Source organism: Amycolatopsis sp. NPDC047767, from assembly GCF_040704195.1.
In the GTDB taxonomy this organism is placed as follows: Bacteria; Actinomycetota; Actinomycetes; order Mycobacteriales; family Pseudonocardiaceae; genus Amycolatopsis.
On the sequence record NZ_JBEYSJ010000023.1, the window covers coordinates 1 to 57671 of the forward strand.

The 57671-nt window shown below is 72.4% G+C and carries 26 protein-coding genes; 18 read left to right on the plus strand and 8 right to left on the minus strand.

Annotated features, from left to right (window positions below; all coding sequences use genetic code 11):
- Positions 1 to 99: 99 nt before the first annotated feature.
- On the minus strand, positions 100 to 366 hold the full coding sequence (locus tag AB0878_RS32905) for a hypothetical protein (RefSeq protein WP_366584097.1): 267 nt from the start codon (positions 364 to 366) through the stop codon (positions 100 to 102).
- A 119-nt stretch (positions 367 to 485) separates the two neighbouring features.
- The gene (locus AB0878_RS32910; RefSeq protein WP_366584098.1) at positions 486 to 1268 is read right to left on the minus strand and encodes an alpha/beta fold hydrolase; all 783 of its coding nucleotides are present in this window, start codon (positions 1266 to 1268) and stop codon (positions 486 to 488) included.
- 211 nt (positions 1269 to 1479) lie between these two features.
- Between AB0878_RS32910 and AB0878_RS32915 the strand changes: the two genes are divergently transcribed.
- Both AB0878_RS32915 and AB0878_RS32920 read left to right on the plus strand, forming a co-directional pair.
- On the plus strand, positions 1480 to 4077 hold the full coding sequence (locus AB0878_RS32915; protein WP_366584099.1) for a LuxR C-terminal-related transcriptional regulator: 2598 nt from the start codon (positions 1480 to 1482) through the stop codon (positions 4075 to 4077).
- A gap of 14 nt (positions 4078 to 4091) precedes the next feature.
- The gene (locus tag AB0878_RS32920; RefSeq protein WP_366584100.1) at positions 4092 to 4235 is read left to right on the plus strand and encodes a LuxR C-terminal-related transcriptional regulator; all 144 of its coding nucleotides are present in this window, start codon (positions 4092 to 4094) and stop codon (positions 4233 to 4235) included.
- Between the two features lie 78 nt (positions 4236 to 4313).
- Here the strand turns inward: AB0878_RS32920 and AB0878_RS32925 are convergent, their stop codons facing one another.
- From AB0878_RS32925 to AB0878_RS32935, 3 genes are read right to left on the minus strand one after another with little or no spacing between them, the layout of a single operon-like run.
- Positions 4314 to 5270: an NAD-dependent epimerase/dehydratase family protein gene (locus AB0878_RS32925; RefSeq protein ID WP_366584101.1), complete on the minus strand. Its 957-nt coding sequence runs from the start codon at positions 5268 to 5270 to the stop codon at positions 4314 to 4316.
- Between the two features lie 13 nt (positions 5271 to 5283).
- Complete coding sequence (locus AB0878_RS32930) at positions 5284 to 6576, minus strand: nucleotide sugar dehydrogenase (protein WP_366584102.1); 1293 nt, start codon at positions 6574 to 6576, stop codon at positions 5284 to 5286.
- A 52-nt stretch (positions 6577 to 6628) separates the two neighbouring features.
- Positions 6629 to 7312, minus strand: coding sequence for a PIG-L family deacetylase (locus AB0878_RS32935; RefSeq protein ID WP_366584103.1), 684 nt, complete (start codon positions 7310 to 7312; stop codon positions 6629 to 6631).
- Between the two features lie 246 nt (positions 7313 to 7558).
- Between AB0878_RS32935 and AB0878_RS32940 the strand changes: the two genes are divergently transcribed.
- Positions 7559 to 18451 (plus strand): type I polyketide synthase, encoded by a 10893-nt coding sequence (locus AB0878_RS32940; protein WP_366584104.1) that lies wholly within the window; start codon positions 7559 to 7561, stop codon positions 18449 to 18451.
- An 87-nt stretch (positions 18452 to 18538) separates the two neighbouring features.
- Here AB0878_RS32940 and AB0878_RS32945 read toward each other — a convergent pair whose 3' ends face one another.
- Entirely contained in the window at positions 18539 to 19264 is a 726-nt protein-coding gene (locus AB0878_RS32945) for a TetR/AcrR family transcriptional regulator (protein ID WP_366584105.1), read from the minus strand.
- A gap of 79 nt (positions 19265 to 19343) precedes the next feature.
- Here AB0878_RS32945 and AB0878_RS32950 point away from each other — a divergent pair, with 79 nt between their 5' ends.
- From AB0878_RS32950 to AB0878_RS32995, 10 genes are all read left to right on the plus strand, one after another.
- Complete coding sequence (locus AB0878_RS32950) at positions 19344 to 19784, plus strand: hypothetical protein (RefSeq protein ID WP_366584106.1); 441 nt, start codon at positions 19344 to 19346, stop codon at positions 19782 to 19784.
- 101 nt (positions 19785 to 19885) lie between these two features.
- Complete coding sequence (locus AB0878_RS32955) at positions 19886 to 20128, plus strand: hypothetical protein (protein ID WP_366584107.1); 243 nt, start codon at positions 19886 to 19888, stop codon at positions 20126 to 20128.
- A gap of 5 nt (positions 20129 to 20133) precedes the next feature.
- Positions 20134 to 20892: an ABC transporter ATP-binding protein gene (locus tag AB0878_RS32960; protein ID WP_366584223.1), complete on the plus strand. Its 759-nt coding sequence runs from the start codon at positions 20134 to 20136 to the stop codon at positions 20890 to 20892.
- Entirely contained in the window at positions 20889 to 23435 is a 2547-nt protein-coding gene (locus AB0878_RS32965) for an FtsX-like permease family protein (RefSeq protein ID WP_366584108.1), read from the plus strand. The genes AB0878_RS32960 and AB0878_RS32965 overlap by 4 nt, the downstream gene beginning before the upstream one ends.
- 99 nt (positions 23436 to 23534) lie before the next feature.
- A complete protein-coding gene (locus AB0878_RS32970; protein ID WP_366584109.1) occupies positions 23535 to 24437 on the plus strand; it encodes a nucleotide disphospho-sugar-binding domain-containing protein in 903 nt (300 codons plus the stop codon).
- 107 nt (positions 24438 to 24544) lie between these two features.
- A complete protein-coding gene (locus tag AB0878_RS32975; RefSeq protein WP_366584110.1) occupies positions 24545 to 29725 on the plus strand; it encodes a type I polyketide synthase in 5181 nt (1726 codons plus the stop codon).
- Positions 29722 to 34425 (plus strand): type I polyketide synthase, encoded by a 4704-nt coding sequence (locus AB0878_RS32980; RefSeq protein WP_366584111.1) that lies wholly within the window; start codon positions 29722 to 29724, stop codon positions 34423 to 34425. The genes AB0878_RS32975 and AB0878_RS32980 overlap by 4 nt, the downstream gene beginning before the upstream one ends.
- Positions 34426 to 34460: 35 nt before the next feature.
- Positions 34461 to 44705 carry a type I polyketide synthase gene (locus AB0878_RS32985; protein ID WP_366584112.1) on the plus strand — a complete coding sequence of 3415 codons (10245 nt, stop codon included), beginning with the start codon at positions 34461 to 34463 and terminating at the stop codon, positions 44703 to 44705.
- Between the two features lie 155 nt (positions 44706 to 44860).
- The gene (locus AB0878_RS32990; protein ID WP_366584113.1) at positions 44861 to 45784 is read left to right on the plus strand and encodes an ATP-binding cassette domain-containing protein; all 924 of its coding nucleotides are present in this window, start codon (positions 44861 to 44863) and stop codon (positions 45782 to 45784) included.
- Positions 45785 to 45878: 94 nt separating this feature from the next.
- Positions 45879 to 46613, plus strand: coding sequence for an ABC transporter permease (locus tag AB0878_RS32995; RefSeq protein ID WP_366584114.1), 735 nt, complete (start codon positions 45879 to 45881; stop codon positions 46611 to 46613).
- A 1294-nt stretch (positions 46614 to 47907) separates the two neighbouring features.
- On the opposite strand, the gene AB0878_RS33000 is transcribed toward AB0878_RS32995, so the two are convergent.
- Positions 47908 to 48672 (minus strand): AfsR/SARP family transcriptional regulator, encoded by a 765-nt coding sequence (locus AB0878_RS33000; protein ID WP_366584115.1) that lies wholly within the window; start codon positions 48670 to 48672, stop codon positions 47908 to 47910.
- A 285-nt stretch (positions 48673 to 48957) separates the two neighbouring features.
- Between AB0878_RS33000 and AB0878_RS33005 the strand changes: the two genes are divergently transcribed.
- The gene (locus AB0878_RS33005; protein ID WP_366584116.1) at positions 48958 to 49566 is read left to right on the plus strand and encodes a ScbR family autoregulator-binding transcription factor; all 609 of its coding nucleotides are present in this window, start codon (positions 48958 to 48960) and stop codon (positions 49564 to 49566) included.
- A 6-nt stretch (positions 49567 to 49572) separates the two neighbouring features.
- Here the strand turns inward: AB0878_RS33005 and AB0878_RS33010 are convergent, their stop codons facing one another.
- Positions 49573 to 50199: a ScbR family autoregulator-binding transcription factor gene (locus AB0878_RS33010; protein WP_364060871.1), complete on the minus strand. Its 627-nt coding sequence runs from the start codon at positions 50197 to 50199 to the stop codon at positions 49573 to 49575.
- 192 nt (positions 50200 to 50391) lie between these two features.
- Between AB0878_RS33010 and AB0878_RS33015 the strand changes: the two genes are divergently transcribed.
- The 4 genes from AB0878_RS33015 (at position 50392) to AB0878_RS33030 (ending at position 56828) form a co-directional block, all read left to right on the plus strand.
- Positions 50392 to 51360, plus strand: a complete 969-nt coding sequence (locus tag AB0878_RS33015) for a ScbA/BarX family gamma-butyrolactone biosynthesis protein (protein ID WP_366584117.1) — start codon at positions 50392 to 50394, stop codon at positions 51358 to 51360.
- Positions 51357 to 52334: an NAD-dependent epimerase/dehydratase family protein gene (locus AB0878_RS33020; RefSeq protein ID WP_366584118.1), complete on the plus strand. Its 978-nt coding sequence runs from the start codon at positions 51357 to 51359 to the stop codon at positions 52332 to 52334. The genes AB0878_RS33015 and AB0878_RS33020 overlap by 4 nt, the downstream gene beginning before the upstream one ends.
- Before the next feature lie 135 nt (positions 52335 to 52469).
- Entirely contained in the window at positions 52470 to 53378 is a 909-nt protein-coding gene (locus AB0878_RS33025; RefSeq protein ID WP_366584119.1) for a ribonuclease Z, read from the plus strand.
- Positions 53379 to 53456: 78 nt separating this feature from the next.
- On the plus strand, positions 53457 to 56828 hold the full coding sequence (locus AB0878_RS33030) for a TM0106 family RecB-like putative nuclease (RefSeq protein ID WP_366584120.1): 3372 nt from the start codon (positions 53457 to 53459) through the stop codon (positions 56826 to 56828).
- The last annotated feature ends 843 nt before the right edge of the window (positions 56829 to 57671 follow it).

Genomic DNA, 57671 nt, shown 5'->3' on the forward strand with positions numbered 1-57671 from the left:
GCCGCCGTCCTTGGTCTCGACGATGGCGGTGTCGTTGTGGCCGTCGTGGTCGGTGTCGATCGTGGCGACGCCGGCGTTCTGTACGCGTCGGGTGGGTTCTCAGGCCTCGGTGAGCAGACCCAGGGAGCACAGCGAGCCGGCCAGCGCGATGATGTCGTAGCGCGTGTCCTCCTCGTCGGTGCCCCACAGACCGGACAGGACGGCCGCGGCGCGGTCGACGTCACCGTTCTGCTGCTTCAGCGCGATCCACATCGCCGCGGCGACGGGCTCGCACTCGATCTGGCGGCGGGTGGCGCGGCAGGTGAGCTCGAGGTGGCCGTTGGGGAGCATCCGCTGGGTGACACCGGGAGCGGTCTGGATGGCCATCATGACTACCTCCGAGGGAAGTGGTTCCGGGGTGTTTCCTTGATGTACTTAGTTTCGCGGAACCGGGCCCGCCGGACCATGGGGTCGGCACCTGAACGCCAGGTGGGGTTTACCCACCCCTACCGCGGCGCCTGATCCGGGGTTGCGCGCTGCCACCGAGCCAGGGTCGTGGCGACCGTGCCGACGACGCCGTCCAGCTGGCTGTTCAGGTAGAAGTGCCCGCCGCCGAACACGGCGACGTCACACGTCGCGGTGGTGTGGGCGCGCCAGGCGCCGGCCTCGTCGAGGTCGGTCACCGGGTCGGTGTCGCCGACGAGGACCTGGATGGGGCACCGCAGCTCGGCACCGGCGTCGTGGCGGTAGGTCTCCACGGCCGTGTAGTCGCCGCGGACGGCGGGCAGCACCATGCGCAGCAGTTCGTCGTCGCCCAGCACGGCGGTGTCGGTGCCGCTGAGCTCCTTCAACGCGGCGATGAGACCGTCGTCGTCGCGCTGGTGGACGTATTCGATGCGCTGGGCCGAAGGGGCACGGCAGGCGGAGGCGAACAGGCCGATCAGCTCCGCGCCGCGGGCCTCGAGCCGGCGGGCGACCTCGTAGCCCAGCGTCGCGCCCATGCTGTGGCCGAACAGCGCCACCGGGCGGTCGAACCACGGGCCGAGGTCGTCGGCGAGGGCGTCGGCCATGGCGGCGAGGTTGTCGAAACAGCGTTCGCCACGGCGGTCCTGGCGGCCCGGGTACTGCACGGCGACGACGTCGGCGGGCAGCCCGGCCGCGAGGGCCGCGCGGGAGAACGGGAAGTAGGCGGTCGCCGAGCCGCCGGCGTGCGGCAGGCACACCAGCCGCACGCGAGCGTCCTCGACCGGGTGGAAGCGCCGGACCCAACGACTGGTTTTTTCGTTCACGGCAGTCACAGTTCAGGAAGTGTTCGGGCCGCTGCTCGCGCGGGCAACCCCTACCGGCCCGGGAAGTGCCTGGGGCGCAAGGAAATCCGCAGCAACAGAACGTGACGTGATCACCCCTTCGGGTGACTTTAGGTCGGGGTTGGTTGCCCTTAGGGGGTCACTGCGAGTCTCGGAGTCGCAGGAAGATGACCAGTGGGTCGAGGAGCTTGCGATGGGCGTGAACTGGGGGCAGAACCGCCGAACCGATCCGCAGGAGGCAGTGGGGTTTCTGGAAGGCCTGCTGATCGAATGCGACGCCGGTGCGGGGGAGACCGTGCTGGTGGGCGGCGGTCCGGCCAGCGGCAAGACACAGGTGCTGAACCAGGTGGTGGCACGGGCGAAGGAGCTGGGCATCCTCACGCTCACCGCGACCGGCGCGGCCGACGAGCGTGAGGTGGACGGCGGCGTGATCGACCAGCTGCTGGCCGGTCCCGCGCTGCCGAAAGCCGTGGCACAGCACCAGGACAAGATCACCGAGCTGTGCGGCGCGCTGCACGGCGTGGCCCGCGAACGACCGGTGCTGGTGGCCGTGGACGACCTCCACCACGTGGACGAGACGTCGGCGCGGCTGCTGCTGAGGTTGCAGCGGCGCACCCGTTCGGCCGCACTGCTGCTGGTGCTGACGCAGCCGGACACCTGGTACGCCGGCGGCGGTCTCGAGTTCGCGTCGCAGCCGCACCGGCACGTGCAGCTGACGCCGCTGTCGATCGCGGCGATCGCGGAACTGGTGGCGGAGGACGGGCCGGACGGGCTGCCCGAGCAGATCCACGAGCTCAGCGCCGGCAACCCGCTGCTGGTCAACGCGCTCGTGGACGCGTTCCGCAGCAGCACCGACTCCGGTTCGGCCTACTCGGAGGCCGTACAACGGCTGCTGCACCGCTACGGCTCACCGATGCGGGAGGTCGCGACGGCGATCGCGGTGCTGGACACCGACGTCACCACCGAAGCCGTGGCCACCGTCGCCGGGGTGGACCCGCTCGACGCCGAGACGTCGGCCGGGCTGCTGGCCGAGTCGGGCCTGGTCGCCGGCGTTCGGTTCCGGCAGCAGCCGGCCGCGGCCGCCGTCGTGGGCGGGCTGCGCGGTTCGGAGAAGGTGCGGCTGCACGTCCGCGCGGCCGAGGTGAAGCACGCGCGGGGCCTGCCGGCCGCCGACGTCGCCCGCCACCTCGTGGCCGCCGACGAGGCGAAACCCGAGTGGGCGCTGCCCGTGCTGGTGGAAGCGGCGGAGCAGGTGATGCTCGGCGACGACGTCGAGTTCGCCACCCGCTGCCTCAAGCTCGCGGCGTCCGTGGCCGCCGCCGCGTGGGAGCGGCAGGCGATTTCCCAGCTGCTGGCGAAGATCACCTGGCGCGTCAACCCGGCCGCCGCGGCGCCGCACCTGGCTTCGCTGCGTGCGGCGGGCGACTCGCTCGACCAGTCCGACCGGATCGCGCTCGCACGGCAGTCGCTGTGGTTCGGTGAGCGGGACACGTTCGAGCAGGCTTTCGCGGCGCTGGACGCCGACCTCGAACCGCTCGACCCGCGCACGGCCGCCGAGCTGACGCTGGCCGGGCACTGGCACTACGGCGTCGCCCCGGCGGCCCCGAGCGGCGACGACCCGTGGCTGCACACCGCGAACACGCTCGCTTCCGTGTGGCACACGGGCGCGACCGAGGCGACGTCGGCGTGCGCGGAGCGGATCCTGCAGAACTGCCGGCTTTCGGACACTTCGCTCGAAGCGCTGGGCACCGCGATCGTCGCGCTCGCGTACGCCGACAAGGCCGACCGCGCCGAAGGCTGGTGCACGTCGCTGAGCGAAGAGGCCGAATACCGCGGCGCGGTGACGTGGAAGGCGATGCTCGACGCGTTGGGCGCGAGCCTGGTGCTGCGCCGGGGTGACGTCGCGGCGGCGACGGACCGGGCGAACCGCGCGCTGGCCCTGCTCGACGCGCCCAACTGGGGTGTCGCGATCAGCTACCCGCTCGCCACGCTGCTCTCGGCGCACACCGCGGCCGGCGCGTTCAAGGCCGCTGCTGCGGTGCTGCGGCAGCCGTTGCCGGAAGCCGTGTTCACCACGCTCGGCGGCGTGCGCTACCTGCGGGCCCGGGGCCAGTTCCACCTGGCCACCAACCGCGGTCTGGCGGCGGTCAGCGATTTCCAGCAGTGCCAACGGGTCCTGCGGGAGCAGGAGCTGGACCTGCCGACGGTCGTGCCGTGGCGCACCGATCTCGCCGAGGCCAACCTGAAGCTGGGGAACCCGACGCTCGCCGTCGAGCTGGCCAAGCAGCAGCTCGCGAGCGCGGCGCCGACCGATGCGTACTCGCGTGGTTCGGCCTTGCGGGTGCTGGCTTTCGCCGGCGATTCCGCCGGGCGGGCGGGGCTGCTCAACCGGGCCGCCGAAGCGTTCAAAGCCTCGGGCGATCGGCTGGAGCTGGCGCGCACCACACGGGCGCTCAACCAGCTCGGCCAGCGCGCGGAACGCTCCGCGGGCCTGGTCAAGCCGGTGCACGTGCCGCGCCAGGCGACGCGGGCGGTCACGGCGAGACCCGTGCCGCCCCGACCCGTCGCCCCGCGCACGGAGGTGACGCCCGCGCAGACGACGCTCAGCGAGGCCGAGCTGCGCGTGGCCGAGCTGGCGGCCCACGGGCGCACCAACCGCCAGATCGCGGAGACGCTCTACATCACCGTGAGCACGGTCGAACAGCACCTGACCCGGGTCTACCGCAAACTGGGCGTGGCCGGGCGCGCCGCTCTGGCCGGCGAGCTCGCCGGCGCCGACAGCGGGCAGTGAGGGAGAGAGATCCGGTGGTACTGACCGAGATCGAGCTGCGCGTGGCCGACCTCGCCGCGCACGGCACGAGCGTCCCGGCGATCGCGGAGCTGCTGGGCGTCGCCCCGAACACGGTGGCCGACCACCTCACGGCCGTGTACCTCAAGCTCGGCCCCTGACCACGCGGGCGCACCCAAATGTGGCGTTGGGTGCGTCGAGCGCACCGAACGCCACATTGGGGTGGTCTGGGCGGGGGGTCAGCGGCGGTCGGCGATGACGGCCGCGATGATGTCGTCCAGCGTGCGGGTGGGGACGAAGCCGATCTGGTTGTACGCGCGGGTGCAGTCGGGGATGCGGCGCTGCATGTCCTCGTAGCCCTCGCCGTAGGCCTGCTCGTACGGGACCTTCGCGATGGTGCTGGTGGAGCCCGTCGCGGAGATCACGCGTTCGGCCAGCTGCGCGATCGTGGTCTGCTCGTTGCTGCCGAGGTTGAACACCTTGCCGTACGCGGTTTCGTCGGCGAGCAGGTCGACGAGCGCGGGCACGACGTCGTGCACGTGGCAGAAGCAGCGGGTCTGCTGGCCGTCGCCGAAGACGGTGATGGGCTCGCCCGCCAGGGCCTGCGTGACGAAGCGCGGGATGACCATGCCGTAGCGGCCGGTCTGGCGCGGGCCGACGGTGTTGAACGGGCGCACGATCACCGTGCGCAGGCCGTGCTCCTTGGCATACAGGTAGGCGAACGTCTCGTCCAGCGCCTTGGCCTCGGCGTAGGACCAGCGGTTCTTCAGTGGCGAGCCGATGATGCGGTCGTCCTCTTCGGACAGTCCGTCGGCGGTGTTCTTGCCGTAGATCTCGCTCGTGGACGCCACCAGGATCGGGACGTCGTGGCGCAGCGCGGCGTCGAGCAGGTTCTCGGTGCCGTGCAGGTTGGTGCGCAGGCTCTCGAGCGTCTTGTCGAGGATGGTGAACACGCCGACCGCGGCGGCGAGGTGGAACACCGCGTCGACGCCGGCCATGCACGACTCGACGGCCGACGGGTCGGTCACGGAGCCGCGGACGAAGCGGAAACCGGGGTGCCCGGCCACGGCGGTGAGGTTGTCGAGGGTGCCGGTGCTGAGGTTGTCCAGGGCGACGACCTCGTCGCCGCGGGCGAGCAGGTGCTCGGTGAGGTGGGAGCCGATGAAACCGGCACCGCCGGTGATCAGGTAACGCACGTCAGGAGTCCTCTCAGTTCGCGAACAGCGTGCGGTCGAAGCGGTAGGTGGCGTCGATGACCGTGCCGCACTGGGCGAGCCACTCGTACGAGTGCCCGGGCTGGATCGTGTGGATCAGGGCGACGTCCCAGTCGCCGCCGGCCGGGTCGACCACGTTGTCGAGCGAGCCGCCGGTCACGCGCACGTTGGGCACCAGCGGGTCGTGGTAGCCGACCTTGGCGCCCTTCGCGGCGAGCAGGTCCAGGATGTCGAGCGCGGACGACGAGCGCACGTCCTGCACGCCGGGCTTGTAGGTCACGCCGACGACGAGCACGCGGGTGCCCGCCATGCCCTTGCCGTCACGGGAAAGCGTGTTGAGCACGCGGTCCACGACCTGCTTCGGGCGCTCGGCGATCGCGTGCATGGCCTGCGTGACGAGCGGCGCGTTGCTCTGCGTCGCGCGCAGCTGCCACAGCAGGTAGTGCGGGTCGCACGGGATGCAGTGGCCGCCGACGCCGGGGCCGGGGTGGAAGGCCATGAACCCGTACGGCTTGCTGGCGGCCGCGTCGATGACCTCGATGGGGTCGATGGCGAAGCCGTCGCTGATCTCCGCGAACTCGTTGGCCAGCGCGATGTTCACCGCGCGGAAGGTGTTCTCGAACAGCTTGGTCATCTCGGCCGCCTCCGGCGAGCTGACGCAGTGCACGGCCGGGGTCAGCACGTTGATCACACGCTGCGCCATCGCGGTGCACACCGGTGTGACCCCGCCCAGCACGCGCGGCGTCTCGGCCTGCGTGTGTGTGACGTTGCCGGGGTCGATGCGCTCGGGGCTCGACGCCACGAAGATGTCCCGCCCGACCGTGAAACCCTTGGCGGTCAACGGCTTCACCAGCAGCCGCTCGGACGTGCCGACGTAGCTGGTGGAGGTGAGGATCAGCGTCTGGTCGGGCCGCGCGTGGGAGATCAGGGCGGCGCACGCGCTCTCCAGCGGGCCCAGGTCGGGCATCAGGTACTCGTCGAGTCCGGTCGGCACGCACACCAGCACCGCGTCGGCCTCGGCCATGCGCGCGGAGTCGGTGGTGAGCTGGAAGTCCTCCTGGTGCACGGCCTTCTCGAGCCGGCGGTGGTCGGACTCGATGAGGTCGACCTCGCACGAGCGGATCGCGTCGAGGCGGTTCTGCGACAGGTCGATGCCGATCACCTCGACGCCGCCGGCGTGCAGGCCGAGTGCCGTCGGCAGGCCGACGTACCCCATGCCGATCACGGCGACCGAAGTCAGTTTGGTGAGCTCGGTGGTGGTCCGGAATTCAGCGACAGTACTGGTCATTTCTCGTCACCCGTTTCTTGCTGGGCAGATAAAAGACAGAAAGGAAACGCGCTCAATGCACGATCCGCACGATTTCGAACGCCTCGGCGAGCCCCGCCGAGACCTGCGAGCCGCGGTATTCGGCCAGGGCGCGCACGCCGCGTTCGCTGCGGGGGCTGGGCCACGGCTCGAGCTCCTTGCCGTAGGCGCGCAGCGCGTCGATCTTGCGATCGAGGTGCGACTCGTCGAGCAGCTGCCAGTAGTTCGGGCGGAACGCGTTGGGCAGCCCCGAAGCTTCTCCGACGTCGGTGGCGGAGCGGATCTCGAACGTGCGAACCTCCTTGACCGGGCCGCGGCCGGGCCGGCCCGCGACGCGAGCCGCGCGGCTCACCAGCGCGTGGTCGGTGGACAGGTCGCACATGCTGGTGGCGAACACCGTGTCCGGCTCGAACTCCCGGACCTCCTGCTCGACGACGCGGTTGAGGTCCAGGTGCCGTTCGGTGTCGAGGCGGTTGTCGCCGAACTCGTGGACGCGCACGCGCTCGATGCCGAGCGTCTTCGCGGCCAGCTCGATCGCGGCGGTGCGGTTGACGACACCGGTGCCGCTCACCGACCGCGAACCGTCGTCGTTGGTCAGGATGCAGAGCGACACGACGACGCCTTCGTCGGCGAGGCGGGCGATGGTGCCGCCGGCGCCGAGCGTCTCGTCGTCGCCGTGGGCCCCCACGACCAGAAGCTTCCGAATCTTCCTGTGCATAACCGATCCCCAGTCTCAGTCCAGCGGGCGAACCTCGGGCGAAAACGAGCGAGAGAATTGCTGCGAACGTGGGGAAAATCTGTCATCCGGCCGCCGCGACCGACAACCCCTAAAGACCGTCTAAAGCGGACCTTGGTGCCGCTTCGAGCGCGCTGGTGCAGGGGCTCTTAGGGGTGGGTCCGGCCGCGCTCGCGCTTCTATCGTCGGCCTGTCCGGCGTTACGTGACGGGGAAGGAACGAGGACACGTGGGCAACTCCGAAGAAAAACTGGTCGGTGCGCTCCGAGCCTCGGTGAAGGAAACCGAGCGGCTGCGCGAGAAGAACCGCCGGCTCACCGAGGCCGCGCGCGAGCCGATCGCGATCATCGGCATGGCCTGCCGCCTCCCGGGTGGCGCGAACACCCCCGAGCAGCTGTGGCGGCTGCTGGCCGGCGGCGTCGACGCCATCGGTGAGTTCCCGACCAACCGCGGCTGGGACCTCGAGCGCCTCTACGACCCCAGCGGTGAACGCCCCGGCTCCAGCTACGTGCGCGAAGGCGGCTTCCTCCACGACGCACTGGACTTCGACGCCGACCTCTTCGGCATCAGCCCCCGCGAGGCCCTGCTGATGGACCCGCAGCAGCGGTTGCTGCTCGAGACGTCGTGGGAGGCCTTCGAACGCGCCGGCATCGCGCCGCACTCGGTGAAGGGCAGCGCCACAGGTGTCTTCGCCGGCACGATGTACCACAACTACCAGGGCAGCTACGGCTCGTCGGGCGTGATCTCCGGGCGGCTCGCCTACACCTTCGGGCTCGAAGGACCCGCGGTCACGATCGACACCGCGTGCTCGTCCTCGCTCGTCGCACTGCACCTGGCGGTTCAGGCCTTGCGCAGCGGCGAGTGCTCGCTCGCGCTGGCCGGCGGCGTGTCGGTGATGTCGACGCCGCGCACCTTCGTGGAGTTCTCCCTCGACGGCACGCTCGCCCGCAGCGCGCGCTGCCGCACGTTCGCCGACTCCGCCGACGGCACCGGCTGGTCCGAGGGCTGCGGCATGCTGCTCGTCGAGAAGCTCTCCGATGCGCGCCGCAACGGTCACCCCGTGCTCGCCGTCGTGCGCGGCACCGCGATCAACCAGGACGGCGCCTCCAACGGCATGACCGCGCCCAACGGCCCGGCCCAGCAGCGCGTGATCCGCCAGGCCCTGGCCAACGCCCGGGTGACGCCCGACGAGGTCGACGTGGTCGAGGCGCACGGCACGGCCACCAAGCTCGGTGACCCGATCGAGGCGCAGGCCCTGTTGGCGACGTACGGCCAGGACCGTGCCGAGCCGCTGTGGCTGGGGTCGATCAAGTCGAACGTCGGGCACACGCAGGCCGCCTCCGGCGTCGCCGGCGTGCTGAAGCTGGTGCTGGCGCTCAACAACGGCGTGCTGCCGAAGACGCTGCACGTCGACAAACCGACCCGGCACGTCGACTGGAGCGCCGGGAACGTCGAGCTGCTGACCGAGTCGCGCCCGTGGGCACGAGGGGACCGGCCGCGCCGCGGTGCGGTGTCGTGCTTCGGGCTCAGCGGCACCAACGCGCACGTGATCCTGGAGGAAGCTCCGGAGCCCGAGGCGACGGAGCCGGCGCGGGACGACGCGGCGGTCCCGTTCGTGCTGTCCGGGCGGACGCCGCAGTCGCTGCGGGACCAGGCCGCGCGGCTGGCGGAGCACCTCGTGGAGAACCCCGCGCCGCCGCTCGACGTGGCGCGCACGCTGGCCGTCGGCCGGACGCACCTCGACCACCGCGCCGCCGTGACCGGGCACACGCAGGACGAGCTGCTGGCGGCGTTGACCGCGCTGGCGAACGGCGAGCCCGGTGGCGTCGGCGGTCTGGCGCGCGGTGAGGCGACGCTCGGATTCCTGTTCTCCGGTCAGGGTTCCCAGCGTGTCGGCATGGGCACTGAGCTGGCGGCGAAGTTCCCCGTCTTCGCCGAGGCTTACGCCGCCGCGTGCGGCGAGCTGGACCGGCACCTGGACCGGCCGATCCGCGAGGTCGTGGCCGGTGACGCCGAGACGCTGGCACAGACGGGGTATACGCAGGCCGCGTTGTTCGCGTTCGAGGTGGCGTTGTTCCGGCTGGTCGAGTCGTGGGGTCTGGCGCCGTACGCGGTGTGCGGGCATTCGATCGGCGAGCTGGCGGCCGCGCACTGCGCCGGGGTGTTCTCGCTGGCCGACGCGGCGAAGCTCGTCGCCGCACGGGGCAAGCTGATGCAGGCGCTGCCCGCCGGCGGCGCGATGGTGGCGATCGAAGGCACGGCCGAGGAAGTCGCGGAACACGATCCCGAAGGGACGGTCGACGTCGCCGCCGTGAACGGGCCGAGGTCCGTGGTCATCTCCGGTGCCGAAGACGCCGTGCTCGCCGTGGCGGAGAAGTTCGCCGGGCGCCGGACCACGAAGCTGAAGGTGTCGCACGCGTTCCACTCGCGGCTGATGGACCCGATGCTGGCCGAGTTCCGCGCGGTGGCGCAGAGCATCACCTACACCGAGCCGACGTTGTCGGTCGTCTCCAGCGTCACCGGCGGCGAGGTGTTCACCGAGCTGACCGATCCCGAGTACTGGGTCCGCAACGTGCGCCGGCCGGTGCGGTTCGCCGAGGCCGTGCGGGCGCTCTCGGCCGAGGGCGTGAACCGGTTCCTGGAGCTGGGCCCGGACGCGCCGCTGACTGCCGTCGTGCCGCAGTCCTCTTCGGACGGTTCGGTCGCCGTCGCCGCGCAGCGCCGGGAGATCGCCGAGGACGTCGCCCTGGTCACGGCACTCGCGACTCTGCACGTCCGTGGGATCTCGCCCGACTGGGCCGCGCACTTCACCGCCCGCGGTGCTGCCCGCGCCGACCTGCCCACCTACGTCTTCCAGCACCAGCGTTACTGGCTGGAGGTCTCGTCCGACTCCGGTGACGTGACGTCGATGGGTCTCGACCCGGTCGACCACCCGCTGCTCGGCGCGGCGACGCTGCTCGCCGACGCCGAGGGCCTGGTGCTGTCCGGCCGGATCTCCGCGACCACGCACCCGTGGCTGAACGACCACGTCGTCGGCGGTGCGATCCTGTTGCCCGGCACGGCCTTCGTGGAGCTCGCGGTGCGCGCGGGCGACGAGGTCGGCTGCGGTCGAGTCCGCGACCTCACGTTGCACGCGCCGCTCGTTCTGCCGGAGAAGGGTGCCGCGCGGATCCAGCTCCGGGTCGGCTCGCCCGCCGCGGACGGCACGCGGCCGATCAGTGTCCACTCGCGCCCCGACGACCCGTCCACGGCGAGCGCGTGGACCCGTCACGCCGACGGCACGCTCGCCCCAGCTTCTGCGGCCACCGCGTTCGACCTCAGCGCGTGGCCGCCCGCCGGCGCCGAGGCCATCGACCTCGACGGCATGTACGACCTGCTCGCCGAACACGGCATGGCCTACGGCCCGGTCTTCCGCGGCCTGCGGGCCGCGTGGCGCAGCGGCGACGACGTGTTCGCCGAGGTCGCGCTGCCCGAGCAGGACCGCATGAGTGCGGAGGCGTTCGGCCTGCACCCCGCGGCGTTCGACGCGACCCTGCACGCCGTGGGCCTCAGCAATGCGGCCGGTGAGGGCACGACGCTGCCCTACGCGTGGTCCGATGTGGAGCTTCACGCGGCCGGCGCGTCCTCGCTGCGCGTGCAGGTCCACCCGACGGGCGAGCAGACCGTGGAGCTCCGGCTCGCGGACACCAGCGGTGCGCCGGTCGCCCGCGTCGGTGGCCTGACGCTGCGCCGGATCAGCGAGGAGCAGCTCGCCGCCGCGCGATCGACGCCGAGCAGCACCGACTCGCTGTACTCGCTCGACTGGGTCCCGACGACATTGCCGGACGCGGGCACCACCGACTACACCGTGTACGAAGCCGGCACCGGCAACGACGCCGAAAGTGCGCGGGCGGCTGTCCACAATGCACTGAGGGAGCTGCAATCGGTCGAGGGCAAGCTGGTCGTCGTGACCCGCGGTGACCTGGCCGGTGCGGCCGTCGCCGGGCTCGTCCGCTCGGCGCAGGTGGAGAACCCCGGCCGGATCGTGCTGGTGGAAGGCGAGTCCACCCCCGACCAGCTCGCCGCGGTCGCGGTCGCCGACGAGACGGCCGTGCGCGTCTCCGGCGACGACGTGCGCGTGCCGCGGCTGGCCCGCGCGGTGCCGGAGCCGGGCGAGCCCGTGGACTGGTCCGCCGGAACGGTGCTGCTCACCGGCGGCACGGGTGCGCTGGGCCGGATCGTCGCGACGCACCTGGCCCGGCGGGGCGCGAAGAAGCTCCTGCTGGTCAGCCGCCGCGGCAAGAAGGCGCCGGGTGTAGCCGAGCTGGTCGCGCAGCTGGCCGAGCTGGGGGCCGAGGCCACCGTGGCCGCGTGCGACCTCGCCAACGCCGCCGCCGTGAAGCGGCTGCTGAAGAAGCACCCGATCCACGCCGTGGTCCACGCGGCCGGCGTCCTCGACGACGGGGTACTGCCTTCGCTCACGCCCGAGCGCATCGACGGCGTCTTCGACCCCAAGGCGCTGGCCGCGTGGCACCTGCACGAGCTGGCCGGCGATGTCGCCGCGTTCGTCACGTTCTCCTCGGCGGCCGGCGTGCTCGGCGCGCCCGGCCAGGCCAACTACGCCGCCGCCAACGCCTTCCTCGACGCCCTCGCCACCCACCGCCGCGCCGAGGGCAAACCGGCGCACTCGCTGGCCTGGGGCATGTGGGAGTCGGCCGCGGGCATGGCCGGCGAGACCCACGGCAAGCGCGGCCTCGGCGCGTTCACGGCGGAAGAGGGCCTCGCGCTCTTCGACGCGGCCGTCGGCTCGGCCGGCGACGTGTTCGTGCCGATCAAGCTCGACCTGCCCGCGTGGCGCGAGGCGGGCGGCGTGCCCGACCTGCTGCGCGGCCTCGTCCCGGCGGCGCGGCGCACGGTCTCCGACCGCGAGGCGGGCGCGGACTCGTTGCTGGGCAAGCTGATCCGGCTCCCGGCCGACAAACGGCTCGACCACCTGCGTGAGCTGGTCATCGCCCACGCGGCCGCAGTGCTCGGGCACGGTTCGGCCGACGTCGTCGACGCCGACCGCGCGTTCAAGGACCTCGGGTTCGACTCGCTCACCGCGGTCGAGCTGCGCAACACGCTCAACGAAGCGACGGGCCTGAGCCTCACGGCCACGCTCGTCTTCGACTACCCGACCGCGGGTGACCTGGCGGCGCACCTGCACGAATCGCTGCTCGGTGACCTCGGCGACGCCACCGAGCCGGAGCAGACCGTGGTCGCCCTCGGCGCCGACGAGCCGATCGCCATCGTGGGCATGGCCTGTCGCTTCCCCGGCGGCGTCCGCACACCCGAGGAGTTCTGGCAGCTCGTCGTGAACGGGGGCGACGGCACGTCCCGCTTCCCCGAGGACCGCGCGTGGGACCTCGACTACTGGCTCGGGCTGTCGGCGGCCGCGGGCAAGGAACCCAACGGCGGGTTCGTCACCGACGCCACCGACTTCGACGCCGGCTTCTTCGGCATCAGCCCCAACGAAGCCGTGATGATGGACCCGCAGCAGCGCATGCTGCTCGAGGCCGTGTGGGAGGCGTGCGAGTCGGCGGGCATCAACCCGTTGTCGCTCAAGGGAACCGACACCGGCGTGTTCGCCGGCGTGATGCAGTCGGACTACGACCCGGGCCCGCTGGGCACGCTCGCGCACAACGGCCTGTTCCGCGGCTCCGGCGCGCTCGGCAGCGTGGTCTCCGGTCGCGTCGCCTACACCTACGGGCTGGAGGGCCCGGCCGTCTCGGTCGACACCGCGTGCTCGTCTTCGCTGGTCGCCCTGCACCTCGCGATCCAGGCCCTGCGCCAGGGCGACTGCTCGCTCGCCCTCGCGGGCGGGGTGTCCGCGCTCGTCTCGCCGGAACCGTTCGTGCACTTCGACAACAGCGGCACGGCGTCCGACGGGCGCACCAAGGCGTTCTCGGCCGCGGCCGACGGCGTGGGCTGGGCCGAAGGCGTGGGCCTGCTCGTGGTCGAGCGCCTCGCCGACGCGCAGCGCAACGGCCACGAGGTCCTCGCGGTGATCCGCGCGAGCGCGGTCAACCAGGACGGCGCGTCCAACGGGCTCACCGCACCCAACGGGCCTTCGCAGGAGCGCGTGATCCGCCGCGCGCTCAAGCTCGCGGGGCTGACCGGCGCGGACGTCGACGTCGTCGAGGGCCACGGAACCGGCACCACGCTGGGCGACCCGATCGAGGCCAACGCGCTGCTGGCCACCTACGGCCGCGAGCGCTCGGCCGACGACCCGCTGTGGCTCGGCTCGGTGAAGTCGAACATCGGGCACACGCAGGCCGCCGCGGGTGCGGCCGGGGTCATCAAGATGATCCTGGCGATGCGCCACGGCGAGCTGCCGATGACGCGGCACGGCGGCGACCCGTCGCCGCACGTCGACTGGTCGCCGGGCACCGTGCGGCTGCTCGCCGAGACGATCCCGTGGCCCGAGCGCGACCGTCCGCGCCGCGCCGCCGTCTCGGCTTTCGGGTACAGCGGCACCAACGCGCACGTGATCGTGGAGCAGGCGCCGCCCGTCGCCGCGCCAGAACCGGTGCGGGCGCCGGGTGAGCGTGGCACGGCCCTTCCGCCGTGGCTGCTCACGGCCCGTACGCAGGAAGCTCTGCCGCTGCAGGCTGCCGCGTTGCTGACGCACCTCGAGGAGCACCCGGACCTGGACCCGCTCGACGTCGGGTTCTCGCTGGCCGTGCGCGAACCGATGCTGTCCTACCGCGCGGCGGTGGCCGGCGACGACCGGGCCGAACTGGTGGCTGGCCTCACCGCGCTGGCCGCGGGGGAGGACTCGCCGGCCGTCGTGCGCGGCATCGCCCGCGGCGGGGTGACCGCGTTCCTCTTCCCGGGACAGGGCACGCAACGGCCGGGGATGGGTCGTGAGCTGTGCGCCGCGTTCCCGGTGTTCGAACACGCCTTCAACCAGGCGAGTGTGCTGTTCGACGACCACCTGGGCCGCTCACTGCGCGAGGTGATGTTCGCCGACGAGGGCTCGGTCGACGCGCAGCTGCTCGACCGCACGGCGTTCACGCAGGCCGCCCTGTTCACCATGCAGGTGGCGCTCTACCGGCTCGTCGAGTCGTGGGGCCTGCGGCCAGGGGTATTGCTGGGCCACTCCGTGGGCGAGATCGCCGCCGCGCACGTGGCCGGGGTGCTGTCGCTCAAGGATGCGGCGAAGCTCGTCGCGCATCGCGGGCAGCTCATGCAGGACCTCTCCGGCGGTGCGGTGTTCGCGGTCGAAGCCGACGAAGCCGAGGTCACGCCGCTGCTCACCCCGGCGTGCGGGATCGCCGCGATCAACGGCCCTCGCTCACTCGTCGTGTCCGGTGCCGAGCCCGACGTGGTGGCCATCGCCGAGCACTTCCAGGCCGAAGGCCGGCGCACCAAACGGCTCGCGATCAGCCAGGCCATCCACTCGCCGTTGCTCGACGAGATCCTCGACGAGCTGCGCGAGATCGCCGAAGAGCTCACCTACGAGCCCGCCCGGTTGCCGATTGTGTCCACGGTGGACGGTGTGGTGGTGGACCCGGAGCGCTGGTGCGACCCGGAGTACTGGGTGGCGAACTGCCGTCAGTCGGTGCGGTTCCTCGACGGTGTGCGAGCCCTGGAGGACTTCGGCGCCGCGCGGTACGTGGAGCTGGGCACCGACGGCACGCTCGCCGCGATGACCCAGACGTGTCTCGCCGGTGACCCGCGTGACGTCGTGGTGATCCCGTTGCGCGCCAAGGCCAAGGGTGAGCTCCGGGGTGCGCAGCTGGCCGCCGGCCGGTTCTTCGCGCACGGCCTCGGTCTCGCGCCCGCCAAGCTGTTCCGCGGTGCCGATCAGGTGCCGCTGCCGTTGTACGCCTTCTGCCGCACCCGCTTCTGGCCCGAGGTGGACATGGAGGCCATGCACGCCACCGGCGACCTCGTGACCACCGGGCTCGACGCGACGGAGCACCCGCTCGTGGCCGCGTCGCTCACGGTGGCCGGTTCCGCGCAGGTGGTGCTGACCGGCCAGGTGTCGGTGCACACGCACCCGTGGCTGGCCGACCACACCGTCGGCGGCGTGATTCTGTTCCCGGGCGCGGCTTTCGTCGAGCTGGCCGTGCGGGCCGGTGACGAGGCTGGCTGCCCGCGGATCGACGAGCTCACTCTGGAAGCGCCGCTCGTGCTGCCGGAGCTGGGCAAGGTGCGCTTGCAGGTGGTCGTGGACGAGCCGGACGGCTCGGGTCGCCGCACCGTGTCGGTGTTCTCGCAGGCCGATGCCGCCGAGCCGTGGGTGCGGCACGCCACCGGGGTGCTCGCCCCGGACGCGGGGGCGGAGCCCGCGGGGCTGTCCGTCTGGCCGCCTGCGGGGGCGGAACCCGTTGACTTGGAAGGGTTCTACGAAGGTTTCGCTGCCGCGGGCCTCGGTTACGGGCCGGCGTTCCAGGGGCTGACGGCCGCCTGGGTGTCGGGTGCCGAGGTCTTCGCGGAGGTCGTGCTGGACGACCCGGCCGCCGAGCGGTTCGGGTTGCACCCGGCTGCGCTCGACGCGTCGCTGCACGCCATCGGGCTCGCCGAGACCGTGACGGTCGAGGGCGGGCTGCCGTTCGCGTGGACCGGCGTGCGGCTGCACGCGGTGGGCGCGAGCCGGCTGCGCGTGCGGATCACGCCGCTGGGCGCGGACTCCGTGGCGATCGAGCTGGCCGACCAGACCGGGCGTCCGGTCGCGTCGGTCGAGTCGCTGGTGCTGCGGACCGCCGCCGGTGGTGCGGTGGCCACCCGGGCGCCCGAGTCGCTGTTCGGCTGGGCTTGGCTGCCCGTGCCGGCGACCGGCACAGCGGTGCCCGCGCTGTTCCCGAGTCTCGACGCGGTGCTCGCCGCCGGCCCCGTGCCGGACGTCGTGCTGCTCGATCGCCGCACGCCGGCTGAGATCGGTGACGCGTTGGAGGACGTGCAGAACTGGCTCTCCCAGAAAGAGTTCTCGGCGGCCACGCTGGTCGTGCTCACGAGCGGCGCGGTGGCGCGCGACGGCGAGGACGTGACGGATCTCGCCGGGTCCGCGCTGTGGGGCCTGGTGCGCGTGGCGCAGTCGGAGAATCCGGGCCGGTTCGTGCTCGTCGACTCCGACGAGGCTTCACTGGCGCTGCTGCCGGGTCTGCCGGACTCCGGGGAGCCGCAGTTCGTGCTCCGCTCCGGCGTCGCGTATGCCGGACGGCTCACGCGCCCCGCGCCGTCGGCCGAGCCCGTGACGGCGTTCGGTCCCGACGGGACGACGCTCGTCACCGGGGCCACCGGGGCGATCGGCTCGCAGCTCGTGCGGCACCTGGTGACCGAGCACGGCGTGCGGCGGCTGGTCCTGGTCAGCCGGCGCGGTTCGGCTCCCGGCCTGGTCGACGAGCTGACTTCGTCGGGCGCATCGGTGACCGTCGCGGCCTGCGACGCGGCCGACGAAGCCGCGCTCGCCGAGGTGCTGGCCGCGATCCCGGCCGAGCACCCGCTGACCGCGGTGGTGCACCTGGCCGCGGTGGTCGACGACGCCACCCTGCCGTCGCTCACCCGCGAGCGGCTCTCGGCGGTGCTGCGGCCGAAGGCCGACGCGGCACTGAACCTGCACCGCCTCACCGAAGGCCTCGAGCTGTCGGCGTTCGTGCTCTTCTCCTCCGTCGCCGGGCTGCTCGGCAACGCGGGCCAGGGCAGCTACGCCGCGGCCAACACGTTCCTCGACGGCCTCGCCGCGCACCGGCGGTTCCGCGGGCGGCCCGCGCAGTCGCTCGCGTGGGGCCTGTGGGAGGACGCGGGGCTGTCCGAGAGCGACCGGGACCGGTTGGTGCGCAACGGGATCTCGCCGCTGTCCGCGGAGGAAGGAATGGCGCTGTTCGACGCCGCCGTGGCGCGGCCGGAGGCGCTGCTCGTGCCGATGAAGGTGCTGGCCGGCGACACCGAGGACGTGCCGCCGGTGTTCCGCACGCTTGTCACGCCTTCGCGGCGCACGGCGTCGCGGGCCGCGGGCGACGCGGAAGGCCTGAAGCAGCGGCTGGCCTCGCTCGAACCGCTGCAGCGTGAACGGGCCGTACTGGACCTGATCCTGGACCGGACGGCGGCGCTGCTCGGCTACGCCGGCGGCACGGCGATCGACGCGTCGCGCCACTTCCTGGAGTCGGGCCTCGACTCGCTCACGGCCGTCGAGCTGCGCAACGGCCTCAACGACGACACCGGCCTCCGCCTGCCGGCCACGGTGGTGTTCGACCACCAGACCCCGGCCGGCCTGGCCACACACCTGCTGTCCGAATGGGACACGACAGTAGCGGCTCCGGCGGAAGACGACTCCCTGCAGGAACTCTTCGCCGACGCGGTGCGCGCCGGCCGGGTGCAGGACGGGCTGAGCATGCTGGGCGCGGTCGCGAACCTGCGTCCCGCGTTCACCTCACCCGCCGACGTCGACCGGCTGCCCGCGCCGGTGCGGCTCAAGGAGGGGTCGGCCGACCCGCAACTGTTCTGCTTCGCGACCCCGGTCGCGACGGGCGGGGTGTACCAGTACGCGAAGCTCGCCGCCGGGTTCCCCGGTGACCACGAGCTGCACGCGGTGCCGATGCCGGGCTTCCTGCCCGGGGAGGCGCTGCCGTCGACGCCGGAGGCGATCGTCGAGGTCCTCGCGGAAAGCCTGCGCAAGGCGGCGGGCGACCGTCCGTTCGCACTGCTGGGCTACTCGTCGGCGGGCATCCTCGTCCACGCCGTCGCGGAAGCCCTGGAACGCACCGGCACCCCGGCCGCCGGCGCCGTCCTGCTGGACACCTACGTGATCCACGAAGGCGCCGGTGAAGACGTCCGCGCCAGCGAGGAGGCCGCCGCGGACCTCGCGAAGGGCATGCTGCGTCACGAATCGCAGTACGGCTCCTTCGACCGCACGAAGCTCACGGCGATGGCCCGCTACATGGACCTGCTGCCGCGGATCACGGTCACGGACCTCGCCACCCCGTCGCTGCTCGTGCGGCCCACGGACCCGTTCGACCCGGCCGCCACGACGTGGCGCACCACCTGGTCCCACGCGGGCAGCACCCGCACCGTCCCGGGCCACCACTTCACCCTCATCGACACCGACGCCCCCACCACCGCCCGCGCCGTCTCGGCCTGGCTCACCGACCTCGCCTGACCCCCTGCTCACCGCACCCCAATGCGGCGTTGGTGGCGCTCAACGCACCGAACGCCGCATGGGGGCGCTCCGGGCCGGGCGAGCGGGTCAGCGGGACTCGGCGAAGCCGGACACGCCGGCGACGACGTGGTCGAGGCCGGCTTCGAGGAACGCGTCCGCCTCGGGTTCTGTCGCCGGGTACTGGCCGTCCGTGACGAGGCCGGCCAGGTGTGTCGAGCCGAGGCGGTCGAGGTGGGGCAGCAGGTGATCCCGCACGGCGGTTGCCTCCCCGGGACCGGCCGGGGACGCGAGCCGCGCCGCGGCGGCGTGGGCGAAGCCCGTCACCATGGTGACGCAACCGAGCAGATGTCCTTTGTGGACACCGGCGCGGGTCAGGGCCGTCAGGAGGAGCTCCGTCCACGCCAGGCGGTTCGGGGTGATCGCGTCGCCGCTGCGCGGCAGGTCCAGCAGCCACGGGCGGGTCAGCAGCCGGTCGACGACGGCACGGGCCCAGGCCCGCACGTCGGCGCGCCAGTCGTCGGACGCGACCAAGGCCGGCGGCGGCGGGCCCCAGCCCGCGTCGGCGAGCAGCACCGTCAGCTCCTCTTTCGAGCTGACGTAGCGGTACAGCGCGTTGGTCGTCACGCCGATCTCGTGCGCGATGTTCGGCAGGGAGGCGCCCGCGGCGCCCTCGGCGTCGGCGAGCTCCACGGCCGCCGCGACGATCTGTTCGACGGTGTGCGCGGGCCGCGGTCCGCGGCGTGGCGGCGGAGCGCCGCCCCAGGCGAGCGTGAGCCCCGGGGGCCGTTCGGGTGTCGTGTCCCTGTCCAGCATGGTCCGCATCTTCCCTGGCGAGTACTCCGGCAGTAAACTGTGAGAGTCTTGCACTGATTCGGGCGGAGGGCGAGCGGACGTGATCGAGACCAAGCCGGTGGCTTCGGCCATCGGCAGGCTCCTGTGGCCGGAGCGCACGGAGGTCACCGAGCTGGACCGCAAGCTCGCGGTCACGCGGATCGAGCACGCACGCGATGAAGGGCAGTACGACGAAGCCGAGGCGGCGCAACGGATCGCCCGGGTCGAATCGGCCGGCGACTACGCCGCGCTGACCGCCGGCGTGGCCGGCAGCGCCGACGCCGCGGTGCCGGCGATCCTGCAGGCCGCCCCCCGGGTTGGTGCGGCGGTGTGGGCGGTGGCGAGTGTGGTCAACGTGCTCGTCTACCTGATCCTCGGCCTGGTCAGCGGCCACTGGGACGGGCCGTGGCCGATCTGGCCCGTGCTCGGCGGCGGCCTGATCGTGCTCGGCCTGTGGTCGACTCGTGAGCGCGACCGCCGGATGCGCCTCGCCGGCGACTGACGCGCAACCCCTGACCTGGTGAAGAGGGTCCTGGGTTCCCCTTGGCGAACTGGTCCGCTAAACTGTGCAAGCCATACACAGTTCAACGATCGGGGGCCGAGATGGCCGAAACGACAGACAGTTCGACGGCCGGGGGGCGCACCACCGCTTTGAAGGTGGTGACGATCGTGTGGCTCGTGGCCACGGCGATCCACCTGCTGATCTGGGTGATCATGTGTGCCGTCACGCTGAGCCTGAACCACTCGCCGTTCTGGATCTGGCCGCTCCTCGGCGGCGCCGTGATCGTGGTGCCCTGGTGGCTCGCGGTCCGCGGCCGCGCGAAGGAGAGGGTCGCCCGGTCATGACGACGATGACGGCCACCGGGTCGCCCGTCCGGCTCGACTCCGTGAAAAAGACGTACGGGCGCGGAGAGAACGAGGTCGTCGCGCTCGCCGGCGTCAGCGTCGACTTCCCGCGCGGCAGCTTCACCGCGGTGATGGGCCCGTCGGGGTCCGGCAAGAGCACGCTGCTGCACTGCGCGGCGGGCCTCGACCGGCCCGACTCGGGCAGCGTCACGCTCGTCGGCGCCGACCTCAAGGGCAAGAGCGAGACCCAGCTGACGGAGCTGCGGCGCGAGCACGTGGCGTTCGTGTTCCAGTCGTTCAACCTCATGCCGGCGCTCAACGTCGAGGAGAACATCACGCTGCCGATGCTGCTCGCCGGGCGTGAGCCCGACCGGGCGTGGATCGCGCAGGTCGTCGAGCGGGTCGGGCTCACGCACCGCGTGAAGCACCGCCCCGGTGAGCTTTCCGGCGGCCAGCAGCAGCGCGTGGCGATCGCCCGCGCGCTCGCCGGCCGTTCAGAGGTGACGTTCGCCGACGAGCCGACCGGCGCCCTCGACACGAGCACCGCGCTCGAGGTCCTCGGCCTGCTGCGCGAGCTCGCCGACGCCGGCCAGACCATTGTGATGGTCACGCACGACCCGGTCGCGGCTTCGTTCGCCGACACGGTGCTGTTCCTTGTGGACGGTCAGATCGTGACGCGCATGACCGCCCCGGCCGTCGAGGCCGTGGCCGGCGAGCTGGCGCGCCTCGGCGCCCAGGCCAAGCTGGCGAGGGGGCGGCAGTGAGCCCGCGGCGCGTGGTGCTCCGGATGGCGCTGGCCAGCCTGCGGTTCCGCGCCGCCGCCTCGCTGGCGACGTTCGTCGCGATCCTCGTCGGCTGCTCGCTGCTCATCGCGTGCGGCGGCCTGTTCGAAACCGCGCTGACGCTCGACGCGCAGCCCCAGCGGCTCGCCGCGGCGCCCGTGGTGGTCGGCGGTTCGGCCGGGTTCAAGCTGCCCGACGAAGAGTCGCAGGTCGTGCCCTACAGCGAACGCGCCGGCGTGCCCGCGGACCAGCTCGCGAAGCTGGCGGGTGTGGAGGGCGTGCGCCAGGTCGTGCCCGACGTCTCGTTCCCGGCGGTGGTCGTGACCGCGGCCGGGCCGCAGGCGGGCGGCGACACACTCGCCGGGCACGGGTGGGAGTCGGCCGCGCTGGCGCCTTACACGCTGGTGCACGGCACGCCGCCGCAGAACGCCGGGCAGGTCGTGCTGGACGAGGCGTCCGCCACCGGGGTCCAGGTCGGCGGCCAGGTGGCCATCGCCGTGGACGGCGCGCAGCCGCGCGACTTCGTCGTGACGGGCATCGCGCGCTCCGACGTTTCGGGGCCGGCGTTCTTCTTCTCAGCCGGGGACGTGCAGCAGTTCGCCACGCACCCGGGCACCGTCGACCTCGCCGGCGTCTTCCCGGCGCCCGGCGTCGACGCCGACGACCTGGCCGGCCGCCTCGCCGAGCAGGTGCCGGGCCTGACCGTGCTGACCGGAGCCGACCGCGGTTCCGCGGAATTCCCGGGCATCGAGGCCGCGCAGCTGCCGCTGATCCTGCTCGCCGGGGTCTTCGGCGGCATGGTGCTGGTCGTGATGGCGCTCGTGGTGTCGGCGACGATCAGCCTCACCGTGCGCCAGCGCCAGCAGGAGCTCGCGCTGCTGCGGGCCACGGGTGCGACGCCGAAACAGGTGCACCGCATGGTGCTGTCCGAGACGATGGTGGTTGCCGTGCTGGCCGCGATCGCGGGCGTGTTCCTGGGCCGGTTCGTCGGCACGCGGATCTTCGCGATCACCACCGAGGACGGCGTGCTGCCGCCGCAGCTGGAGTTCAGCCAGGGGATCATCGCGTTCGCAGGTGGTCTGCTGCTGGCGCTCGGGATCTCGTTCGCCGCGGCGTGGTTCGCCGCGCTGCCGGCCGCACGGTCGCGTCCGCTGCAGGCGCTCGCCGAGGCGTCGATCCCGTCGGCGAAGGTCAACGACGTGCGCAAGTTCGGCGCGAAGATCTTCGCCGGGTTCACGGTCGTCCTGGCCGTGGCGACGCTGTTCCTGCCCGTGGACATCGCCTCGGCCGCGTGCGGTCCGGCCGTGCTGACCGGTTCGATCGCCGTCGCGCTGATCGGCCCGGAGCTGATGGCCTACGTCGCCACGCGCTTCGGCCCGCTGATCCGGCGGGTCGGCGGCCGCGACGCGACGCTGGCCGTGATCAACTCGCGCACGCGCGCCGTGGCGTTCGCCGCGGTGCTCACGCCGATCACGCTGGCGACGGCGGTCGCGCTGGGCAACGTGTACGCGGAAACCACGCAGCAGCACGCGATCGTCGGCGCGTATGCCGAGCAGCTGCAGGCCGACGCGGTGGTGGACAGCGGCACCGGCGCGCTCTCGCCCGAGCTGATCCGCGCCGTGCAGCAGGTGCCGGGAGTGGGCACGGTTTCGCCACTCGTCACGAGCCAAGGCTGGATCGAGGAACCCTACGACGGCAACGGCAGCGACCCGGGTCGGCTGCTCGGCGTCGACGCGGGTGACACCAGCGTGCTCGCCACGCCCGTCACCTCGGGGACGCTGCGCGACCTCACCGGCGACACCGTGGCGCTGCCCGAGGACATCGCCGACGACCTGGACCTCAAGCTCGGCGACACCATCACCATGCGCCTCGGTGACGGGGGCCAGGCGCACGTGCGGATCGTCGCGCTGCTCGACAGCCCTTCCGGCTACCCGAGCATCGTGCTGCCGGCGGCTTTGCTCGCCCAGCACACCACGTCCGGCGTCGCGAGCCGGCTGCTGGTGCGTGCGGCGGACGGGCAGGACGCGTCGGCGGTCGTCTCGGCCGTCACCGCGGCGACGCACAACTGGCCCGGGGTCGTGGTCGGCGACTCGGACACGCTGACGGAGAGCTTCGCCGCCAGCGCCGACGTCGAGGCGATGATCCACTACCTGCTGGCCGTGCTGGCCATCGCGTACGCGGCCATCGCGGCCGTCAACACCCTTGCGGTGGCGGTGCTTTCGCGGCGGCGGGAGTTCGGCGTGCAGCGGCTGGCGGGCGCGGGGCGGCGTCAGGTCCGGTCGATGCTCATGATCGAGGGCGGGATCCTGGCGGTGCTCGGGATCGTGCTCGGCACGGTGATCTCGTTGTTCACCATGGTGCCCATGGCGATCTCGTCGGGGACCATCGTGCCGGTCGGGCCGATCTGGGTGTTCTTCGCGGTCATCGCGGCGGTGTTCGTGATCGTGTGGCCCGTCACCGCGCTTTCGGCCCGGCTGGCCATGCGCCGCAGCCCGATCGAGGCGGTGACGCTGCCCGGGCAGTGAGCTTTTCTAGGGGTACGCGGGCCGGTTCCGGGTGGATAGTCTCGAATTCGACTATCCGCACCGGGCCGGCCCGGTTTCCCTTTTCTGGAGTGGATTTCCATGCGAGTACTCCTGGCCGTGCCGTCGTCGCCCGCTCGTCTGCGCACGCTCGTCCCGCTCGCGTGGGCGCTGCGCACCGCCGGCCACGACGTGAAGATCGCCGGACGGCCCTCGTTCGTCGAGGAGATCCTCGCCACCGGCTGCGTCGCCGTGGACCTCGAAGAGGGCGACGGGGAAACGCTGGCCGAATCGGTCGCGCTGGTCGAGTTCGCCAAGCTCTGGCGGCCCGAGGTCGTGGTCTCCGACGCGCTGGCACCCGCCGGCACGGCCGCCGCGCGCGCGGTCGAGGCCATGGCGGTTCGGCTGCTCGGCGCCGGTGACGAACCGGCCGCTTCCGACGCCGACGCCACGTTCGACGTCGTGCCGCCTTCATTGCGGGCCACGAGTTCGGACGTGCGAGCCGTGCGGCACGTGCCGCACTTCGGCCCCGTCGTGGTGCCGAACTGGTTGCGCCGCAAGGCCCGGCGGGCCCGGATCCTGCTTTCCCTCGACGACACCTCGCTGTTCGGCCCGGTCTTCGACGCCGTGGCCACTGTGGACGCCGAGCTGCTGTGCGCGGCGCGCGCCGACACGTTCGGCCCGGGGACCACGGTGCCTGCCAACGTGAAGCTCGTCGACGTCGCCCCGCCCGCCGCCGTGGTGCCCACGTGCGCCGCGGTCGTCCACGACGGCGACCCCGCCCTCGCGCTCGCGGCGGTGGCGCACGGCCTGCCGCAGCTTTCCTTGGCCAGAAACGATTTCGCGACCCGGGTGGCCGAAGCCGGTGCCGGGTTCGTCGGCGCCGTCGAGCACGTCGCCGACGTGGTGGCCGACGGCGGGGTGCGGGCCAAAGCCGTGGCGCTGCGCGAGGAAATCGCCGCGCTGCCGGCCCCGCACGCTGTGCTGGCCGAGCTGACGCGGTGATTGTGGGGCCGCCCGGCCCCGTTAGGGGTGGGGCGGCCACCAGGGCCTCGGTAGCGTTTTCGACGTGGCACCTTCCACCCCTTTCCGCGGTTAGGTGGGTCGAATCCGTGAGTACCGAAAGCCCGTCCGGTGAGAACGAGCGCAAACTGCTCGGGTATCTCAAACGCGCGACGACGGAACTGCGCGAGACCAAGCGCGCCCTGCAGGAATCGCGCGACCGCGACAGCGAACCCCTGGCGATCGTCGGCACGGCCTGCCGCTACCCGGGCGGGGTCCGGACGCCGGAAGACCTGTGGCGGCTGGTCGCCACCGGCACCGACGCCATCGGCGAGTTCCCGGCGGACCGCGGTTGGCCGCTCGACACCCTGCACGACCCCACCGGAGAACGCCCCGGCACCACGAATACGCACGAAGCCGGGTTCCTCTACGACGCGGCCGAATTCGACCCCGAATTCTTCGGCATTTCCCCGCGTGAGGCGCTTTCCATGGACGCGCAGCAGCGGCTCATGCTGGAAACGGCGTGGGAAGCGCTGGAACGCGCCGGAATCGTGCCGGAAGCCCTGCGCGGCAGCAGCACCGGTGTGTTCACCGGCGTGATGTACCACGACTACGCGGGCCACGCGGCCGCCGGCAGTGTGGTGTCCGGCCGCGTCGCCTACGCGCTCGGGCTGGAAGGTCCCGCGCTGAGCGTGGACACCGCGTGTTCCTCGTCGCTCGTCGCCCTGCACTGGGCCGGCCAGGCGCTGCGCCGCGGCGACTGCTCGCTCGCGCTCGTCGGCGGCGTCACGGTGATGGCGACGCCCGAGACCTTCGTCTACTTCACCGAGCAGCGCGGGCTGTCCGACGACGGGCGCTGCAAGGCGTTCGCCGCCGCGGCCGACGGCACGGGCTGGGGCGAGGGCGCGGGCATGCTCGTGCTGGAACGCCTTTCCGACGCGCAGCGGCTGGGCCACCCCGTGCTCGCCGTGGTGCGCGGCAGCGCGGTGAACTCCGACGGCGCGTCGAGCGGCCTGACCGTCCCCAATGGACCGGCGCAGCAGCGGGTGATCCGCAGCGCGCTCGCGTCGGCCGGCCTGACGACCGCCGACGTCGACCTCGTCGAGGGACACGGCACCGGCACGAAGCTCGGCGATCCGATCGAGGCGCAGGCCCTGCTGGCCACCTACGGCCAGGAACGCGCGGAACCGCTGTGGCTCGGTTCGCTCAAGTCCAACATCGGCCACACGCAGGCCGCGGCGGGCGTCGGCGGGATCATCAAGGTCGTCGAGGCCATCCGGCACGCAGTACTGCCGAAGACGTTGCACGTGGACGCTCCTTCGCCCCACGTCGACTGGGCGTCGGGCGCGGTCGAGCTGCTCACCGAGGCGCGCGAGTGGCCCGAAACCGGGCGGCCGCGGCGGGCGGCGGTGTCGTCGTTCGGGATCAGCGGCACCAACGCACACGTGATCATCGAGCAGGCGGAAGCTCCGACGCCCGAGGCGGAAGTGACCGAGCCGGAAGTTTCGGTGCCGGTAGTTTCGGTGCCGGTTGTGGTGTGGCCGCTGTCGGCCGACTCGGGGGACGCGCTGGACGCCCAGGTGGAGAACCTCGCCCAGCGCCTCGATTCGGCGCTGCCGATCACGGACGTCGGGTTTTCCCTGGCCACGACCCGGTCTTCACTCGACCACCGCGCGGTGGTCGTCGGCGCGAACCGCGAAGAGCTGCTGGCCGGGCTGGCCGAAGGCGGTATCCGGGGCGTCCGCGGTTCGGGCCGTACGGCGTTCGTCTTCACCGGCCAGGGCGCGCAGCACGCGGGCATGGGCCGGGAGCTCGCGGCGGCGTACCCGGTGTTCGCCGAGGCCTTCGACCAGGCGTGTGCGCTGCTCGACCCCGGGCTGAAGGCGGCGCTGGACGACGCCGAGCTGCTGGAGCGGACCGGATACACGCAGCCGGCGTTGTTCGCGTTCGAGGTGGCGTTGTTCCGGCTGCTCGAATCGTGGGGGGTGCGGCCCGACCACGTGCTGGGGCACTCGATCGGCGAGCTGGCCGCGGCGCACGTCGCCGGGATCCTGTCCCTCGAGGACGCTGCCACGCTGGTCTCGGCCCGCGCGAAGCTGATGCAGGCCCTTCCGGCCGGCGGCGCGATGGTGGCGGTGCAGGCGACCGAGGACGAGGTCACGCCACACCTGACCCCGAACGTCAGCGTCGCCGCGATCAACGGCCCTGACTCCGTCGTGCTTTCCGGCAGCGAGGAAGCCGTCGCCGATGTGGTTGCGAACTTCAGCGAGCGCAAGTCCACGAAGCTCAAGGTCTCGCACGCGTTCCACTCGCCGCTGATGGAACCGATGCTCGCCGAGTTCGCCGCGGTGGCGAAGAAGCTCACCTACGCGAAGCCACGGATCCCGGTCGTCGCCACGGCCGGCGGTGATCCGTCCACTCCGGACTACTGGGTGCACCAGGTCCGCGCGGCCGTGCGGTTCCACGACGGCGTGCAGACGTTGCTCGGCCACGGTGTCACCACATTCCTCGAGGTCGGCCCGGCCGCGATCCTCAGCGTGACGGCCGCCGACGCCTTCGTCCCCGCACAGCGCAAGGGCCGGCCCGAAGCGCACGCGCTGGTCACCGCCCTGGCGACCCTCCACACCCGCGGTGTCGAGGTGGACTGGCACACTTTCTACGCCGGGGCCCGGCGCGTGGACCTGCCGACCTACGCGTTCCGCCGCACCCGCTACTGGCTGCCCGCCACCACAGCGTCGGGCGATCCGGCCGAGCACGGCCAGGAACGCGCCGCGCACCCGATGCTCAGCTCCGTCGTCCGCCTCGCCGACCGCGACACCGTCGTGCTCACCGGGCGGCTGTCGGCCACGGGCTGGATCGCCGATCACGTGGTGCTCGGCACCGTCCTGCTACCCGGCACGGCGTTCGTCGAGCTGGTGCAGCGCGCCGCCGACGAGGTCGGCTGCGCACACCTCGAAGAGCTCACGCTCGAAGCCCCGCTCACCCTGGCCGAAGGCGCCGCGATCCAGGTGACCGCGGAGGCCGCCGACGCCGACGGACGACGTCCCGTGACCGTCCACTCGCGACGCCACGAGGCCGCCGAGTGGGTTCGCCACGCGAGTGGTTTCGTGACGCCCGAGGCCGAAGCGCCGTCGTGGCGGCTCACCGAATGGCCGCCCGCCGGCGCCACCGAGGTCGCCCTGGCCGACCCGTACGAGACGCTCGCGGCCCTCGGCTACGACTACGGGCCGGCGTTCCAGGGCCTGCGCGCCATGTGGCGTTCCGGCGACGACGTCTACGCGGAGGTCACCTTGGCCGACGGCGCCGAGGCCCGCGACTACGGTCTCCACCCCGCCCTGCTCGACGCCGCCCTGCACGCCCAGCTCCTCGGCCCGGTGCCCGAACAGGGCTCTCTGCTCGCAGACCCGGCGCCGATGCTCCCGTTCTCCTTCTCCGGCACGACTCTGCACTCCGCCGGCGCGTCGGCGCTCCGGGTGCGGGTGTCACCGGCCGGCCCGGACACCATCACGGTGCGGATCGCCGATTCGACCGGCGGCCCCGTGCTGACGGTGGACGCCCTCGCCGCCCGCGCGGTTTCGCTCGACAAACTCGGTGGCGCCAGGGACTCGCTGTTCCGCACCTCGTGGGAACCGGCGAATCAAACCGTCCCCGTCGAAGCCGCCCGCATCCTCGAACTGTCCACTCCGGACGGTCCGGTGCCCGCCGCGGCCCGCGCGATCACCCGCGAGGTGCTGACCGCCATCCGCGAGACGCTCGACGGGACCGGTCGCTTGGCCGTCGTCACCCGAGGCGCCGTGTCGGTGGCCGGGGAAGACGTGCACCCGGCGCTGGCAACGGCGTGGGGCCTGGTCCGCGCGGCCGAGGCCGAGAACCCGGGCCGGTTCCTCCTCGTCGACGGCGAACCGACCTCCCTCACCGAGGAGCCCGAGGTCGCCGTCCGCGATGGCCAGGCCTTCGTACCTCGCTTCACCGTCGCCGCACCCACCGTGAAAGACCTGGGCTGGGACCCCGACGGCACCGTCCTCATCACCGGCGGCACCGGTGGGCTCGGCGCGGTCGTGGCCCGGCACCTCGTCGGCACCCACGGCGTCCGCCGCCTGCTCCTCACCAGCCGCCGCGGCGCGGAGGCACCCGGCGCCGCCGACCTGCGCGCCGAACTCACCGCCCTCGGCGCACACGTCACCATCAAAAGCTGCGACGTCACCGACCCCGGCTCCGTGCGGTCCATGCTGGACCGCACGCGGGTCACCGCCGTCATCCACGCCGCCGGCGTTCCGTCCGCCGGACGCGTCGAAACCCTCACCGACGACGAGACCGACCGCGTCTTCGGACCGAAGGTCGACGGTGCCTGGAACCTCCACGAGCTCACCAGTGACCTCGACGCCTTCGTGCTGTTCTCCTCCGCCGCGAGCTCCGTCCTCGCCGCCGGCCAGGCGGGGTACGCGGCGGCCAACGCCTTCCTCGACCAGCTCGCCGAACACCGCCGTGCACAAGGCAAACCCGCGATCTCCCTCGCCTGGGGCGCGTGGGCCGAGGACGGCGGCATGGCCGGCGAGCTCGACGCCGCGGACCTGCGTCGCCTCCGTCGCCTCGGCACCCCGCCGATGGCGACCGGTGAAGCCCTCGCCCTGCTCGACGCGTGCCTCACCGCCGACGACGCCGTGCTCGCGCCCGTACGCCTCGACCGCGCCGCGCTGAAGGCTCGCCGGGACGTGCTCCCGCCCGTGCTGCGCGGCTTCGTCCGCCCGGCCGCGCCGAAGCGGGCGGGCCGTGCGGACGGGGCCGTCGCCGCCCGGCTGGCCACGGTGGCGGAGGCCGAGCGCGAGGCCTACCTGCTGGAGGTCGTGTCGGAGCAGGTCGCCGCGGTCCTCGGTTTCACGAGCGGGGCCGCGGTCGAGCCCGGGCGCGCGTTCCAGGAGATGGGGTTCGACTCCCTCACCTCCGTGGAGCTGCGCAACCAGCTCGGCGCGCTGACCGGCCTCAAGCTCACGGCCACGGTCGTCTTCGACCACCCGACGCCGGCCGCGCTCGCGCGCCGGCTGCACGACCTGCTGGGCGAGGGCCGCGGCCCGGCCGACCCGGTGCTGGCCGAGATCGACCGGCTCGAGGCGCTGCTGTCGGGCGCCGCCGGCTCGCTGAACGGCTCGACCGGCAAGGTCACCGCCCGCCTCGACGCGCTCGTGCGCAAGTGGGCCGACGCGCACACCGGCCGCGAAACGACCGCCGACCTCGGCGAAGCCACCGACGACGAGCTCTTTGCCGTGCTGGACGACGAATTGGGCATCGGATGAACAGGCAGACCATGAGCAACGAGGACAAGCTCCGCGACTACCTGAAGCGCGCCACCGCGGACCTGCAGCAGGCCCGCCGGCGGGTGCACGAGCTGGAGGCCCGGGACACCGAGCCCATCGCGATCATCGGCATGAGCTGCCGCTACCCCGGGGGCGTGCGGACACCGGACGACCTGTGGGACGTCGTCGACGAAGGCCGCGACGTGATCGGCGAGTTCCCGGCCGACCGCGGCTGGGACGTCGAGGGCGTGTACGACCCGACGCCGGAGCGGCCGGGCAAGACATACACCCGCCACGGCGGCTTCCTCTACGACGCCCCGGATTTCGACGCCGACTTCTTCGGCATCAGCCCCCGCGACGCGCGCCGCGCCGACCCGCAGCAGCGCATCCTGCTGGAGGCGTCGTGGGAGGCGTTCGAGCGCGCCGGGCTCGACCCGCACTCGCTCAAGGGCAGCCCCACCGGAGTCTACGCGGGCGTGATGTACCACGACTACAGCGGCGGCAGCCCCGACGGGAGCCTGGTGTCCGGCCAGGTGTCGTACACGCTCGGGCTCGAAGGCCCGTCCGTGTCGGTGGACACGGCCTGCTCGTCTTCGCTCGTCGCGCTGCACCTGGCGGCGCAGGGGCTGCGCCGCGGCGACTGTTCGCTGGCGCTGGCCGGCGGTGTCGCCGTGATGGGCACGCCGGAGATGTTCGTGGACTTCTGCAGCCGCCGGGGCCTCGCCACCGACGGGCGCAGCAAGTCGTTCTCCGACGACGCCGACGGCACGTCGTGGGCCGAGGGCGTGGGTGTCCTCGTGCTGGAGCGACTGTCGGACGCACAGCGCAACGGCCACCGGGTGCTCGCCCTGGTGCGCGGCTCGGCGGTGAACCAGGACGGGGCCAGCAACGGCTTTTCCGCCCCCAACGGCCCTTCGCAGGTTCGGGTGATCGAGGCGGCGCTGGCCGACGCCGGGCTGTCGGTGTCCGATGTGGACGCCGTCGAGGCCCACGGCACGGGCACCGCGCTCGGTGACCCGATCGAGGCACAGTCGCTGCTGGAGACCTACGGCCGGCGCACGTCGGGTGAGCCGCTGTTGCTCGGGTCGATCAAGTCGAACATGGGCCACCCGCAGGCCGCGGCCGGTGTCGCCGGGGTGATCAAGATGGTGCAGGCGCTGCGCCACAGCAAGCTGCCGCGGACGATCCACCTGGGCACGCCGTCGAAGCACGTCGACTGGACGTCCGGCGCCGTGGAGCTGCTCGCCGAGCCGCGCGACTGGCCCGAGGTGGCGCGGGCGCGCCGCGGTGCCGTGTCGTCGTTCGGGGTCAGCGGCACCAACGCGCACGTGATCCTGGAGCAGGCACCCGAGGTCGAAGCCGTCGAGCCGGGCGAGGCGCCGGTGTATCCGCTGGTGGTGTCGGCGAAGAACCCGGCCGCGCTGGCCGAGGCCGCCGCCCAGCTGGCGTCCCCTGTGGACGCCGGGCTCGCCGGGGTGGCGCACACGCTGGCGACCGGCCGGGCCCGGCTGGACCAGCGCGCCGTGGTCCTGGCGCACAATCCGGAGCAGGCCGCGGAGGCGCTGCAGGAGTTCAGTTCCCGGCCCGACGTCGTCACGGGTACCGCCGACGTCCGCGGCAAGACGGTGTTCGTCTTCCCCGGCCAGGGTTCTCAGTGGACCGGGATGGCGACGCAGCTGCTGCGGCAGTCGCCCGTGTTCGCCTCGCGCATGGCCGAATGCGATGCCGAGCTGCACAAGTTCACCGGCTGGTCGGTGCTGGCCGTCCTGCACGGCGAGCCGGGCACGCCGCCCGCGGACCGCGTGGACGTGGTGCAGCCGATGCTGTGGGCCGTGATGGTGTCGCTGGCCGCGGTGTGGCGCGCGCACGGCGTGGAGCCGGACATGGTCATCGGCCACTCGCAGGGCGAGATCGCCGCCGCGAGTGTCGCGGGTGCGCTGTCGCTTGAAGACGGTGCGCGCGTGGTCGCCCTGCGCAGCAAGGCCATCGGGGAGGTCCTCGGCGGCCGGGGCGGCGGGATGCTCGCCGCCGGACTGGCCGCGACCGACCTCGAAGCCCGCCTCGGTGCGTGGGACGGCCGGATCTCGGTGGCCGCCGACAACGGCGCCACCTCCGCCGTGCTCTCCGGCGACGGCGACGCGCTCGACCAGCTGCGCGACCAGCTCGTCGCCGAGGGTCTGCGCGCCAAGCGCGTGCCGGTGGACTACGCGTCGCACTCCGCGCACGTCGAGCACCTGGCCGACCGGCTGCTGGCCGACCTGGGCCCGATTCGCCCCCGTCGCGGTGAGGTCGCCATGACCTCCACGGTGACGCTCGAACCCGTCGGCGATTCCACTGTGGACGCCGCATACTGGTTCGCCAACCTGCGCCGGACCGTCCGGTTCGCGCCGGTCGTCGCGCAGCTTGCCGCCGCCGGCTACACGCGGTTCGTGGAGATCAGCCCGCACCCGGTGCTGACCATGAGCATCCAGGAGACCCTCGACGAAGCCGGCCACGCCGGTGCCGTCGCCGGGACCCTGCGCCGCGACGAAGGCGACCTGATGCGGTTCGCGACCTCACTCGCCGAGTACTGGGTCCGCGGCGGCTCGGTCGACTGGTCCTCGCTGATCCCGGCGGCGGGGATCGTCGACCTGCCGACTTACCCGTTCCAGCACAAGCGTTTCTGGCGCGAGGAAGCCGACGCCCCGGCTTCGCCGGCCATGCCCGTCGCCGACCAGGAGTTCTGGGAGGACGTCGCCGAAGGGGACGTCGCCGCGCTCGCCGCTCGGCTGGGCGTCGAGGCACAGCCCCTCGCCGAGGTCGTGCCGGCGCTGGCCACGTGGCACAGCCGCCGCACCGAACTGTCCACCGTGGACTCCTGGCGCTACCGCGTGTCGTGGACGCCGATCGGCGGCGTCACCGGCGGGCTGACCGGCGCCTGGTTGGTCGTCGCCCCCGCCGGCGCCGCCGAGCTGGCCGACGCGCTCGCGGAGCAGGGTGACGTCGTCCGCCTGTTCGTCGAGAGCACCGACGACCTCGCGACCCTGATCACCGAGGCCACCGCGGTCCGGCCGTTCGACGGCGTGCTCTCGCTGCTCGCCCTCGGCGCGGACAACCCCGCGCTCACCACGATCGGGCTGCTGCAGGCCCTGGGCGACATCGACGCGCCGGTCTGGGTCGTCACGCGGGGCGCCGTCGCCGTGGACGCCTTCTCCGACGCCGACCCGGCCGCCGCCATGGTGTGGGGCCTCGGCACGGTCGCCGCACTCGACCGCCCCGGCACCTGGGGTGGCCTGGTGGACGTCGCCGGCCCCGGCGACGCGGCGAAACTGGCCGCCGTCGTGTCCGGAGTGGACAACGAGGACCAGGTCGCGATCCGCCCGTCCGGCGTCTTCGCCAAGCGGATGGCCCACGCGCCGCTCACCGGCGACGCTCCCGAGTGGACTCCGCGCGGCACCGTGCTGATCACCGGCGGCACGGGCGCGGTCGGCGCGCACGTCGCCCGTTGGCTCGCCGCGAAGGGCGCCGAACACCTCGTGCTCACCAGCCGACGCGGCCTCGACGCCGACGGTGCGCGCGAGCTGGTGGAGGAGCTGTCCGGCACGCGCGTCACCGTCGCCGCGTGTGACGTCACGGACGCGCAAGCGCTTGCGGCCCTGCTGGAAGAGCACCCGCCGACGGCCGTCGTCCACGCCGCCGGGGTGCTCACCCGGGAGCCGTCACTCGACGACGTCACGCCCGAGCAGTTCACCGCCGCCCTCCGCGCGAAGGTCGCCGGTGCCGCCCTGCTGGACGAACTGCTGGGCGACGCCGAGCTCGACGCCTTCGTGCTGATGTCCTCCGGCGCAGCGGTCTGGGGCACGTCCGGCCAGCCCGCCTACGCAGCCGGCAACGCCTACCTCGACGCCCTCGCCCGCCGCCGCCGTGCGAACGGCCGTACCGCCACCGCCGTCGCCTGGGGTTCCTGGGGCGGCGGGGGCATGGTCGACGCCGAGGCGAGTGACCTGCTGCGCCGCATGGGCCTGGCCGAGATGGCGCCGAAGCTCGCCGTCGAAGCACTCGGCCAGGCCCTCGCGCACGACGACACGCACCTGGTCGTCGCGGACATCGACTGGGCGGCGTTCGCGCCCGTCTACCAGCTCGCCCGGCCGCGGCCGTTGCTGCGTGCGCTGCCCGAGGTCACCGCCGACGAGGCTCCGGTCGAGTCCACCGGCGACCTCGCCGGGAAGCTTGCCGGCCTGACCGCCCCCGAACAGCGCCGCACCCTGCTGGATCTGGTGCGCGGCGAGGTCTCGGCCGTCGCCGGCTACGACGGCGCCGGTTCGGTCGAGCCGGCCCGCGCGTTCAAGGAACTCGGTTTCGACTCCGTGACGGCCGTCGACCTGCGCAACCGGCTCGGCGCCGCCACCGGCCTGAAGCTGCCCGCGACCGTCGCGTTCGACCACGTGAACCCGCAGGCGCTCGCCGAGCACCTGTGGACGCAGCTGTGCGAAGGCGACGCCGAGGTGCCGCTCGAGGTGGAGCTCGACCGCTTGGAGGCTGCCGCCGCTTCGCTCGACGCCGCGGAGATCGACCGGTCGCGCATCGTCGCGCGGCTGCAGGCGATGGTCACCACCCTGCACAAGACGCTGGCCGGCAGCGGAGCCGGCGCGGAAGCCGCGCTGGAAGCCGCGACCACCGACGAGCTGTTCGCCCTCATCGACAACGAGCTCGGCGCCTGACACCCGCCCACTGCAGCGACAAGAGGAATCTCGCGATGACTGACGAAAACAAGCTGGTCGACTACCTCAAGCGGGTGACCGCCAACCTCCAGGAGACGCGCGAGCGGCTGCGTGAGGTCGAGGCCGCCGGCGCCGAGCCGATCGCGATCGTCGCGATGGGCTGCCGCTACCCGGGCGACGTCCGCTCGCCCGAGGACCTGTGGCGCCTGGTGGCCGAAGGCCGCGACGCCATCGGCGGGTTCCCGACCGACCGCGGCTGGAACCTGGACACGCTCTTCGACGCCGACCCCGACAGCCCCGGTACGAGCTACGTCAGCGAAGGCGGCTTCGTCGCCGACGCGGGCGAGTTCGACGCGCCGTTCTTCGGCATCTCGCCGCGCGAGGCCCTGGCCATGGACCCGCAGCAGCGCATCGTGCTGGAGCTGGCGTGGGAGACGTTCGAACGCGCCGGCATCGCGCCGCACTCGCTGGCGAAGCAGCAGGTCGGCGTGTTCGTCGGCAGTGGCGGGCAGGACTACTACGACGAGCTGCCGGCCTCGGTGCTCGCCGGTGAGGTCGAGGACTACCTGAGCACGGGCAACGCCGGCTCGGTCATTTCCGGTCGCATCGCCTACGCGCTGGGACTGGAGGGCCCGGCCGTCACGATCGACTCGGCGTGCTCGTCCTCGCTGGTGGCGCTGCACCTCGCGGTGCAGTCGCTGCGGCAGCGCGACTGCTCGCTGGCGCTGGCCGGCGGCGTGATGGTGATGTCGCGGCCGGGCCCGTTCCTCGCGTTCAGCCGGCAGCGCGGCCTCGCCGCCGACGGCCGTTGCAAGGCGTTCTCCGACAGCGCCGACGGCACCGGCTGGGCCGAGGGCGCCGGAACCCTGTTGCTGGAACGGCTTTCCGACGCCCGCCGCAACAGCCACCCGATCCTCGCCGTCGTGCGCGGCTCGGCCGTGAACTCCGACGGCGCGTCCAACGGCCTCACCGCGCCCAACGGCCCGTCGCAGCAGCGCGTGATCCGGCAGGCGCTGGCCAACGCGCAGCTGTCGGCGTCCGAAGTGGACGCGGTCGAGGGCCACGGCACCGGTACCACGCTGGGCGACCCGATCGAGGCGCAGGCTGTGCTCGCGACTTACGGGCAGGACCGGCCGGCGGGCAAGCCGCTGTGGCTGGGCTCGATCAAGTCGAACATCGGCCACGCGCAGGCGGCGGCCGGCGTCGGCGGCGTGATCAAGGTCGTGCAGGCGCTGCAGCACGGGTTGTTGCCGAAGACGCTGCACGTCACCGAGCCGTCGACCGAGGTCGACTGGGCGTCGGGCGAGGTGGAGCTGCTGCGGGAGGCGCGGCCGTGGACCGCCGACGGACGGCCGCGCCGGGCGGGAATCTCGTCGTTCGGCGTGAGTGGCACCAACGCGCACGTGATCGTCGAGGAAGCGCCGGCCACCGAAGCCACCGAAGCCGCCGAGGTCGTCGCGCCGAGCTGGCCCGAAGGGGTCGCCGTGCCCGTGCCGCTGGCCGGGCACGGGTCGGCCGCGTTGGCGGCCCAGGCCGGACGGCTGTCCGAAGTGGAGGGTGCGTCCGCGCTGGATCTCGGCTTCTCGCTGGCCACGTCCCGGTCGCCGTTGTCGCACCGGGCCGTGGTGCTGTCCGAGGACCCGGCGACGGCGATCGCCGCACTGGCCGTGGGGGAGACCGCGCCGGGGCTGATCACCGGTTCGTCGGCGGAAGGGCAGACCGCGTTCCTGTTCTCGGGCCAGGGTGCGCAGCGCGCCGGGATGGGCGCCGCGCTGGCCGCCGCGTTCCCGGTGTTCGCCTCGGCCTTCGACGAGGTCTGCGCCGAGCTGGACCGGCATCTGGACCGTCCACTCAAGACGGTGGTGTTCGAGAAGCCGCGCCTGATCAACCAGACCGGGTACACGCAGCCGGCGTTGTTCGCGATCGAGGTCGCCCTGTTCCGGCTGCTGCAGTCGTGGGGCGTCAAGCCGGACTACCTGCTGGGCCACTCCATCGGCGAGCTGGCGGCCGCGCACGTCGCCGGGATCCTGTCGCTGGCCGACGCCGCCACGCTGGTCACCGCTCGCGCGAAGCTCATGCAGGCCTTGCCGGGTGGTGGCACCATGGTCGCGCTCCAGGCGACCGAGGACGAGGTCACGCCGCACCTGACCGATTCCGTGAGCATCGCCGCGATCAACGGCCCCGACTCCGTGGTGCTGTCGGGCACCGAGGACGCCGTCGCCGCCGTGGTCGCGCGGTTCGACGGCCGCAAGTCCACCAAGCTCAAGGTGTCGCACGCGTTCCACTCGCCGCTGATGGAGCCGATGCTCGCCGAGTTCCGCGCCGTCGCCCAGCGGCTCACCTATGCGGCGCCGGTGATCCCGATCGTCTCCACCGTCGGCCCGGATGTCGACATGTCCACTCCGGAGTACTGGGTCGGCCAGGTCCGCGCCGCCGTCCGGTTCCACGACGGCATCACCACGCTCACCGCCCATGGCGTCGGCCGGTTCGTCGAGGTCGGGCCGGACGGGGTGCTCTCGGCGCTCGTCCGGCAGACCACGGATGCCACCGTCGTTCCCGTCCTCCGCAAGGACCGTGACGAGCCGCACGCCGTGCTCACGGCCCTGGGCGAGCTGTTCGTCAGCGGCCTCGAGCCCGACTGGGCCGCGGTCTTCGCCGGCCGCGGCGCTAATCGGGTCGACCTGCCGCCGTACGCGTTCCAGCGCAAGCGCTACTGGCTCGCCGCCCGCGCCAACCGCGACGAGATCACCGGCGCCGGCCTCACGGTGGCCGGGCACCCGCTGCTCGGCGCCGCCGTCGCGCTCGCCGACAGCGACGGGGTCGTCCTCACCGGCCGGCTGTCCGTCGAGACGCACGCGTGGCTGGCCGAGCACCGGCTCGGCGACGTCGTGGCCGTGCCCGGCACCGCGTTCCTGGAGCTGGTCGTGCGCGCCGGTGACCAGGTCGGCGCCGGCCGGATCGAGGAGCTGACGCTGGGCAGCCCGCTCGTGCTGCCCGCACGCGGTGGCGTTCAGGTGCAGGTCACGGTCGGTGCGGCGGGGGAGCACGACGTCCGCACGGTCACCGTCCACTCGCGACCGGAGGAGGGCGCCGAGTGGACGCTGCACGCGTCCGGCACCGTCGCCCCGCAGTCGCCGCGGGGCGGGACCGAGCTCACCGAGTGGCCGCCCGCCGGCGCCGAGCCCGTCGCGATCGACGGGATCTACGAGGACTTCGCCGACACCGGCCTCACCTACGGCCCGCTGTTCCGCTCGCTGCGCGCGGTGTGGCAGCGCGGGCGGGAGGTGTTCGCCGAGGTCACGCTGCCCGAGGACAGCGACGCGGAGCGCTTCGGCCTGCACCCGGCCGCGCTCGACGCCTGCACCCACGCCCTGCGGGTCGCCGGTGGTGGCGACGGCGGCGTCGGCCGCGTCCCGTTCTGCTGGACCGGGGTCGAACTGCACGCCACCGGCGCGTCCGCGCTGCGGGTGCGCTTCACCCCGACCACGGACGACGGCTTCGAGGTCGTCCTCGCCGACACCACCGGTGCTCCCGTGGCGACGGTCGCCGAGACCGTCTTCCGCGCGTTCACCGCCCCGGTCGCGACCGAGCAGGCCGCGCCGCTGTACCGCGTGGAATGGCAGCGGGCGACGGTGCCCGAGTCCGATAGGGACACTTCGGGCCTCGAGGTCTTCGACTGCACCGCCACGACCGGTGACCTGCACGAACCGACCCACCGGGTGCTCGCCGCCCTGCAGAGCTGGCTCGCCGAAGGTCACCAGGAGCACGAACGGCTGGTCATCGTGACCCGTGGCGCCGTCGCGGCCGGTGGCGACGTCACGGACCTCGCCGCGTCCGCCGTGTGGGGACTCGTGCGTTCGGCGCAGGAGGAGAACCCCGACTCGTTCCTTCTGCTCGACCTCGACAGCGAAACCCAGGCCGCAGACGTCGTGGCGCAAGTCCTGGCCTCGGGCGAGACCCAGGCCGCCGTCCGCCTCGGGGTGCTGCTCGCGCCGCGCCTGGTGCGCACGGCACCCGAGCTGGAGCGTCCCTACTTCTGCCCCCACGGCACGGTGCTGGTCACCGGCGCGTCCGGCGCGCTGGGTGGCAAGCTCGCCCGGCACCTGGCCGCCGAGCACGACGTGCGCCGGCTGCTGCTCGTCAGCCGTCGGACCACGCCGGAGCTGGAGCAGCTGGCCGCTGACCTGCGGGAGCTCGACGTCGACGTGCGGCTCGCGCGCTGCGACGTCGCCGACCGCGCCGCGCTGGCCCGGGTCCTCGCCGACATCCCGGCCGAGAATCCGCTCACCGCCGTGGTCCACGCGGCCGGCGTGCTCGACGACGGCGTCGTCACCGCGCTGACCCCCGACCGCGTCGACACGGTGCTCGCGCCCAAGGTCGACGGCGCCGTGAACCTCCACGAGCTGACCCGCGACACGGCGCTCTCGGCGTTCGTCCTGTTCTCCTCGGTCTCCGGCGTGCTCGGCGCGCCCGGCCAGGGCAGCTACGCCGCTGCCAATGCGTTCCTCGACGCCCTCGCCGCCCACCGCGTCGCCCACGGCCTGCCGGGCCTCTCGCTCGGCTGGGGCCTGTGGGGCGAGGTCGGCGGCATGGGCGGCACGCTCACCGCCGAGGAGGTGACGCGGCTCGCGTCGAGCGGCATCGTGCCACTGTCCACTGCGGACGGTCTCGCGCTGTTCGACCGTGCGCTCGCCGTGCGGCAGCCGACCGTGGTCCCGGCGAAGCTCGACCTGCCGGTGCTGCGCAAGCTGGATCGGATCCCGCGCACGCTGGAGCAGCTCGTCGGTCGCGCGGCCCGCCGCGTCGCGGCCCAGGCCGAAGCGACCGAGGACTCGTTCGCCGGGCGGCTGCTGCGGCTGCCGGAGGAGGACCGGCGCGACGCCGTGCTGGAGCTGGTGCGCGGTCACGCCGCCACCGTGCTCGGCTACGGCGGTGCGCACGAGATCGAGCCGGCGGCCCAGTTCCAGTCGCTCGGCTTCGATTCGCTGACCGCCATCGAGCTGCGCAACGGCCTCACCGCCGCAACAGGCCGGCGGCTGCCGGCGACGCTCATCTTCGACCACCCGACCCCGTCCGCCCTGGCGACCCATTTGCTCGCCGAGCTGGCGGGCACCACTGAAGAAATCGTCACGGTCGCGTCGGCGGGCTCCGACGAGCCCATCGCCATCGTCGGCATGGCCTGCCGGCTGCCCGGCGGCGTCACCTCGCCCGAGCAGCTCTGGGAGCTGGTCGCCGAGGGCCGCGACGCCATCGGCGACTTCCCGGCCGACCGCGGCTGGGACGTCGCGGGCCTGCTCGACCCGACCGGCCGCCGCCCCGGCACGACGTATGTCGCGCGCGGCGGGTTCGTCTACGACGCGGGCGACTTCGACCCGGCGTTCTTCGGCGTCTCACCCAAGGAAGCGCCGGCCATCGACCCGCAGCAGCGGCTGCTGCTCGAAGCGTCGTGGGAAGCGCTGGAGCGCGCGGGCATCGACCCGGTGTCGCTCAAGGGCAGCCCGACCGGCGTGTACGCGGGCGTGCAGTACCACGACTACGTGGGGGCCAACAGCGCCGGCTCGATCGTCACCGGGCGGGTGTCCTACACGCTGGGGCTGGAAGGTCCGTCGGTCAGCATCGACACGGCGTGCTCGTCTTCGCTGGTCGCGATGCACATGGCGGCCCAGGCCCTGCGTGGCGGCGACTGCTCGCTGGCGCTGGCCGGCGGCGTCACGGTGATGGCGACGCCGGAGACGTTCGTCGAGTTCAGCCGTCAGCAAGGGCTCGCGGCCGACGGCCGGTGCAAGGTGTTCTCCGCCGACGCGGACGGCACCACCTGGTCCGAAGGCGTCGGTGTGCTCGTGCTGGAACGGCTCGCCGACGCGCGAGCCAACGGGCACCCGGTGCTCGCGGTCCTCAAGGGCAGCGCGGTCAACCAGGACGGCACGTCCAACGGCCTCACCGCCCCCAACGGTCCCGCGCAGCAGCGGGTGATCCGGGCCGCGCTGGCCGACGCGGGCCTCGAACCGTCCGAAGTGGACGCCGTCGAGGCACACGGCACGGGCACGAAGCTCGGCGACCCCATCGAGGTCCAGGCGCTGCTGGCGACCTACGGCACGCAGACCTCGGCCGACCGTCCCCTGTGGATCGGCTCGGTGAAGTCGAACATCGGCCACACGCAGGCGGCGGCCGGTGCGGCGGGTGTCATCAAGATGGTCCTGGCGATGCAGCACGGGGAGCTGCCGGCGACGCTGCACGTCGGGCGTCCGTCCACGGAGATCGACTGGTCCACCGGCGCCGTGCGGGCGCTCGTCGAGCCGGTCAAGTGGCTGCCCAACGGCCACACGCGCCGCGCCGGCGTCTCGTCGTTCGGTGTCAGCGGCACCAACGCGCACGTGATCCTCGAAGAAGGCGACCGGCGTGAGGTGGTCTCCGGCAGCGGGGTACCCGAGTACGACGGGCCGGTCGCGTGGCCGGTGTCCGGCCGCGGTGCCGCGGCGCTGCGGGCGCAGGCCGAGCAGCTCATGTCGTACGTGGACGAAGAGCCCGAAGGCAGCCTCGCGGACATCGGCCTTTCGCTCGCCACCTCCCGCAGCGCCTTCGACCGCCGGGCCGTGCTGATCGGCGGCCGGTCGCCGCAGTTCGTGCGGGGCCTCGCGGCGCTGGTCGACGAAGAGGAGGCTCGCGGCGTCGTCAGCGGCGGCACGACTTCGGGCCGCACGGCGTTCCTGTTCGCCGGCCAGGGTTCGCAGCGCCTCGGCATGGGGCAGCGGCTCGCCGAGCAGCAGCCCGTGTTCGCAGCCGCGTACGACGAGGTCTGCGCGGAGCTGGACCAGCACCTGGACCGTCCGATCCGTGAGGTCATCACCAGCGGCGAGGCCCTCGACGAGACGCGCTACACGCAGCCGGCGTTGTTCGCACTGGAAGTCGCGCTGTTCCGGCTGATCCGGTCGTGGGGCGTGAAGCCCGACGTGCTGGCCGGGCACTCGATCGGCGAGATCGCGGCGGCTCACTGCGCCGGCGTGCTCTCGCTGGCCGACGCGGCGAAGCTCGTGGTCGCCCGTGGTGCGCTGATGCAGGGGCTGCCGGAAGGGGGCGCGATGGTCGCGATCGACGCGTCGCCCGAAGCGGTGCGTGAAGCCGCTGCCGGCACGGTCGACCTCGCCGCGATCAACGGCCCGAGCTCGGTGGTCATCTCGGGTGCGGCCGACGCCGTGGCCGCGGTGGCGGCGAAGTTCGAGCGCACCAAGCAGCTGCGGGTCTCGCACGCGTTCCACTCGCGGCTCATGGAGCCGATGCTCGCCGAATTCCGCGCGGTGGCCGAGCAGCTGACCTACACCGAGCCGCGGATCCCGGTCATCTCGACCGTGACCGGCGAGCCGGCTGACCTCACGTCGCCGGAGTACTGGGTGCGTCAGGTGCGGGAAGGCGTCCGGTTCCACGACGCGGTCACCCGCGCCGCGGCCGACGGTGCGACACGGTTCCTCGAGCTCGGCCCGGACACCACGCTCACGGCGATGGCCACGGCCTGCCTCGACGATCGGCCGGAAGGGCTGGTGCTGGCCGCCTTGCTGCACAAGGACCAGGACGAGGCGGTCACCGCGTTGACCGGACTCGCGCAGCTGCACGTGAGCGGCGTCGACGTCGACTGGACCGCGGTCTACGAGCCGACCGGCGCGCGGAAGGTCGCGCTGCCGACGTACCCGTTCCAGCGGCAGCGTTACTGGCTGGAGAGCACGGCGTCGGCGCCGGGCCAGGAGGACCACCCGCTGCTCGGCTCGGCGCTCGAACTCGCCGACGCGGGCGGGCTCCTGTTCTCCGGCCGCGTGTCGGTGGGCACGCACCCGTGGCTGGCCGACCACGTCGTCGGCGGTGCGATCCTCTTCCCCGGCACCGGGTTCGTCGAGATGGCGATCCGCGCGGGCGACGAGGCCGGCTGCCCGCGGCTGGACGAGCTGACGCTGGAGTATCCGCTCGTCGTGCCCGAACGCAGCGGCGTGCGGGTGCAGTTCGCGCTCACCGCACCCGACGGCTCTGGCACGCGGACGTTCACCGTCCACTCGCGACCGGAAGGCGACGGTGCCGCCTGGACTCGCCACGCCACCGGCCGGCTCGCCAAGGCGGACAAGGCCGGCAAGTTCGAACTCGGCCAGTGGCCGCCGGCCGCCGAGCCGGTGCGGCTGGAGGGCACGTACGAGGAGCTGGCGGAAGACGGCCTGGCGTACGGTCCGGCGTTCCGCGGACTGGTCGCGGCCTGGAAGCACGACGGTGAAGCGTTCGCCGAGATCCAGCTGCCCGCTTCGGTGTCCGAAGTGGACCGCTACGGCATCCACCCCGCGGTCCTCGACGCGGCCTTGCACACCATCGGCGTCTCGGGAGCGCTCGGCAAGGAGCCGATGCTGCCGTTCGCGTGGGAAGGCGTGCGGCTGCACGCGGTCGGCGCGACGACGCTGCGGGTGCACGTGAAGCCGATCGGCACCGGGGCGGTCGCCCTGGACATCGCCGACGGCACGGGTGCGCCGGTCGTCTCCGTCGAGTCGCTGCTGCTGCGGCCGATGTCGGCGGTGCCGCAGGCGGCCGAGCCGAGCGGCGGGGACTCGCTGTTCCGCGTCGCGTGGGAGCCGGCGGAGCTGGACGCCGTCGCCGAGGTCACCGACTGGACCGTGGTGGGTGCCGACCCGTTCGGCCTCGCCGGTGAGCTCGGGGCGGAGATCACTGTGGACTGCGCCGGCGCGTCCGGCCTGCTCGTGGTGTCGGCCGGTGGGGACGACGTTCACGCCGAGCTGCACCGCGTCCTCGGGCTCCTGCAGGAGTTCCTGGCCCGACCGGACGGTTCGCTGCTCGTGGTCACCCGCGGTGCGGCCGCCACGGAGGCCGGGGAGAACCCGGATCCGGTCGGGGCGGCCGTGGCCGGCCTGGTGCGTTCGGCGCAGGCCGAGCACCCGGACCGCGTCACGCTCGTCGACCTCGGCACGGGCACGCCGACCGGCCGCACGCTGGCCGCGGTGTCCGCTTCGGACGAACCGCAAGTCGCGCTGCGCACCGGCTCGGTGCTCGTGCCGCGGCTGCGGCGGGCGAGCGACGCGGCGGCCGCGCCGGTGTGGCGGACCGACGGCACCGTGCTCATCACGGGCGCCACCGGTGCGCTGGGCAGCGCCGTGGCCCGGCACCTGGTGGCCGAACACGGGGTGCGGAGCCTGCTGCTCGTCAGCCGTCGTGGCGCGGACGCGCCGGGCGCGGCGGACCTGCGGGAGGAGCTGGCCGGCCTCGGCGCCGACGTCACGCTCGCCGCGTGCGACGTCGCCGACCGGGCCGCGGTTTCCCAGCTGTTGCGGGGAGTCGAGCTGCAGGCCGTGGTCCACGCGGCCGGTGTCCTCGACGACGGCGTGCTCACCTCACTCACCCCGGAGCGGCTGGACAACGTGCTGCGACCCAAGGTCGATGCCGCCCTGACCCTGCACGAGCTGACGCGAGACGCGGACCTCACCGCATTCGTCCTGTTCTCCTCGGCCGCCGGCGTGCTCGGCGCACCGGGCCAGGGCAGCTACGCCGCGGCCAACGCCTACCTCGACGCACTGGCGGCTCGCCGCAGGGCCGAAGGACTCGCCGGCACCTCGCTCGCGTGGGGCCTGTGGGAAGGCGGCATGGGCGACGCCGTGCAGGACGCCGACGCACACCGCATCGGCGAGACGGGCATCACCGCGCTGTCCACTGAGGACGGGTTGCGGCTGCTCGACTCGGCCGCGGGCTCCGCCGAGCCGCTGCTGGTGCCGATCGGGCTCGATCCGCGTGTGCTGGCGGCGTCGAGTGTGGAGGACCTCCCGGCCGTGCTGCGCGAGTTCGCCGACGCACCGGGCCGCCGGGCGGCGAAGGACGCGGCGGACGACACGGAGTCGTTGGCGCAGAAGCTGTCGGCTCTGCCGGCGGCCAAGCGCGTGCTGACGATGCTGACGCTGGTGCGCACCCACGCGGCCGCCCTGCTCGGCCACGCCGGGCCGGAGGCGGTGGAGGCGGACCGCTCGTTCAACGAGGTCGGCTTCGACTCGTTGTCCGCCACCGGGTTCCGCAACAAGCTGAGCCTCGTCACGGGGCTGAAGCTGCCCGTGAGCCTCATCTTCGACTACCCGACGCCGCGGATCCTGGCCGAGCACCTCGTCGGCGAGCTGGCGCCACAGGCGGTGGAAACCCCGGTTGTGGAGGAGCCCGAGGACGAGCAGCCGGCGCTGGACGCGTCGGCGATCGACGAGCTCGACGCCGACGCCTTGATCAGCATGGCGATCGGGGGAAGCGACGACGACTGACCGGCCGTCGACCCCTAACTCCGCGCCACCCGGCCATTATTGCCGCTGCGAAGGCGCCTGTGGCCCACTGGTACGGACAGTTCACCGGGCTCCCGGCCGGTGTCCGAGAAGAGAAGTTCTTCATCGATCTTGACCCGAACGAGGAGAGGTAACCGATGGTCACCGGCTACGCAATAGAAGCACGGGGGCTGCGCAAGTCCTATGGCGACGTCGACGTGCTGGAGAGCGTCGACCTCAGCGTGGAGCGGGGCACGATGTTCGCGCTCCTGGGCCCCAACGGCGCCGGAAAGACCACCACCGTGCGGATCCTCAGCACGCTCCTGGAGGCCGACGGCGGCACGGTGACCGTCAACGGCCACGACCTCAAGGGCCCCAAGCGCAAGGTGCGCGAGCAGATCGGCCTGACCGGCCAGGACACCGCGGTCGACGAGCTGCTCACCGGCCGCGAGAACCTCGAGATGATGGCGCGGCTGTTCCACCTCTCGACCGCCGACGCGAAGGCGCGCGCCACGGAACTGCTCGCGCAGTTCGACCTCGTGGACGCGTCGACGCGGCAGGTCAAGACGTACTCCGGGGGCATGCGCCGCCGGCTGGACCTCGCGATCAGCCTCATCACGTCGCCGCCGGTGCTGTTCCTCGACGAGCCGACCACCGGTCTCGACCCGCGCAGCCGCTCGGCGATGTGGGACGCGATCCGGCAGCTGCTCGACGGCGGCACCACGATCCTGCTCACCACTCAGTACCTCGAGGAAGCCGACCAGCTCGCCGACCGCATCGCCGTGATCGACAAGGGCCGCGTGGTCGCCGAGGGCACGGCGGCCGAGCTCAAGCGCCGTGTCGGCACGGAGCGGCTCAAGCTCACCTTCGCCACCCCCGTGGAGGCGGAGCGCGCGCACACCGTCGTCGAGGGCGTGCTGCTCGACACGACGGTGAGCATCGCGATCGACAACCCCGCGCAGGTGCGGCGGGTGCTCAACCAGGTCGCCGACGCGGGCCTCGAAACCACCGGTCTCGAGCTCTCCGAGCCGACCCTCGACGACGTCTTCCACACCCTGACCTCAACCGCGGGAGAGAAGTGAGATGACCCAGACCCTGTCGAGGGAGACGGAGGGGACCCGGATCCCCGCCACTCCCGCCCGTTCGGCGCTGTCGCTCGCGGCGTCCGACTACCGGGTGCTGATCGGGCGCAACCTCAAGCACATCACCCGCAACCCGGAGATGCTGATCCAGGCGGTCTCGCTGCCGATCGTGCTGCTCCTGCTGTTCCGCTTCATGTTCGGCGGCGCGATCAACCTGCCCGGCATGAACTACATCGACTACCTGGTGCCGGGCCTGATCGTGATCAGCATCGGCTTCAACTCCACGTCCACTGTGGTCGGTGTATCCGCCGACCTCACCAACGGTCTCGTGGAACGCTTCCGGTCGATGCCGATGGCCGGGTCGGCTGTGCTGGTCGGCCACGTGGTTTCCGGGGTGCTGCGCAGCCTGCTCTCGCTCGTGGTGATGGTGGCTGTCGGGCTTGCCATCGGCTTCCGGCCCGGTGGTGGCGTTCTCGGGTGGCTTGGCGCGGTGGGCCTGCTGGTGCTCTTTGCGGCCGGTGTGTTCTGGCTGGCTACGTTGCTCGGGTCGATCGCGAAGACGGTGGAGGGGGCGAGTGGCTTGGGCATGATCCTGGTGTTCGTGCCCTACGCCACCAGCGCGTTGGTGCCGACGGCGTCGATGCCAAGCGTGCTGCGGGTGATTGTGGACAACCAGCCGGTGACGGTGTTGATCGATGCTGTTCGGCATCTGACGAACGGGTCCGCGTTGGGTGCCACGGGGTGGCTGGCGTTGGCGTGGTGGGTTCCGATCACGGCGGTTGCGGCGGTGCTGACGGTGCGGAAGTTCCATCAGCGGGCGACGGTCTGAGGCTGGCTCTTCTGGGGCGGCCCGCTTCGTGCGGGTCGCCCTTTCGTCGTGTGCAAGGTCGACTTTAGGTGGGTCGGGCACGCTGCGTTGAGCAGCCAAGACCAGTGCGTGAAGTGAGGTGGCAGGATGCCGACCCGCATCGATGAGTTGCCGGCCGATGTGCTCGACGTGTGGCTCGCCCCATTGGCGGATGATCCGGCCGGGGCCGTGGCGTTTCTTGCCGAGGTGACCGATCGGGTTGCCCGCCGGAGTGGGGGTGGGCGGGTGTTGGTGCTCGGTGGGGGGCCGGTTGCGGATGCGTTGGCCGGGGAGGGTTACGCGGTCGACGTGGGTTCGTTTTCGCTTGGGTTGCCGGTGGGGTCGCGGTTTGATGCGGTTTTTCTCGGTGGTGATGGGTTGTCGCGGATCTCGGGGCAGCGGGGGCAGGTGCGGGCGGTTCGTTCGCTGGCGAGGGTGTTGCGGCCGGGTGGGGCGTTGGTGGTGCAGGGGAGGCAGCCGGATCCTCGAAGGTGGGGTGCGGATGTTTGGGTGCGTGAGGTGGATTGTGTTCGGCAGACCGTGGTGGTGGGTGGGTCGGAGTTGAGGTATGTGTGGCCGGCTGAGTTGGATTTGATGGCTGAGTTGGCGGAGTTGGCGTTGGATTCGCGGTGGGGTGGGTGGTACGGGGAGCCGGTTGAGTGTGGGGGGCCGGTGGTTTCTGTGTATCGGAGTTGAGGGGGTTCTGGTTGTGGTGCCGGCTCGGCGTGCTGCGCACACCATTGCCGGTTGTCGGGTGGGTGGTGGGGAACCCCGATTTTTGATTGTGACGACGGTAGGGATCGGCTTGTCAAGGCGGGAAAGCGTGCCTTGACAAGCCGATCCCTACCGTGTTGGGGAAAAGCATCGGGGGGCCGGGCGGGGGAAGGGTTCGGGGAGGGTTTGGGGGGAACGTGGCGTGCGGTGCCGGGTGGCGGTTGGTGAGTGGCAAGGGCACGCGTGGGGGGTGTGGAGTGGTGGCTGTGGTGCGCGGCTGGCGGTTGGGGTGGTGGGCGCCGGGGTCAGGTGGGGGTGTGGGTTGTATGGGCGGCCGGCGGTTCGGGGTGTGCCGGAGCGTCCCAATGTGGAGTTGGTTGCGTTGGGTGCACCCAATGTGGCGTTCGGTGCGTTGGGCGCAACCAACGCCACATTGGGGCGGTGGCGGTGGTGGTGTGCCGTCGGGCGGCGGAGCGGGAGTGTCGCGAGTGAAGGAGACCGAGCAACAAGAAAGGCCCGCTACTGCAATGAAAGCAGTAGCGGGCCTTCCTGCTGTGCGGAGTTACACGGCGTCGGACATTTCTCCCACCAGGATGCTCTGGTGGAGTTTGCGGAGGGAGACGCCGGGTTCGATTCCGAGTTGCTGTACCAGGTTCTGGCGGGCCGAGGCGAAGGTTTCCAGGGCTTCGGCGCGGCGGTTGGAGCGTAGGAGCGCGGTCATGAGGTATTCGTAGAAGGTTTCGCGCAGGGTGTGTTCCTTGGCCAGCGCCGAGAGTTGGCCGACGACCTCGCGGTGGCGGCCGATGAGCAGCTCGGTTTCCATGAGCAGCTCCAGGCATTCCAGGCGGGTCTCCTCCAGGAGGGTGGCGTACGCCTGTACGTCCGGGGAGTCCGTGAAGCCGCCGAAGGCGGGGCCGCGCCAGAGGGACGCGGCGTGGCGGAGGACGGTGGCGGCCTGGCCGTAACTGCGGTCCCAGTGGAGGGCGCGGCCTTCCTGGTAGAGGCGGGTGAAGCGGTCGGCGTCGAGTTCGTCGATGCCGACGTGGAGGGAGTAGCCGCGTGGGCTGGTGACCACGGGGCTGTCCTCGGCGTCGGCCGAGGTGCCGCGGAGGAGCTTGCGCAGCTGGGAAACGTAGACGTACAGCGCGGCGCTCGCGCGCGCCGGTGGGTTTTCGCCCCAGATTTCGCCGATGAGGTGCTCGGTGGTGACCACCTGGTTGCTCTTGGCCAGCAGCACGGCGAGCAGCGTCTCGATCTTGCGCGCCCGGGGTGCGCTGACACCGGGCCGGCCGCTGACTCTGATCTGCCCCAGAATTTCGTAGTTCATCATGAACGCCCTCCGGTGTCCGCGTCGTCGGGGGGCCGGCATCGGCGGCGCCCCCAGCGCCCCTGCCTGCCGGACTTGCCTGGCCCCACGTGAGCAACTTACCAAACCGGGAGGTCGGTTTTCAAGACAAAACCGGGAGGTCGGTCTGTTTTGATCAAGGAAAAACGGCCTCGGTCCAGGTAGTGGCCCTGAATTGTGCCCGGAATCCTTGTAAACCGGGCGGTTGGTATCTTACTCTGATCAGGTCGGCACGGACGTGCGCGGCCGGAGTGGATGGGGACGACGGTGACGAAGCAGGCGCGCGCGGAGCAGACCCGGCTCTTGTTGCTGGACGCCGCCGCCGAGCTGCTCCACCGCGACGGCTACGCGGCCACGAGCATGGTGGACATCGCGCGCCAGGCGGGCGTCACCAAGGGCGGCCTGTACTTCCACTTCTCCTCGAAGGACGAGGTCTGCGACGAGGTCCAGGGCGCCGCGGTGGCCGTGCTCCAGGAGCACGTGGACCGCGTCGACCGCCGGAGCGGCGCGCCCGCCCTGCGCAGGCTCGCGGAGCTCAGCCGCGCCCTCATGCACTGGCTCGGCGCGGATCCCAAGGTCGGCGCCAGTTTCCGGCTCACACGCGAGATGGGCTCGAAGGACGCCCGCTACGTCGCCTTCACACGCGCCTGGCTCGCCCAGGTGCGGCGCTACATCGCCGAGGCGCACGACGCCGGCGAGCTCAGCGCGGAGGTCCTGCCCGACATGGCGACGCTGCTGGTGGTCGTGACCTGTGTGGGCCTCGAGTCGGTGGTCGCGAGCGGCACGATCCCGGCCGACACCGACCTCACGCGCACGCTTTCCGAGCTCTGGCGCGTGATCGAGCTGGCCGAGCCGGTGCCGAGCACCGCGCGATGAGCCGCCTCAGGCGGGCTGCTCTTCGAGGACCCCGGCCGGGTTGAACTTGTGCAGCCGGCGCGGCGGCACGATCGAGGGCAGCAGCGTCGCCCACATGAACGTGACGCGCTCGCGCAGGTCGGTCCGGTCCGTGAGGACCTGGGAGCTCAGCTGGATCCCCGTGAACGACCCGACGGCGTACTGCGCGAGATCGTGGGTGTTGATCTCCTTGCGCACGTCACCCGAGGCCTTCGCGGCGAGCAGGCACCCGTGGACGAGGTCGATCCACTGCTTGTAGGCGTTGGCGGCCGGCGTGACGAACGAACCCTGCTCGATGACGAGCCGGATGCTGGCGCGCACGAAGACATCGTTCTGCAACCCGGTGGCAAGGGTGTGGCACCAGTCGATCACTGTCTGCAGCCCTGGGTTCGTCAGCGCCGGCGACGAGTCCGCCACCGCAAACTGCTCCTGCATCAGCGCTTCGGCGAGATCTTCCTTCGACTTGAAGTGGAAGTACAGCGCACCCTTGGTCACGCCGGCCTCGGCCAGGATGTCGGACAGGCTCGCCCCGAGGAATCCGACCGCGTCGAACCGCGACGCCGCGGCGGCGAGGATGGTCTTACGGGTCTGCTCCGCGCGTTCCTGGCGAGCCACGCCTGACTCCTTCGTGCACAAGGGGATGAGGTCCGTCGTGGACCGGTGCAAGCGCTCAGTGTACCGGTCGGCGGGCCGAAGAGCCAGCGAAAAAAACCGGTAGGTAGGTATGGTTTTGGCTCTCGGATTCCGCTAGAAATTGAACGGGGGAGCACTGGGGAAACTGGGGAATTTCTTTCTGGGAGGTCCGACATGGTCGGCACACTGCTAGTGGAGACAGTAGGAAGATCATCCACTGAAACGATCGATGAAACTCCGGCGAAGAGACCGATTGACTTCCAGCAGACGATCCCGCGCAGCCTCGTGCACCGCGCGGCTGTCTCGGAAGTCTTCGTCACCGATCTGAACATCCTGGGGCCGGGACGCTTCGAGCTCGGCGCCCAGTGGCCGCGGCGCCACGGCTTCTTCGGCCCGCGCACACCGGCTTCACACGACCCGTTGCTGTACACCGAAACCTGCCGGCAAGCCGCGATGCTGCTCGCCCACCGGGCGTACGGGGTGCCCCTCGGCTACAACTTCCTCTCCGACCACAAGGCGTACGAGGTCGACGAGGCAGGGCTGGCCACCGACACCCGGCCGGTGAACGTGGTGCTGCAGGTCAGCGCGCACGACGTGCAGTACCGCGGCAAGCAGGTCGGCGGCATGCGGTACGAGTTCGACGTGTTCCGCGACGGCACGCACGTCGGCACGGCTTCGGAGCGCTGGCGGTGCGTCTCGTCGGCGGTCTACCGGCGGCTGCGCGGCGAGCACTTCGCGGCGACGCCGTTCCAGGTCACGGTGCTGCCCACCGTCGAACCGGCCGAGGTCGGGCGCAACCACGCGCAGGACGTGCTGGTCGCGGCCACTTCGGAGACGGGCGTCTGGGCCCTGCAGTTCGACCCGGACCACGCGGTGCTGTTCGACCACACGGTGGACCACGTGCCCGGCATGGTCATGGTCGAGGCCGCGCGGCAGGCCGCGTTGCTCACGGTCGGCGACCCGCACGCGTTGCCGCTACGGGCGGAGATCGAGTTCGACGCCTACGTTGAGTTCGAGGCCGAATGCCTTGTCGTGGCCACGGAACTGGCCCCGGCGGAGGACGACTGCCGCCTGGTGCGCGTGGAGTTCCGGCAGTACGGCAAGACCGCCGTGACGACCACGCTGGCGATGCGTCTGTCATGACTGCCGACCTGGGGGCGGTCAGTACGACAGACATCCTGGTCACCGGCGCCACCGGCTTCATCGGCTCGGCCGTGGTGCGGGAGCTCGTCGCGAGCGGGTGCGGCCCGCGCGTGCGGGTCCTCGTGCGGCGGCCGCTGCCCGACTGGCCGGCGGACACGGGCGTGCGAGCCGTGGTGGGTGACCTCACCGACCCGGCGAGCCTGGCCGGGACGTGCACGGGCGTCACCACGCTCGTGCACCTCGCGGCGCAGGTCGGCGGGGACGAACAGCTGTGCACCGCCGTCAACGAGGACGGCACCCGCGCGCTGCTCGCGGAGGCGGCGCGTGCCGGCACCACGCGGCTGCTGCACCTGAGCACCTGCGCGGTCTACCGCGACGGCGACCACCGCGGCGCGTCGGAGTCGGCGCTGGTCACGGGTCCGGCATCGGCCACGAGCCGCAGCCGGCTCGCGGCCGAACGGCTCGTGCGCGCGGCCGGTGGTGTGGTCCTGCGGCCGCACCTGGTCTACGGCGTCGGCGACCGGCACGTCGTCCCCGCGCTGGTGCGGTGGCTGCGTGCGGTCCCGGCGTGGGCGGCGGGCGGCGACGCGCGGACGTCGGTGGTCTCGGTCACGGACCTCGCGGCGGTGCTCGTCGCGTTGATCCACCGCCCGGGCCCGGCGGGGGAGGTCTTCCACGTGGCCGACCCGCGGCCCGTGCGGATGCGGCGCCTGGTCACGGCCGTGTGCGACCTGCTCGGTGAGCCGGTGCCCGCGGCGGACCTGCCGCTCGCGGAGCACCGCGAGCGGACGCGGGACGCGTTGCCGTGGCTCAGTGATCACCAGTATTCCCTGCTCACGCGCGACCACTGGTACGAGAGCAGCCGCATCTGGGCCCGCACGGGCGTGTCGGCGGGGCCCGGCCTCGTCGCGCGCCTGGCCGAGGCGGCGGAGTACTACCGGGAAACGCTCTTCGGCCGCGTTGGCGGAATATGACGCGATTCGAAGATCGAATAACGCGGAAAGTGCCCGCTTGAATTCGCACAGCAATTTCGATCATGACGGCCACCCGGAATGGACCGGGTGGCCGTCCGCTTTTCCCGGTGGCCGGTGATCGTCGAAGATGGCGGCATGTCACGACGTGAGCTCGTGGTGCTCGGGTCGGCGAGCCAGACGCCGACCCGGCACCGCAACCACAACGGGTACCTCCTGCGTTTCGACACCGACGGCGTGCTGTTCGACCCCGGGGAGGGCACGCAGCGGCAGATGACCCACGCCGGCGTGGCCGCCGCGGAGCTCACGCGCATCTGCATCACCCACTTCCACGGCGACCACAGCCTCGGCCTCTCCGCCGTGCTGCAGCGGCTGTCGCTCGACGCCGTGCCGCGGCCCGTGCGCTGCCACTACCCGGCCTCCGGCCAGGTGTTTTTCGAGCGGCTGCGCTACTCCACCGTCTACCACGAGCGCGCCGAGGTCGTCCCGCGGCCGGTGCTCGCCGACGGCTGGACCGACGGCCCGATGTCCGCTCACGTCCTCGACCACCGCATCGACTGCTTCGGCTACCGCTACACCGAACCCGACGGCATCCGCATGCTTCCCGACCGCCTGGCCGCGGCCGGCGTCCGTGGTCCGGACATCAGCCGGCTGCAGCGCGAAGGGTCGCTGGAGATCGACGGCCGCACTGTTCACCTCGCCGACGTCAGCGAGCCCAAGCCCGGACAGGTCGTGGCGTTCGTCATGGACACCCGGCCGTGCGCGGGCGCCCTGGACTGCGCGCGCGACGCGGACCTGCTGGTCGCCGAGTCGACCTTCCGCGACGCCGACGCCGACATCGCCACCCGCTACGGCCACCTCACCAGCACCGACGCCGGGCGCCTCGCCGCCGAGGCGGGCGTGCGCAAGCTCGTGCTGACCCACTTCTCGCAGCGCTACCCCTATTCGGAGGCCGACGCGTTCGGGGAGGAGGCGGCGCAGGTGTTCGACGGGGAGATCCACGTGGCGCGCGACTTCGACGTGATCCCGTTGCCCCGGCGGCGCTGACGCTGTGACCTGGGCCGTCGGCGTGTCGGTGCCCGGGGTCGGCGGAGCGTGCCCGCGGTCGTGCCAGACTTCCGGGCGATGTACACGCCGTCCGATCTCGCCGATCTGCTCGAGTGCGAGCACCGGAGCGTCCTCACGCAGGCGCTGGCGGCGGGGCTGCCCGGCGCGCCGACGCCCGGCTCGGGGCCCGATCAGCTGGCCGTGAAGCACGGGCGCGCGCACGAGGAGGCGACGCTCGGGCGGCTGCGGGCCGAACGCAAGGTCGTGGAGATCGAGGAGCGGGACCCGGTCGTCGCCGCGAAGGCGACGGAGGAGGCGCTGCGCGCGGGCGCGCCCGTGGTCTACCAGGCCGTGTTCCACGACGACGAGTTCACCGGCCGCGCCGATTTCCTGCTGCGCGACGACGAAGGCCGCTACGAGGTCTACGACACCAAGCTCGCCCGGCACGCCAAGCCGTCCGCCGTGGTCCAGCTGACGGCCTACGCCGATGCGTTGCGCCGGGCCGGGTGGCCCGCTGGTCCGGACATGCACCTGCTGCTGGGCGACGGCACCACCCGCACCCTGCGCGTGGACGACTTCCTCCCGCTGCTCGACCGCCTGCGCTCGCGGCTGCGCGATCGCCCGGCCCGCCTGCCGTTGCAGCTGTGGGCCGACGAGCGGCCGGCGTGCGGAGCGTGCCGCTTCGCGCAGCACTGCTCGACCGCGCGGGAGGCGGACCGGGACCTGTCGCTCGTCGCGGGGATGCGCGGAGACCAGCGGCGCAAGCTCGTGACGGCCGGGCTCGCCACGATCGACAAGCTCGCCGCCGCCGGTCCGGACGACCGGCCGCGCGACATGTCGGCGACGACGTACACGACGCTGCGCGCGCAGGCCGCGATCCAGGTCCGCCAGGACGAGACGGGCGAGCTCGCCTACGAGGTGATCGACCCCGCCGCGCTCGCCGAGCTGCCGCCGCCGAGCCCGGGCGACGTCTTCTTCGACATGGAAGGCGACCCGTACGCGCTGGCGGGCACCGGGCTCGAGTACCTGTTCGGTGCGGTGACGGACGACGCCGACGGCCGGCGGTTCACCCCGTTCTGGGCGCACAACCGCGCGCAGGAGAAGCGCGCGTTCGAGGAGTTCGTGGACTTCGCCGCCGCGCGGCTCGCCGAACACCCCGGTGCGCACGTCTACCACTACGCGCCGTACGAGGTCACGGCCATCAAGCGCCTCGCCGCCGTGCACGGCACCCGCGAGGAAGAGGTCGACGAGCTGCTGCGGGGCGGCGCGCTGGTGGACCTGTACGCCGTGGTGCGCAAGGCGTTGCGGGTCGGGCAGCGGTCGTACTCGATCAAGTACCTCGAGCCGCTGTACATGCCCGCCGCGCGCGAGGGCGACGTGAAGACGGCCGCGTCCAGCATCGAGGCGTACGAGGACTACCTCACCCTCACGGCCGCCGGCGAGCCCGAGCGGGCCGGTGAAGTGCTGCGCGGCATCGGTGAGTACAACGAGTACGACTGCGTGTCCACCTTGCGGCTGCTGGAGTTCCTGCACCGGGTGCGCGTGGACGAGGGCATCGAGCTCGCGGAGCCGGCACCGGAGTCCGATGTGGACGCTCTGCTGCGGGAGACCGAGGAAGACGTCGCGGCGCAACGGCGGGCGGAGCGCGCGGCCGCCATGGCGGCGCTCGTCGATCCCCTGCTGGAAGGCCTGCCCGACGACCCGGCCGAGTTCACGCCCGACGACCACGCCCGCGCCTTGCTCGCCGCGTCCGTGGGCTACCACCGGCGCGAGACCAACCCGGCGTGGTGGGAGTTCTTCCGGCAGCTGGCCGCACCGCTCGGCGACCTGGAGATCGACACGACCTGCGCGGTGCCCGTTTCGGTGTCGGCCGGCGAGTGGGTGCCGCCGTCGGGCCGGCTGCGCACGGCGAAGCGGACGCTCGTCGTGGCGTGCGACCCGGACCGGCCGCACCCGTTCGCGCCGGGTGACGACGTGCGCCTGCGTTATGGCGCCGAAGCGCGCGACGCGAAGGTGGTGGCTTCCTCGGCCGTCGAGCTGACGCTGGAGGAGAGCAGCGCCCCCGACGCGACGTCGAACGACCGCCCGGCCGCGGTGCTGCCCGGCAGCCCGGTGCGGCCGTCGCCGAAGGACGAGGCGGTGGCGGATCTCGCGCGGCTCGTCGGCGAAACCCTGCCCGCGTTGCCGAAGCACCCTGGTGTGGACCTCTTGCGCCGCACGGCGCCGCGGCTGCGGACCGGCGGCGCGTTGCCGGCCGCGGGAGCGGATCTGGTCGCGACGGTGATCGAGGCCGTCGACGCGCTCGACGGTTCCGTGCTCGCGGTGCAGGGCCCGCCGGGCGCGGGGAAGACGTACCTGGCGGGCAAGCTGATCGCGCACCTCGTGCGTTCGGGCCGGACGGTCGGGGTCACGTCCAACAGCCACAAGGCCGTGGAGAACGTGCTGTCCGCCGCGCTGGGCAACGATCCTTCGCTCGCGTGCGCCAAGCGTGCGAAGCGGACGCCGGACCCCGCGGCGCCGTGGGAACAGCCCAAGAACAACAACGCTTTGGTGCGCTGGCGCGAGGAACACGACACCGGGCACCTCGTGGGCGGCACGGCGTGGACGTTCGCCAACGCGGCCGTGCGCGCGGAGCCGTTCGACGTGCTCGTGATCGACGAGGCCGGCCAGTTCGCCCTGGCCGACGCGCTGGCGGTGTCGACGTGCGCGAAGAACGTGGTGCTGCTGGGTGATCCGCAGCAGCTGCCGCAGGTGGTGCAGGGCACGCACCCGGCGGGCGCGGAGGCGTCGGCGCTCGGGCACCTGATCGGTGACGCCGACATCATGCCGGCGCACCTGGGCTACTTCCTCGACCAGACGCGGCGCATGCACCCGGCGGTGTGCGCACCCGTGTCGCGGCTGTCGTACGCGGGGTTGCTGCACTCGCACCCGTCGGCGTCGCGATCGGTCGACGGGTTCGCGTCGGGGCTGTACTTGGCATCGGTGGAGCACCGCGGGAACACGACGCGTTCGGTGGAGGAGGCGGCCGAGGTCGTCTCGGTGATCTCGGCGCTGCACGGGCGCACGTGGGAGGGCCGCCCGCTGACGGACGCCGACTTCCTCGTGGTGGCGCCCTACAACCTGCAGGCTCGCGTGGTCACGCGCGCGCTGGCCGACGCCGGCTTCGGCGACGTCCGAGTGGGCACGGTCGACCGGTTCCAGGGCCAGGAGGCGCCGGTGGTGGTGACGACGATGACATCGTCCTCGGCCGTCGACCTTCCGCGCGGGCTCGACTTCCTGCTGTCGCGCAACCGGCTGAACGTCGCGCTCTCGCGGGCGCAGTCGGTGGCGGTGCTGGTGTGTTCGCCGCACCTGCTGGAGGCCGACATCCGCACGATCGAGCAGATGCGGCTCGTGTCGGGGATGCTCGGGCTGCTGCAGGACGCGCTGCCCTGGCCTTCATCCGGATAAGGGCGTGCCCCCGGTCCCGTCGCTGCGGAGGGGGAGTTCGCGCGGGCCGGGAGCGGGGGCACTGTTTCCCGCCTCGGGCGCCGCGCCGATGGGGGGATCGGCGGGTGCGGGCGGGAGCTTTCTCTTGTGCGTGGCTTGCGTCGGTACGGGGGGTCGCCTCTCGGCGAGTGGCACGACCCGGCGTCTTGCGACGGCCCGGGAAGGCAAAGGGTGAGGCCCGGGGACACCCGCCGTACCGACACTCTGTACAACGCCTGCGCGGGGCCGGTGTTCCGGATTTCCCTTGTGACGCAGGTCGCTGGTGATTTTCATGATCCACTGTGGACGTTTGGATACTCCCGCTCCTGCCGCGGCAGTGGGTCCGGCGACAGGAGCAGGAGCACATGAGCCCACCCCGCGCTGCCTGGGGGCAACTGCGGCGCAGCGGGGTGGGGTGGTCCGAAGGGGTTGGTTCGAGGCCGGTGCGGGGGTCGCCTCTCGGCGGTTGGCGCGACCCGGCGTCTGTGCGACGGTCCGGGAAGGCAGTGGGTGGAGCCCGGGGACACCACCGCATCGGCAAAGGTTGTAACCAGGGCCGGTTCTTCGGTATTCCCGGCGTTCTGGATGATCCACAGTGGAGGGTAGGGGTGCTCCCGCTCCCGGCTCCGCCGGCTGGGGGCCCGGCGAGCGAGGGCAGGAGCACTGGTGCCCGCCCCGCGCCGCGTTGGGGGAGCGCAGGGCAGCGGGGCGGGTGGTCTGGCGTCGGCACGGGGGTCGCCTCTCGGCGAGTGACGCAACCCGGGGCCGGCGAACCGGCTGTCCGGGAAGGTGAAGTGTGGAGCCCGGGGACCCACCCGCACCGAC

What these genes read in the sequence shown, in the direction of transcription:
- AB0878_RS32980 (WP_366584111.1), top strand. Translation starts at nt 29,722, where the DNA reads ATGAACAGGCAGACCATGAGCAACGAGGACAAGCTCCGCGACTACCTG.
- AB0878_RS32915 (WP_366584099.1), top strand. Translation starts at nt 1,480, where the DNA reads ATGGGCGTGAACTGGGGGCAGAACCGCCGAACCGATCCGCAGGAGGCA.
- AB0878_RS33030 (WP_366584120.1), top strand. Translation starts at nt 53,457, where the DNA reads ATGTACACGCCGTCCGATCTCGCCGATCTGCTCGAGTGCGAGCACCGG.
- AB0878_RS32935 (WP_366584103.1), bottom strand. Translation starts at nt 7,312, where the DNA reads ATGCACAGGAAGATTCGGAAGCTTCTGGTCGTGGGGGCCCACGGCGAC.
- AB0878_RS32985 (WP_366584112.1), top strand. Translation starts at nt 34,461, where the DNA reads ATGACTGACGAAAACAAGCTGGTCGACTACCTCAAGCGGGTGACCGCC.
- AB0878_RS32945 (WP_366584105.1), bottom strand. Translation starts at nt 19,264, where the DNA reads ATGCTGGACAGGGACACGACACCCGAACGGCCCCCGGGGCTCACGCTC.
- AB0878_RS32990 (WP_366584113.1), top strand. Translation starts at nt 44,861, where the DNA reads ATGGTCACCGGCTACGCAATAGAAGCACGGGGGCTGCGCAAGTCCTAT.
- AB0878_RS32905 (WP_366584097.1), bottom strand. Translation starts at nt 366, where the DNA reads ATGGCCATCCAGACCGCTCCCGGTGTCACCCAGCGGATGCTCCCCAAC.
- AB0878_RS32960 (WP_366584223.1), top strand. Translation starts at nt 20,134, where the DNA reads ATGACGGCCACCGGGTCGCCCGTCCGGCTCGACTCCGTGAAAAAGACG.
- AB0878_RS33025 (WP_366584119.1), top strand. Translation starts at nt 52,470, where the DNA reads ATGTCACGACGTGAGCTCGTGGTGCTCGGGTCGGCGAGCCAGACGCCG.
- AB0878_RS33015 (WP_366584117.1), top strand. Translation starts at nt 50,392, where the DNA reads ATGGTCGGCACACTGCTAGTGGAGACAGTAGGAAGATCATCCACTGAA.
- AB0878_RS33020 (WP_366584118.1), top strand. Translation starts at nt 51,357, where the DNA reads ATGACTGCCGACCTGGGGGCGGTCAGTACGACAGACATCCTGGTCACC.
- AB0878_RS32970 (WP_366584109.1), top strand. Translation starts at nt 23,535, where the DNA reads ATGCGAGTACTCCTGGCCGTGCCGTCGTCGCCCGCTCGTCTGCGCACG.
- AB0878_RS32930 (WP_366584102.1), bottom strand. Translation starts at nt 6,576, where the DNA reads ATGACCAGTACTGTCGCTGAATTCCGGACCACCACCGAGCTCACCAAA.
- AB0878_RS33000 (WP_366584115.1), bottom strand. Translation starts at nt 48,672, where the DNA reads ATGAACTACGAAATTCTGGGGCAGATCAGAGTCAGCGGCCGGCCCGGT.
- AB0878_RS32955 (WP_366584107.1), top strand. Translation starts at nt 19,886, where the DNA reads ATGGCCGAAACGACAGACAGTTCGACGGCCGGGGGGCGCACCACCGCT.